We start from the raw sequence: 57671 nt of genomic DNA on the forward strand, positions 1-57671 counted from the left end.
TGCCCCACCACCAGGTACATCAGACCGCACATGGCCAAGGAGCCGAAGATGGCGATGGCACCGAGCGGCGACACCCACTTGGTCTTCACCTCGAACCAGAGTTGGCCCGGCACCGAGATAAGTACCCCGTGCTCCGGCGAGCGGGAGGTGGTGACCCCCTCCTGCCCATCCTTCACCGCCCGCCAGTAATCGGCGCCGGCAAAGCCGACCGCCTCTTTCTCGGCGTCAGCGAAACTTGCGGTACTCACCAGCAGCAGGGCAGCAAACAGGGCCATTAGCCAGGTTTTCATGCCGCCCCTCCCTGCTTGTTCAGCTTGCTGGCGTCGTGGAACAGCTCTTCATCGCTGCCCCAGGCCGCATCCTTGGCACCACGATAGGCAACCCGCTCGCGGAAGATATCGGAGATAACCTGCGCATCCCCGGCCAGCAGTGCCTTGGTGGAGCAGAGCTCGGCACACATGGGCAGCTTGCCCTCGGCGATGCGGTTGGCACCGTACTTCTGGCGCTCCGCCTCGCTGTGATCCTCTTCCGGGCCGCCAGCACAGAAGGTGCACTTGTCCATCTTGCCCCGATCGCCAAAGGCAGCGGTCTTCGGGAACTGGGGCGCCCCGAACGGGCAGGCAAACAGGCAGTAGCCGCAACCGATGCAGAGATCCTTGTTGTGCAGCACTATGCCGTCGTCGGTGTGATAGAAGCAGTCGGCCGGGCAGACCGCCATGCAGGGGGCGTCGGTGCAGTGCATGCAAGCGACCGAGATGGAGGTCTCCCCCGGCAGGCCATCGTTGAGGGTCACCACCCGGCGGCGCTGGATGCCCCACTCCAGGGCATCGTCGTTCTCGTTCTTGCACGCCGTCACACAGCCGTTGCATTCGATGCAGCGCTTGGTGTCACACATGAATTTCATTCTGGCCATGAGATCAGGCTCCTACTTTGCGAAAACGGCACAGGGTGACCTTGGTCTCCTGCATCTGGGTGACCGGGTCATAACCATAGGTGGTGACTATGTTGACCGACTCCCCCAGCACATAAGGGTCTGACCCTTCCGGATATTTGGATCGCAGATCCTGGCCCTCGAAGTGGCCGCCGAAGTGGAACGGCATAAAGGCGAGCCCCGGTTTGACCCGCGGGGTCACCAGCGCCTTCACCTTGACCCGGCCCCCTTCCGGCCCCTCGACCCACACATCCTGACCGTCGCGCACCCCGACGTCGTTGGCATCCGCCGGGTTCATCTCGACGAACATCTCCTGCTGCAATTCAGCCAGCCAGGGGTTGGAGCGGGTCTCATCGCCGCCCCCCTCGTATTCGACCAGACGGCCCGAGGTGAGGATGATGGGGAACTCCTTGCTGACATCCTTCTCCTGCACCGAGGCGTACTGGGTCGGCAGGCGCCACAGGCTCTTCGAATCAGGCCAGGTGGCGTAGTCAGCCAGCAAGTCGCGGCGCGGGGTATAGAGCGGCTCGCGGTGCTTGGGCACCTGATCCGGGAAGGTCCACACCACGCAGCGCGCCTTGGCGTTACCGTAGGGCACGAAGCCGTGCTTGATGGCCACCCGCTGGATACCGCCGGAGAGATCTGTCTTCCAGTTCTTGCCCTCGGCCTCCTTCTTCTCGGCCTCGGTCAGCTCATCCCACCAGCCGAGCTGCTTCATCAGGTCGGCGGTGATCTCGGGATAGCCATCCTCCACCTCGCTCCCTTTCGGCCAGGAGTCTTCGGCGAGCAGCGAGACGCCCTGATACTCGATGCCGAAACGGGCGCGGAAACCGCCGCCCCCTTCGGAGACCGGAATGCTGGTGTCGTAGAGGATATGGCTGCCGGGGTGTTTCATCTCCGGGGTGCCCCAGCAGGGCCAGGGCAGACCGTACACTTCGCCATTGACCGGGCCGCCCTCGGCCTTGAGGTTGGTCTTGTGGAAGGTGTGCCAGTTCTGCTGGTGCGCCTTGAGCCGCTCAGGGCTCTGGCCGGTGTAGCCTACACTCCACATGCCGCGGTTGTATTCGCGGGTGATGTCTTCCAGCAGTGGCTGGTTGTTCTCCACCTTGATGTGCTTGAACAGCTCATCGGCAAAGCCGAGCTTCTTGCTCAGCAGATACATGATCTCGTGGTCCACCTTGGATTCGAACAGGGGTTCTATCACCTTGTCGCGCCACTGCATGGAGCGGTTGGTGGCAGTGACGGAACCATAGGTCTCGAACTGGGTGGTGGCCGGCAGCAGGTAGACGCCGTCGGTGCGATCGTTCATCACCGAGGCGACGGTGGGATACGGGTCGACAATCACCATCATGTCGAGCTTTTGCATCGCCTTCTTCATCTCCGGGCCGCGAGTCTGGGAGTTGACCGCATGGCCCCAGTAGAACATGGCGCGGATGTTGGAGCCCTGCTCGATGAGATCGGCGTTCTCCAGCACCCCGTCCACCCAGCGTGAGACCGGAATGCCGTTGTTGTTCATCGGCAACTTGCCGTTGTAGGCCTTGTTGTCGAAGCGGGCCTTGATCCACTCGTAATCCACGTCCCATACCCGGGCCCAGTGCTTCCAGGAGCCCTCTTCCAACCCGTAGTAGCCGGGCAGGGAATCGGAGGTGACGCCAAAGTCAGTGGCGCCCTGCACGTTGTCGTGACCGCGGAAGATGTTGGTGCCCGCCCCGCTCTTGCCCACGTTGCCGAGGGCCAGTTCGAGGATGCAGTAAGCGCGGGTGTTGTTGTTGCCGGTGGTGTGCTGGGTACCGCCCATGCACCAGACCACGCAGCCGGGGCGGTTGTCGGCCAGCAGCTTGGCAGCGCCATAGACCTGCTGCTCGTTGAGGCCGGTCACCCGCTCTACTTCGGCCGGGGTCCAGCGCGCCACCTCTTTTTGCACCTCGTCCATGCCATAGACGCGGGTGCGGATGAACTCTTTGTCTTCCCAGCCGTTCTTGAAGATGTGCCAGAGCATGCCCCAGATAAAGGCAACGTCGGTGCCCGGACGCAGGGAGAGGTACATGTCCGCCTTGGCGGCGGTGCGGGTACGGCGCGGGTCGACCACCAGGATCTTGCAGCCGTTACGCTCTTTCGCCAGCAGGATGTGCTGCATGGCGACCGGGTGGGCCTCCGCCGGGTTGGAGCCGATAAACATGATCGACTTGCTGTGATGCATGTCGTTCAGGCTGTTGGTCATGGCGCCGTAGCCCCAGGTGTTGGCTACACCTGCCACCGTGGTGGAGTGGCAGATCCGCGCCTGGTGATCCACGTTGTTGGTGCCCCACAGAGACGCCATCTTGCGAAACAGGTAGGCCTGCTCGTTGGAGTGCTTGGCGGAGCCGAGCCAGTAGACGCTGTCGGGGCCGGACTCCTTGCGAAGGCGCAGCACTTCGTTGCCCACCTCTTCGATGGCCTGATCCCAGCTGATACGCTGCCACTTGCCGCCCACCAGCTTCATCGGGTACTTGAGGCGACGCTCACCGTGGCCGTGCTCGCGCAGGGCCGCCCCCTTGGCGCAGTGACCGCCAAGGTTGAAGGGATGATCAAAGGCAGGCTCCTGACCGGTCCAGACGCCGTTTTGCACCTCGGCATAGACGCCGCAGCCCACTGAGCAGTGGGAGCAGATGGTGCGCTTCACCTCGACCGGCACGTCGGCCGCCACAGTTTTGGCCTCGGCCCGCTGCATCATGGCTGGCGCCAGCCAACCGGCGGCCACGGCGCCACCGGCCACCAGACCCGAGTTGACCATAAAGGCGCGACGGGTCAGCCCCTGACCGCGAATGGCCTCATTGCCCTGCTCGCCCACTTGGGGCTGCTCGGCACGTTTTGTCAGTTTCATGAGTTCTCCTTCACTGATCCGGCTCAGTCAGTGCCGCGCAGGGTGCGATAAAAGTCGTGAACATGGGGGGTCTCCCGATAGCCCTTGTCAGGCTCGGTGTCGTGGGTCAGCACCTCTTTGCCCACCACCCGACCGGTGGCACCGGCCAATACGCCTATGGTGGCGACCACGCCAACTCCCTTGATCAGATTGCGGCGGGACGGGTCTTTCAGCTGTTCATCGCTCATTCTTGTGACCTCTGTTGTTGTTCTTGCTGGCGCCTGCGCGCCAGCTTCGCGTCCAATGGGATATCTCGTCTGCTCGTTTTGTTATGCACAGCGTGTTATGCACAGATAAGGGCGTTCAGCCCGGCACCACGCAGGCGCCAAACGGCAGGCGCAATTCGTTTTCCAACTTGAAGAAATCTTCGGCAAGGGCGCCGACCGCCCGGTAGAAGCTGCCCCCTTTCGCCTGTTGCTGATCGCGGCAGCAGGCGAGTACCCAAGGGGCAAGGTGGCGTTCATAGAAGCGGTTGCGATCCGGGTGTTGCTCGCCAATCAGTACCGCCATTACCTCACAGAGGGCGGCCAGATGATCTTCCGGCTCGCACACTCCGCTCTGACGCTCAAAACCGAGGGACTGCAGATCTGCGCGCAGCACCGCCAGCGGCAGCTCCATCAAAGAGCCGGTGAGATACCAGGAGGCAAACGGCACAATCTCCCCGCGCCCCAGCCCGATAAAGAGATCCTGATACTCCTCGGCAAGCTCGTTTTCGTGGTGGCTACTGGCCGCCAGCTGCACCAGCCCCAGCCCTCTGGCAAAGGGGCCCGGCATAGCCTGCAACCCTTGCAGCCAGGCGAGCTGTTCGCCACGGGGGGCGGCGCGCCAGAGGCTTGCCAGCAGGGCGTAGAGATCGGCGCTGCTCTGTTCCAGTTCGGTCATGGTCAATTCGCCAGCCTTTTCGTTATGTTGTTCACTCATCACTGGCCCTCACACCTTGAGCTGGGAGACGGGATCCGCCGCCAGCGCCGCAAACACATCCTTGACCCGACAGTCCTCGCACATCAGCAGCCGCTGGGCGGCCTCGTTCTGGAAGTGGGAGTGACCGGCCAGTTTTTGCTGGATGCGGCGGATCATCGAGGCGGGCGCGAACGGCTTGGAGCAGCGAATGCAGCAGGCGGCCTCTTCGGCTTTCAGGCTCTGCACGGCGCGGCGCGCCTCGGGCACGGGTTGCAGACGGGGCGTGAGCACGATGGCCTGCTCGGGGCACGCCTTTTCGCACATGCCGCACTGGATGCAATCCTGCTCGATAAAGTTGAGGCCCGGCGCATGACCCACCGCATGCAGGGCGCGGCTCGGGCAGACCGCCACGCAGCCCATGCAGAGGGTGCAGTCAGATTCTTTCAGCTCCACACTGCCGTATGGGGCGCCATGAGGCACCGCCAGCGGCTCGCAGCTCCCTTCGTTGGCCTGCCAGAGGACATCGAAGGCGGCAAACAGGTTTTCCCGTTTGTCTCCTTTCAGCGGCTTATCCAACAGGGCAACGGCTGGCTGCACGTAAAGAGACTCATCCATTTCGGCATCGCCGTTAAACAGGGCGATACGATTGGCAGCAAGCCCAGCGCCCGCCAACAGCACGGCGGCGCTGGCCAGCTCCCGCTCAACCAGCGCACGGACGCTTGCGGGGGCATCGTCGCCCAGCGCAATGCGCACCGCGCTGGCGCCATAGGCGAGGGCGGCGAACCAGCTCTCGATACCCAAACTGGCGCTCTCCTCCACCCAGACTGGCAGCCAGTTGGCGGGCAAACGGGTGAGTTCGGCCTCCACCCATTCGCGCTCGTTTTCACCGGCGATCAGCAGCTGGGGCGCTTCGCCCCCCGCCTCCCGGTAGTGCTTGAGCAAGCGCAGCAGGTAGTCGCCGCTGGTGTTGGCGTCGGGCTGGTGATAGGCAATCGCCCCGGTCGGACAGGCCGTTGCACAGCTGCCAAAGCCCTGACAAAGATGGGGATCGATCTGGATGCGACCATTGATGGGCTTGAGGGCATCGGTCGGGCAGACATCGAGACAGCGGCTGCAACCGGGCACGCCGCGGGCGGTAAAGGCGCAGGCCTCGGGGTCGAGGCGAAAATAGCGCGGCTTGTCGAAAATACCGGTCAGCGCGCAGAGCTCGGCAAGCCGTTCGGCCAGCCCTTGATCATCGGCAAGATGCAGATAACCGACCGGCGGGCGCTCCAGCGCAAAGAGCGGGGCGCGGCCCAGATCAGCCACCAGATCAAAGCGCGGTTCGTTCCCCACCGTCGCTTGTTGTGGAAAACAGAGCGCCGCCAGATTAATCCGCTCGCCCTGTCCGTTAAGGCCGGTAAGCTGGAACTGCCCCAGATACCCTGTCAGGCCCGGTTCGCGCAGGGTCAGGGCCGCGAGGGATGCAGTGTCATCGAAAATAGATTCGAGATCGGCCGCCTCGGCATCGTGGACCGCTTCGCTCACCAGCAGGGTGGGCTTCACCCCGGCGGGCAGCAGGCTGGCAGCGCGGCGAATGCGATCTTCCGGGCCGACCAGCAGCAGGCGCCCCTGACTCTGGTAAGAGACAGTGGCCGGGATCAGGTTGTCGGTCTTGACCGTATGCTGCAGGGCATAGGCGCGAGCGCGCGCGTTATGCTCGGCCGCCCCCGCCCCATGGGCAAGATTGGAGGCCAGATTTGGGCTCAGATTTGGCAATGTTTGTTCAGTGCTCACATACGCTCCTGTGCGCGCCACCTCATGGGATGGGCGCTTGTTGGTAAGCCGAGAGAGCAAGAGGCGAGCCAACTCCCCCGGAAAAAAAGTGACTGACAGGGAGTCAGGATCTTGAGGGTTCCATTCCCTCACCTTTGGTTGGGACATTTTGTCCACCAGAGGAAACCAAAATGTCCCGATCGTCGGTGTGGGTTTGAGAATGGTTATCAGCCAGCCCATGCGGCTCGGCGGCAGATTCGCTGACAAGCGCAACCGATTCAGCGGATCCACTGGCCGGATTGGCCGATTCACTCTCCGGGGCGGTCACCTGATCCACCAGCCAGTTGCGCAGCCCGGCGGTCAGGGCCGCAGGCAACAATTCGGGCTGGCTGAAATCCTGGGTGTAGTCGTCGAGCCCATCCGGCTTGTGGCTGCGAAACATGGCCCGCAGCGCCTCCCTGTCGGGGAGTTTGGCCTTGCCCGGCTGGGCTGTTGTTAGCAGCGGCTCGCTACTCTCGGCCCCTTCAACGGCAAGCGGCTCACAACTCCCCTTGTCAGTGCTGACTACGGGGCTATCCAGCGCAGAATCTGGAGTTTCAGCTTCGCCACTGCCTTCGATGGGGGCGGCAACAGCCTCGGGGCTAACCTCTTCCCGTGGCTGCAATACCTGATGCTTGCGCGCCTCACTCTTGCGAGACGACCAGCGCTTAAGGAACTCACTCATGGGCGCGATTTCCGCTGTCACTGCCACGCTCGCGGCCATCGGGGCCGGTGGCTTTAACGGCACCGCAGCTCGCTTGATCTACCGTATCGACACCGAGCTGATCCTGCGCCCGTCCCTTGCCCTTCTTGCCCTTGCGGCGGGCCTCCAGCAGCTCGCCGTGGCGACCGATAAAGGCCTCCACCCAGGCTTGCAGCGCCTCGGGCAGCGGGCAGGAGAGCACCTGCCGCTCGCCATCCATATAGGCGGCGGCCACGGTCTGGCTCAGGGTCAGTCCATCGGCCACAAAGCCATTGTCCACGCGGCTTCCGGTGACAAAGAGGCGGGGCGAGCCGGAGCTCAGGTTGAAGCGATAATCCCCCCGCTCATCGCGAAACAGGGTAAGGGGCAAGGCGCCAGCAGCCTCGGGCTCGGCGGGATGAAGCGCCGCAATCTCGAAACGGCGGCTCTGCCAGCGGCCAACCTGGCTGTCGATGGCCCTTAACTCCAGTTGCAGCCAGCGCTGCGGGGGCAAGGTATTGGTTGTCTCTTGCACTGTCACGGCTCCCATCAGAAGGTCTCTGCCGGGCCGCCCTCCCCCGTAATCCACCCCGCTCGGGGCGGATCACGGCAGGAGATTTATGGCGGCCACGGCCATCAATGGGATAAGACTTAGCAAGAGTGGGGCCAAGGCAGGTTTGGTAGTTGATGGAGGCATTGCTGCGGGTTGGCGGGTTGGCGCGTTGTGCGGGATATGGATCGGCGCGGGCGTAGGTTGGTGCAGAGCGCAGCGAAGCCCAACATACGGAGTAAGACCAATGTACAAGATAAATTAAATTTTTCAGTTTGTTAGGTGTAACTGGCTGGGTTATGGAAACTGAAATTTTGAAATGGTATAGGGCTGGGAGGGAACTGTGGCTAGTTCGCCACGGAGAAGATATTTTGAACTGTTTGTATCCGGTCACACAGGGCGTGAACTGATAACTACGGGATTCACTAAGGCGGCCTCACTTGCCTGCACGAAACTTTAAGCAGCTTCGCCAAACTGAACAGGTAAGGTGGGCACCCCTTCATGCTTGGGACTAGCTCCAGATCCTCGATAGTTCGATCATTGTTAAATGAACATATAGCCTCAAGTGATGGCACAAAAAAGCCCATCGGAACACTATCGTTCCGAATGAACTCTGCAGCCCTAGCAACGGCCTCTGCAATGAGAGAAGCGTCAAAGGGAGCTCTACAGTCATCACGTTTGATAACTACCAGTTTCACTTAAATGTCACCTTCGTTCCTGTCAGCAAAATCTCTACCCTTAGAAACAACATACTGCTGCTTCAGTATGAAGCTCGTACCGGAGGAATCGGCGGTTCCCCCTAGTAAAACGTGAGTTAGTTGTAAGCGAACTCAAATGCATGTGAACGGTTCATATGAACCTCCTTATTAAGAAAACTATGCAGCTTTCTTGGAGTCAGTAGTAAATCAAATAATCAGCTTGCTCTAGGCGCTAAAACCTCCTCGACCATGAGTTCTGCCAAGGACTCACAGCAACATCTATGACCTTCAGACACCAACAAAATAATTCCATGCTAGACGTATGAGTTCCCGACCAAATTGATAAACCGCGCCTTTTAAAAAGGTTCTGGTGAGTCCATCACTCGTCGGAACTGTTTCATGCTTGCCTTTACGGGTCGTGGGTTGTTTGTTTTTTGTGTTTTCTTTTCTGCGTCGCGACATATCAATTTTCCTTGATATGAGGGACGCCTAACTCTGCGTTTGCCGAGGGTAGGAACGGCATCAAGAGATATTGGGTAGTGTGGGTAGAACTTCAAGACCCATTGGAAACATTTCTTATAAAAATGAGGATTGGCACCAAGCCAGCGGAGGGAGTGTACAGGGCTGTAGGTTCGAATAGCGGAGCGTATTCGGACGATCGAGTATCTGACGATTGGTTGATTCGGTCATTCCGACGGCTAAACGATAAATCCGTTAGCCGGTCACTCCATTTTCTGTCGAGACTGGTCAATCATGCCGCACCAATTCGGCGGGGAGATACCGCTTGCTGCGTAATGATGAACTGTGGAATAAGGCCAAGCGGCCGTCCCCTTTTCTTTTCGTAGCCGAAAAACCAAGCATAGCGTCACGACCCGGCGATATGCGCACGAGTGCAAGGCTGCAAATCTCGCGATCGTCCGAATACGCTCCGCTATTCGAACCTACTCAACCGCATGGAGAGAATCTCGCCCAAAGTAATCTGGAACAAAACTTGCTGTATCCCTCCCCTTAGATCCCGGCAACCGGTCGCGAGGGGCCCATGACACCGACCTTTATCAAAAGCAATGCCGCAGCCCAGCTCACCATGGCCGTCGAGGTGATGGATGAGCAGGGCACAATGAACACCCGCCAAATCGCTTGTGAGCGGCCACTGACTGTCTACCTCAACTGGAAGGAGATCGTAACCCTGATGACGCTGGGGGCCCGCCCCGAGGCGCTGGTGCTGGGTTATCTGAAAAATCAGGGCTTTATCGAGGATATTGCGGCCATCGAGTCGGTGATCGTCGACTGGGAGAGCGAGGCCGCCGCCGTGGTAAGCAGTCAGCAGGCCGCCGATCTCGACAAGTCACTGGAGAAGAAGACGGTCACCTCCGGCTGCGGTCAGGGCACCATGTATGGCAGCGTGATGAAGAAGCTCGAAGGGGTGGTATTGGCGGCGCCCGAGCTTAAACAGAGCACCCTCTACGCCCTGCTCAAGGCGCTGTCGGCCCATAACGAAACCTACAAGATGGCCGGTGCCGTGCATGGCTGCGCCATCTGTCGCGGCAGCGAAATCCTCTCCTTTGTCGAGGATGTGGGACGTCACAATGCGGTGGATACCCTGGCGGGCGAGCTCTGGATGCGCGGTGAGAGTGGCCACGACAAGATCTTCTACACCACCGGGCGACTCACCTCGGAGATGGTGATCAAGGTGGCGCAGATGGGCATTCCTGTGCTGCTGTCGCGCTCCGGCGTAACCCAGATGGGGCTGGATCTGGCCCGCCAGCTCGGCATCACCATGATTGCCCGCGCCAAGGGGCGCCATTTCGAGGTATTCAGCGGTCACGACCATATGGTGCTGGACGAGAAGCCGCCGGTGCTGGCGCCCGGTTCGGCCGGTCGCGGGATGCGGGACTAAGCCATGAACGAGTTTATGAACGTGAAGCAGGTGGCGGAATACCTCGATCTCAACGAGAAGAAGGTCTACCAGCTCGCCAACGAGGCGCGCATCCCCGCCACCAAGGCGACCGGAAAGTGGCTGTTTCCCCGCTCCCTGCTCGATCGCTGGCTGCTCGGCAGCTGCCACGAGGGGGTGATGAACGACCGGCTGCTGCTGGCGGGCTCGGACGACGTGCTGCTCCACTACGCCAGCAGCCGCTTGGCCCGGCAGCTCGGCACCCAGGCACTGGTGGGCTACACCCCGTGCGGCACCCGTCAGGGGCTGGCGATGCTGGCGCGCGGCCATGTGGATCTCTGCGCCATTCACTGGGGGCAGGCCGAGGAGGCGCACCTGCGCCACCCGGCACTGGTGCAGCAGTATCAGGGCCACCGGCAATGGGTGATCGTTCATGGATTCAGGCGGGTGCAGGGGCTGGTGCTGCGGCAAGGGCTGCAACCCAAGGAGGCGAAAGAGGCGCTCGACTGGCGCTGGGCCATGCGTCAGGAGGGGGCTGGCAGCCAGCGCGCCCTGCAGGAGTGGCTGCAAACCCAGGGGGAGTCGCTGACCCGGCTGGAGCGCCCCCTCGAGGTCAATAGCGAGCGGGAGCTGGCTGCCGCCATCAGCCGCGGCGATGCGGATGTCGGGCCCGGCGCCCAGAGCACCGCCACCGAGTTTGGCCTCGGCTTTATGCCGCTGTCGCAGGAGTGCTTCGATCTGGTGATGCCGCAGGGGGTCTTCTTTCGCACCCTGCTACAGCAGCTGATCGGCTGGCTGCAATCCCCCGAGGGGCGCGAGCTGGCGGCACGCCTCGGCGGCTATGACCTGACCCAGAGCGGCAAGCTGGTGTGGAGCCCGCAGTAAATAACCACTCACCCACCGACAAAACAGCCCGTCAACCATGTTGACGGGCTGTTTTTGTCACGGGCCTTTTTATAACAGCATCAATCGCTTGTCTCACGCCCTTCGGCATTGAGGGCGATGCGCCACCCTTCCAGTTTCGCAGGCTCGCTGCCGCTGGGCAGCAGGGCGTGGCTGCGCAGCCGCACAGTAAAGCAGCTCCCCTGCCCCGGGGTGGAGTCCACCAACAGCTCCCCACCCCAGCGACTGATAATGCGGTGGCTCAGGGCCAGCCCCAGACCGGTGCCGGTGGCGCGAGTGGTGAAGAAGGGGTCGAAGATCTTGTCGATAATGGCCGCCTCGATGCCGCTGCCGTTGTCGATGACCCGCACCTCGGCCCCGCGCAGCTGACCCAGTTCATCGACCCAGTCGCGGCTCTCGACCCGGATCTCCCCCTGCTCCCCCAGCGCGTGGCTGGCGTTGACCAAGAGGTTGATCAGCACCTGCAACAACTGCTGACGATCCGCCTCGATGGGCTGCTGGGCCCTGAGATCGGCCACCAGCTCCACCTGCTGCTGACGCAGGGCGGAGCGCACCAGGGTCAGGCTCTCCTCGATGATGGGATTGAGGTGCTGCCACACCGGTGCGGTCTCGTAATCGCCGGGGCGCGAATATTGCAGCAAGCTGCGGGTGATGGCACGAATGCGCTCGATCTGGGCCAGCACCAGTGCCAGCTCCTCGCTGACCGGCTCGGCCGCCTCCCCCAGCTCCAGCTTCATCAGCTCCACATTGCCGAGGATCACCGCTAGCGGGTTGTTGATCTCGTGGGCCACCCCGGCGGAAAGCTCGCCAAGGGCCGCCAGCTTCTCGCTGATGAGCAGCTGCTGGCGCGCCTCGGTCAGCATATGGATATGATCTTCCAGCTCCGCGGTCTTGAGCTCGAGACTTTGGGTGCGTTCGGCCACCTTCTGCTCCAGCTCGTCGGCGCTGCGGGCCATCTGCTGCTGATGCGCTTCTTGCCGGTCCAGCATGGCGTCAAACTGGCGGCCGAGCTGGGCCAGCTCGTGGTCGGGGTCTAGGGCCAGCGGACCGATTCGAGCGGACTCCCCGGCCTGCACCTGCCGCACCACCTTGTGCATCCGCTCGATGGGGGAGAAGAGATCCCGCGCGCCGCGATAGACCAGCAGGCCGGAGAGCAGCAACAGCAGCACTACGCCGGAACCCAGCTCCACCAGATTGGTGAGGTAGGTGCGGATAATGGGCCACTCGAGAAAGCCCACATAGAGCATGCCGATCCGCTCGCCCCTGGCTCCCAGCAGCGGCTCGTAGCCAGAGACATACCAGGCATCGTGGACGAAGGCGCGGTCAACCCACATCTCCCCCCGCCCCAGCACCTGCTCGCGTACTGGCGGCGAGACCCGGGTACCCACCGCCCGACCCACCTGACGGCTACTGCTGACCGGTACGTTGGTGCTCACCCGCAGATCGTCGAGAAACAGGGTGACGGTGCCGACGCTGCCATCCGGCAGGGTATTTTTGGCAAACACCTGACCCTTGAGCTCATCCACCAGCCGAGTGCTGCCGTTGACAAGCTCGCCCCCCTCCAGCACCGCCCAAAGGGAGCCGTCGCGGCCCATCACAGGGGTTAGTGATAGGCTTATCAGTCCCCTATCCTCCACCATCCTGGTGCCATCCCGCTGCCACAGCACGGCCCGTTTGGCCAGTTGCGGGGAGAGGGCGAGCATCTCCTGCTGCGACCAGACCACGAAGTGGCTGACGCTGCGACCGGCCGTGAGGGCGGCGCGCTCCTGCGCCGTCAGCTGATCCAGCTCGGGGCCACGGCGCAAGCGCAGAAAATCGAGACCATAGTTGGCCGCCAGCGGCATCACCCAGTCATGCAGCTGATCCGGCGATTCCCGCAGCCGCAGCTGAAAGGCCCAGGCATCGCGCAAATGCTCCAGATGCTCGGTCTGACGCTGCTGCTGCACCGTGATGGCGTGGTGGGCCACCCCGAGATCGCTGCGCACCGTGGTGAGCAGGTTCTGCCAGCTGTAGGTGAGGGTCCAGTAGAGGGTGAGCGCGATCATGCCCACCAGGGTGAGCATGATGGGTACCGAGGTGAGCAGCAGCAGGCGCCAGCGCACCTTGGTGCGGACGCAACGGGGCAACAGGGCGCGCATGCAGCGGGAGAGCAGGGTCAGTTTCATCGCCACCCCATCCAGTCAGCCTTCCTCATTCGATGGCCCACTCCTTGAATTTGCGATCCAGCGTCTTGCGCGCCACCCCGAGCACCCGGGAGGCGGCCGACTTGTTGCCATCATGGCTCGCCACTACTTGCAGGATGTGGGCTTTTTCCACCTCCGCCAGCGGCCACGCCAGCGGATAGCCCTCCTCGCTCGCCCCCTGTTCGGCAAGCTTGCTGCTCTGCCAGTAATCCGCCGGAGGTTTGCCCAGCAGCAGGCAGCGCTCGATAAGGTTGCGCAGCTCCCGCACGTTGCCGGGCCAGGGGTAAGCCTGCATCGCCACCACATCCTCGTGGGTCCAGCTCAAGGAACCCATTCCCATCTCGGCGGTGAGCTGGCGGGTAAAGTGGTGTACCAGCGCGGGGATGTCGTCGATCCGCTCCCGCAGCGGGGCAACCGGCAGCGCCACCACGTTGAGGCGATAGAAGAGATCTTCGCGAAAGCGGCCCGCCTCCACCTCGGCCTTGAGGTTGCGGTTGGTGGCGGCGACGATGCGCACATCCACCGCCAATTCGCGCTCGGCCCCCACCGGGCGGATGGCCTTCTGCTCCAGTGCCCGCAGCAGGGAGGCCTGCATGGCGAGCGGCATCTCGCCGATCTCGTCCAGAAACAGGGTGCCCTGGTGGGCGACCCGGAACAGGCCGTCGCGCCCCTTGCGGGCGCCGGTAAAGGCCCCCTGCACGTGGCCAAACAGCTCGCTTTCCAGCAGCTCCGGCGCGATGGAGGCACAGTTGAGGGGCACAAAGGCCCCCATACGGCCGGAGAGTTGATGCAGGGCGCGAGCCACCAACTCCTTACCTGTGCCGGACTCCCCCTCCACCAGCACGGCGGCATTGGAGGGGGCCACTCTGGCGATGAGCGTCTTGAGTTCGCGGGTCTTGGCACTGTCGCCGATCAGGGTGGGCGGGAACAGCTTGCTCACCTCCCGGCGCAGCAGCAGATTCTCCCGCTCCATCTGGCGGCGCTCGATGACTCTGTCCACCGCCTGCACCATCTGATCGAGGTTGAAGGGCTTGAGGATAAAGTCGCTGGCGCCGAGGCGCAGCGCCTTGAGGGCGGTCTCCATATCGCCAAAACCGGTCATGAAGATGATGTCGCTGCGGCGAGTGGCCGGGTCTATGGCCTCGTGCCACTCGATGCCGGAGCGCCCCGGCAGCCGGATGTCGGCGATGATAAGGTCAAAGTGAAGGCGGCAGCGCAGGGCTTCCGCCTCCTCCACGCTGGCGGCAGTCTCAATCTGGGCGAAGCGCTTGGCCAGCGCCTTGGCCAGAAAGCTGCGCATGCCGGGCTCATCGTCAACGATAAGCAGGGAGAGGGCAGACCAGCGGCTGGGAGGGAGTGTCATGGAAAAAAGTACCTCGGATGCACGTACGGTCGATGAATGTCCCGATAACCGGAACCTTAGTGGGACATTTTGTCCTTACCGTATCAAAAGCACCAACACCAATTATTAAAAGCGATAACAAGCTCACCTAATTGATTTTAATAAGCTTCTGTTTTTAAAAGGCAAACCGTGAATGCAGCGGCAAAGGAACAGTTTGGCACCCTGCTTGCTTACTCTTGCCCTCTCCTCAGCCACCCTGAAAAAGTTGCATCACGATGACGATAAAAACCAGCCTCAAACGTTTTGCCCTCTCCCTCGCCACCAGCCTGCTGATCGCCGGTGCGGCCCACGCCGAAGCGGATACTAATGCCACAAAAGCGCCGATCCGCCTCGCCACCACCACCAGCACCGAGCAGTCCGGTCTGCTGGGCTGGCTGCTGCCCCAGTTCACCAAGGAGACCGGTTATCCGGTGCAGGTAATGGCGGCCGGTACTGGCCAGAGCCTGAAGATGGGCGAAAACGGCGACGCAGATCTGGTGATGACCCACGCCCCCTCTGCCGAGAAGAAGTTCGTCGATGCGGGCTTTGGCATCGAGCCGGTGCACCTGATGTACAACGACTTCGTCATCGTCGGCCCGGCAAAAGATCCGGCGGGTCTGGCCAAGCTGCACGACGCGGCCAAGGGGCTGCAAGCCATCAAGGAGCAGGGCCAGACCTTTATCTCCCGCGGTGACGAGTCCGGCACCCACATCAAGGAGAAGACCCTGTGGCAAGCCGCAGACGTCAAACCCGAGTTTGCCGGTTACAAATCCATCGGCCAGGGGATGGGCCCGACCCTGACCATGGCCTCCGAGCTTGGTGCCTACACCCTGACCGACCGCGGCACCTGGCTCGCCTACCAGAGCAAGCTGGATCTCGCCGTACTGCTGGAGGGTGACAAGCGCCTGTTCAACCCCTATCAGGTGATCCTGGTCAACCCCAAGCGCTACCCGGATCTCAACATCGAAGGGGCCCGCACCCTGAAGAACTGGCTGATCTCCGAGCATGGCCAGAAGTTGATCGGCGACTTCAAGGTGGCGGGTCAGGCGCTGTTCGTGGCCGACGCCAACACCCAGTAATGCCCGCACCGACCGACATGGCGGCGCAGCTGGCCCTCCCCCGGTTCGCTGAGGGAGGCGCCTGATGACGCTGCTCGACACGACCCTGGCGGCCCTCGCCCTGCTGTTCAGTGGTGACACCGAACTGTGGCAGGTGGTGGGGGTCTCCTTCTCCGTCTCCGGCATCGCCCTGCTGCTGGTGCTACTGCCGGCGCTGCTGCTGGGTTTTGCCCTGGCCTACCTGCCGCTGCCCGGCCGCTGGCTCTGGCTCTCCTGCATCAACACCCTGCAGTCTGTGCCGACCGTGGTGATCGGTCTCTTGCTCTATATGCTGCTGTCGCGAGCCGGCCCTTTTGGCGACTGGAAGCTGCTCTTTACCCAGCAGGCGATGGTGGTGGGGCAGATGCTGATCGCCTTTCCGGTGATCGCCACCATGGCTCACGCCGCCTTTGTCCAGAGTGACCGCCGTGCCTGGGAGACCGCCCTGACCCTGGGGGTCTCCTGGCCCAAGGCGCTGCTCGGGTTGATGCACGAGTGCCGCTTTGGCCTGCTGGCGGCGGTGATCGGCGCCTTCAGCCGCATCGTCACCGAGGTGGGTTGCTCCATGATGGTGGGGGGCAACATCCTGCACTTTACCCGCAATATCCCCACCGCCATCGCGCTGGAGACCCAGAAAGGGGCCTTCACTCAAGGGGTGGCCCTCGGCATTGTGCTGCTCACCCTCGCCTTGCTGCTCAACCTGCTGCTCACCGCCTGTCGCGGCCAGAGCTATCTGAAGAATTGATTATGCCCGCAACCCACAGGAGTACCCCATGGCTCTGACCGCCCACCAGCTGACGATGCGCTTTGGCGATCGTCAGCTGTTCGAGATTGAGCGCCTCTCCATCGCGGCGGGGGACACCATCTGGCTGCACGGGGCCAACGGGGTGGGCAAGACCACCTTGCTCAAGATCCTGGCGGGGCTGCTGACCCCCACCCGCGGCTACACCAACCTGCCGGGACGCTGGCAACGGCGGCTCAACCGCCTGCTCAAACGGGATCTGGGGCCAGGCCGGGTCACCTATCTGCACCAGACCCCCTATCTGTTTGATCGCACGGTGCACGACAATGTCGCCTGGGCGCTGGACAAGCAGCTCGGCAGCGAGGTGCGGGTGTTCGAGGCGCTGCGCCGGGTCGAGCTGGAGGGGCTGGCACGGGAGCACATCAGCATTCTCTCGGGTGGCGAACGGCAACGGCTGGCCATGGCCCGTGCTTGGGCGCTGCAACCTGCCTTTCTGCTGATGGATGAGCCTACCGCCAATCTGGATGCACATTCGGTTGCCCTGATGGCCGCATTGGCGCAAGATCTGCGGGAACATGGCAGCGGCCTGGTGGTGATCAGTCACCAGCACAACGCCCTGACCGACCTGTGCGAACGGCAATGGACCCTCGCCCGTGGCCAGCTGCAAGAGACGACCCCTTTAAAAATCATCGAGCGACATGACTTCAAGAAGCAAATCCCCCTCTAGCCCTTTTCCCGTGTCGGCAGTGATCCTCGCCGGCGGCCGCGCCACCCGGATGGGGGGCGAAGACAAGGGATGGGTGGAGCTGGCAGGACGCCCGCTGATCATTCACGTACTGGAGCGGCTGCGCCCCCAGGTGGACGAGATCCTCATCAATGCCAATCGCAGCCACGACCGCTATCAGGCGCTGGCTCCCGTCATCAGCGATGACAATCGCGACTACCTCGGCCCGCTGGCGGGCATGCAGGCTGGCCTTGCCGCCGCCCGCCACGACTGGGTGCTGTTCGTCCCCTGTGATGGCCCAGCCCTGCCGCTGGATCTGATGAGCCGCTTTCGCGCCGCCCTGACCCCGGATACCGAGCTGGTAGTTGCCCACGATGGCGACTGGCTGCAACCCGTGGTGGCTCTGCTGCACACATCCCTGCTCCCCTCCCTCATCGCCGCACTGGCCGAGGGGGAGCGCAAAATCGATATCTGGTTTGCCCGCCACAACATGGCGGTGGTGAGCTTTGCCGATCAGCCGGATGCCTTCATCAATCTCAACAGCCCGGACGAGCTGGCCGCCTACGAGGCGCGTCTGCTCGCCCCGGCTATCGACCCCCAACAAGGAGTCACCTCATGACCCCGGCCCCCACCCTTCCCCTGCTCGGCTTTGCCGCCTGGAGCGGTACCGGCAAGACCACCCTGCTCGAGCAGCTCATCCCGCTGCTGACAGGGCGCGGCCTGCGCATCGGGGTACTCAAGCACGCCCATCACGACTTTGATATCGACCAGCCGGGCAAGGACAGCTACCGCCTGCGCAAGGCGGGCGCCCAGCAGATGATGGTGGCCTCCCGTCGTCGTCATGCTCGCATTACTGAAACAACGCACGGCGAAACGGAACTGGCCGAAGCCGATTTTCGCCAGCTGCTGGCAAGCTTCGATCAGACAGAGCTCGACCTGCTCTTGGTCGAGGGGTTCAAGCACGAACACTTCCCGAAAATCGAGCTGCACCGCGCCGAGATTGGCAAGCCGCTGCTCTTCCCCGAAGACAGCGACATCATCGCGCTGGCCAGCGATCAGCCCCAACAGAGTGGCGAACAACAGCAGACAAGCCTGCCCCGACTCGATATCAACGATCTGGCGGCTATCGCCGACTTCGTCTGCCGCTGGCTTGACGGCTGCCAAAGCAAGGAGCCGGAGGCGGGCAAGGGCTTTCTCTCGGTCGAGGCGGCCCGCAACGCCATTCTGGCGGCCCTCACCCCGAGCACGGCCTGCAGCGACAAACCGCTGGCCCAGTGCCACGGCGCTGTGCTGGCCGCCGATCTGATAAGCCCCATCAATGTGCCTCCCCACGCCAACTCGGCGATGGACGGCATTGGCCTTCGTAGCGACGATCTCGCCACCGGTCGCTGGCAGCTGGTGGGGGAAGTGCTGGCGGGCCAGCAGCGCCACGAGCCTGTGCTGGCCGGTCAGGCGGTGCAGATAATGACCGGCGCCCCGCTGCCCCCCGGGGTAGATACTGTGGTGATGCGGGAAGAGACACATATTGAAGGTGAGTGGGTCACCGTCACCGCCCCGATCCGGGCTGGGCAGAATGTGCGCCTCGCCGGCGAAGATCTCGCCAAAGGTGCGGTCGCCATCCCGGCCGGAACCTGGCTTGGCGCCCCCCAGCTGGGGCTGGCGGCATCACTCGGTCAAGCTAGTCTCACAGTGCGCACCCCGCTGAAAGTGGCGCTGTTCAGTACCGGCGACGAGGTGCAGGCACCGGGCGAGCAGCTCGCCCCCGGCCACATCTTCGACAGCAACCGCTTCACCCTGATGGCCCTTATCCGTGCCGCCGGTTGCGAGGTGATGGACCTTGGCATCATTCCCGATGACAAAACCATTCTGCGCCAGCAGCTGGAGCAGGCCGCCGCCAGCGCCGATCTGGTGCTGAGCTCGGGTGGGGTCTCGGTAGGCAACGCCGACTTTATCAAGCTGGTGCTGGCAGAGCTCGGCCAGATCGATTTCTGGCGCATCCAGATGCGGCCGGGCCGCCCGCTCGCCTTTGGCAAGCTGGGGCAGACCCCCTTCTTCGGCCTGCCGGGCAATCCGGTTGCGGCGATGATCTGCGTACTGCAGTTTGTCGAGCCCGCTATCGCCCGCTTGCAAGGCAAGCGGTGGCAGCCGCTGCGCCTCTCGGCACTGGCGGACGAGAAGATGAAGAGCCGACCGGGGCGCACCGAGTTTCTGCGCGGCATCTTTCATCAGGACCGTAACGGCCAGCTGCGGGTGCGCACCACAGGGCCACAGGGCTCCGGCATTCTGAGCTCCATGGCCGATGCCAACTGCCTGATTGAAATCGTACCGGATCAACCCGGGATCGCCGTTGGCGAGCGGGTCTGGATCCACCCCCTGCAGGGACGACTGGCCTAAATCCCGACGGGGCGTCGGCCGGATGCACGGCGCCCCGTCCCCCACCTGACAGGAGGCAGACTGTGCGTCTTGATGCCCCCCTCTCCCGACTCGATCTGCTGGTCTATGGCCGCTACCGGATCGTCCATGGCCTGCGCATTGCGCTCGCCTTTATGCTCACTTTTCTGCTGACCCGCGAGCTGAAACTGCCGGAGAGCACCTGGCCGCTGATAACCTTGGTGGTGGTGATGGGTCCCATCTCGTTTTGGGGCAATGTGCTCTCCCGCGCCCTGCAGCGGGTGGTGGGCACCATCTTCGGCGCCAGTTGCGGGGTCGTGGCGCTTTATCTCGAGATCTACTCGCTACCGCTTACCCTGATCTGGTGCGGCTGCATCATGTTCCTCTGCGGCTATCTGGCACTCGGCAAGCGCCCCTATGTGGGGCTGCTGATCGGCATCACGCTGGGGGTCACCATGGGGGCCATGCCGGGGGATATAGAGACGGCGCTATGGCGCAGCGGCGACGTGATACTGGGCTCCCTGCTGGCGCTGCTCTTTTGCAGCATTTATCCCCAGCGGGCCTACAGCCACTGGCGCCTGCAGTTGCACCAGATCCTGCAGCAGTCGGGGCGGCTCTATCACACCCACCTCTCCCCCAATGTGCTGGAGCGCCCGCGCCTCAAGCACAATCTCTCCCAGTTGCTGGCACAGACCGGCAAACTGCGGGCCCTGCTGGCCCCTGCGGCCAAGGAGACACGCCACAGCGTCGCCCTGTTTGATGCGGTGCAGGTCACCATGCGCAACACCCTCTGTACTCTGGAGATGCTGGCCAACACCTACTGGAACGATCGGGAGAGCCACTTCCTGATGCAGAGCACGGCTGCGCTGCAAGCCTGCCATCTGGCCACCGAGGAGGCGATCAACCAGCTTGCCCTGATGATGCAAACCGGTGACGGTCGCGGGGCCGATGCCGCCATCGCCCGCCTGCACGAGGTGGCGACCCAGGTATCGCTGCCGCCCAACGCAGAGGCAGCCATCAATGGCTACCTCTGGCTCAACGTCCAGCTGACCGAACAGCTCACCCACCTGCGCCGCCTGCTGGGACTGATCCTCACCCCGCCCCATCGCAAGCAGCCGGACTAGACCCAATGCAAAACGCCCCGCAGTTGCGGGGCGTTTTGCTGTCTGACTGGCCGTTTGGGCCATGAAGGCAGCAAATCTTAACTGGCATTGGCCAGCGGCTGCTCGGTGGTGAGGTAGAGGGAGAAATCCTGAATACCCGCCTGCAGGGCGGCAAAACAGTCGGGGTCTATAGCGGTGCCCAGATTCTCCGCCATCATCTCCAGCGCCTGCGGCACAGGGATGGCGCCGCGATAGGGGCGCTTGGCGGTGATGGCATCGAAGATGTCGGCTGTGGTAATGATGCGCGTCTCAAGGGTAATCTCGTCCCCCTTCAGTCCCTTGGGGTAGCCCTTGCCATCGAGCCGCTCATGGTGGGCTCCCGCCACTTGCGCCAGCTCCTCGAAGGCACCGATACGGCTCAGGATCTCCTCGGTGTAGGCGGCATGCATCTGCACCGCCGCCCACTCCTGCGCATCGAGCTTGCCCGGCTTGTCGAGAATGGCGTTGCTCACCCCGAGCTTGCCCACGTCATGGAGCAGGGCGCCCCGCTTGAGCCAGCGTCGACGCGACTCGGACAACCCCATCTGGGTGGCAAGAATATCGGTATAGAGCGCCACCCTGCCGCTGTGACCGGCGGTGTAGGGACTTTTGGAGTCCACCACCTGCCCGAAGGCCGCCGCGATTTCATCCAGATAATCCTCATCCAGCGCTACCTCCCCTTGCCCGGCCGGGTGGACCAGCACCCACTCGGTCAGTCGGGGATCGGCCAGTCCTTGCCAGAACGCCTCGTCGGCCAGCGCTTCAAATTCGCGAACCAGCGCCGGATCAAACCAGCTGCCGCTGCGCTCGCGCAGCTCCTTGAACGCCGCATCCGGACCTGCGGCCGCGTGAAACACATCCACCACCTGACAGAGCAGGGCAATACGGGAGAAGAGCGGGATCGCCTCGCCTGCCAGTTGCAGGGGCCGACCTTTGCCATTCCAGTGTTCATCAAGGGAGAGGATGCCATCGGCTACCTCGTCACTGAAACGCAGCTGGCGAGCAATATCCGCCCCCCGATGACAGCGGGTCTGGATCAGTTCGTTGGCAATCTGGTCGCCGTTGCGAAAGATATGAAACAGGCTGCGAAAACGTCCCAGCAGATCCGCCTGCAAGCCGGTGTGGCCCAGCACAAAGTTGACTACCTCGGAGAGGGAGCCATCCACCAGTTTGAAATCGCGTTTGAAGTGAAGATCGTCGGTGAGATAGAGCTCGCAGATGCGGGCGGCATTGCTGCTGCACCCAAGATCTTTAAGCAGGAGCGTGTAGTAGAGATCATGGCGCCGCCGGGCGTCCAGTCCCAGCCGCTCCCCCAGACGGGAACCTATCCAGCAGCAGCGAATGCAATGTCCTCTTGGTTGCCCCTCGGTCATGTCGAGCGCATGACTGAGGGAACCAATCAACTCCGCCAATCGCAATCCATTCACCGTCATAGTCTACTCCCTTAGACATCATGGCGATTTTGCCAGCAGATTAGGTATACCCCATCTGAAGCTGGATCGATCTGGATTCAGTTGAATTTAGGCAGCAGCCTTCCCCTGATTCGCCCGCTCTTCAAGCTCTGCGCGGCTCAGGGTAGATACAAAGCGGCCATCGAAGTAGATATCCATCAACTCGCCACGCTTCTCGCCACGCATCATGCTGCGGCGACCATCCAGATAGTGCACCTCCATCTGGGCGGTATGCTCGTCCGGGTAGCTGATCTCTACCTCGCGCACCCCTTGTGGCAGCATGGCCAGCGGCACTGTCTTGAGGGCCGGATCCAGATGCTGGTTCACCTTGATCACCGGATTGGCTTTCATGTCCACCACAGCCGGAGATTTGCCGGTGATGGGGTTCTTGCCAGACCAGAACTCGATGGTATTGAAGACGAACAGGTCAGCGGTCGCGGCCAAACCGTAGACAGGGGAGAGCAGCATAAAGACCCCGGCACGAGCGTAGCGGTTATCCACCACGCTCAGGTTGCCCTTGGTGACCATGCCGGAAAGCCCCATCTGCCCCATACAGCCGCCCAGACCCATGCTCGCGACCATAACCAGCAGGGCCATTGCCCGCCCCTTCTGTTGTAATGCCATCGTGTTCTGTTCCTGCTCTGAAATAAATGAGGCGGCAAGCCTAATCAAGGGGCCAGAAGAGGACAATTCACAATGGCGGGACGATACAGGAGGGGTTCAGATTGGGGCACTGACTGCTCAAATATGAGTCAATGCCCCGGCATGGCAGGAAGTCAGGGGGTTCAGATGGCCAGATCAGAGACGGTGCTGGAGACGTTGTTCGCCTCCCGGCGGATGTCGCTCATCACCTCATTCACCTCGCCCACCTGCTGCTTGCCCAGCTCGGCGCTGCTGGCGACGTCGGACATCTCGGAGGTGACCTTGGCGGTCAGCTCCCGGTTGTTCTGTACCACCTTGGCGATCTCGTCGGTAGAGAGAGACGTACGGGCCGCCAGCTGGCGAACCTCATCAGCCACCACCGCAAAACCACGCCCCTGATCCCCCGCCCGCGCCGCCTCAATGGCTGCGTTAAGAGCCAGCAGATTGGTCTGGTCGGCGATGCTGCTGATGGTGGAGACGATCGCCTCGATACTGCGCGACTGCTCGTTGAGCTGATTGATAAGGCCGATGCTGTGAGTCAGCTGGCTGGCAATCAGGCTGGAGGTATCGACCACCGAGGAGAGCAGACCCGCGCCACGCTCGGCGCAGTTCAGGGTCTCCCGGGCCGCATCGTGGGCCAACATGGCAGCTTCCCGCACCGCATCGCTCTTGTTGATCCGCTCGGTGATGTCGCTGGCGAACTTGATCACCTTCACCACCTTGCGATGCTCATCAAGGATCGGGTTGTAGGTCGCCTCCAGCCACACCTTGCTACCGTGACTGTTCTGACGACAAAAGAGACCGGACTTGAACTGACCACGGCCCAGCTCATCCCAGAAGTGAGGCTGGTCTCGATAGAACTGATCGTCGCAGAAGATACGGTGATGCTTGCCCTGCACCTGAGCCAGGGTATAGCCCATGGTATGGAGGAAATTGCCGTTGGCAGAAATCACCTCCCCGCCGGGGGTGAACTCGATGACCGCCAGCGACCGATCCAGCGCCGTCACCACCGCCTGCTGGCTGAGCAGTTGCAGGTGGTGCTCGGTAATATCGGCCGCAATCTTGATCACCTTGGTCACCACGCCCCGCAACTTGACCGGAAAATAGGTCGCTTCCAGCCAGATCGCCTCGCCCCGTTTGTTGAAGCGCTGGAACACCCCGGTGCGGGAACGCCCCTGCTTCAGGTCCGCCCAAAACTGCTGATAGTCGCTGTTCTGGGCATAGAGCTTGTCGCAAAAGATACGGTGATGCTGGCCGATAACCTCGGGCGCACTGAAGCCCACCACGTTGAGAAAGAGATCATTGGCGGCCAGCACAGTGCCATCCGGCGTAAAGGTGATGGTCGCCACGCTGCCGTGCACTGCGTCAAAAAATCCCTGCTGTTCCAGAAGTTGATCCTGGCACTGCTGCAACTCGGCTTTCAGTTTGCTATTGAACATCGAAACGTATCCTCCAGACTGGCACCCACCATGGCCAAACCACGCAGTGGATCAATAAGATAATGGTGGCGTGCTCCATCAGCATAGTTGGCAGCTTTGCCGCGATCCCATCTGACGCCATATTTATTGCTGTAAATCAAATTCACCGACCAAACGCCACTCATGCAGAGCTGCAACCCTTATTCCACCGCCGGTTGCCACTCCAGATAGGCCGGATTGGCGACAAAGCCGATCCGCTCATAGAGAGGGCGCCCCTGCTCGCTGGCATGGAGCCACACCTTGCCCAGCTGACGCGATCTGGCGAAGGCCGTTATGGCATCGAGCAGCGCCGTGGCGATCCCCTGCTGGCGCCATTGTGGCCGCGTATACATATTGAGCAGATACCCCTCCATCCCCGCCAGATTGCCGGGATAGGGTGGCCGTTCAAACAATGCCAGCGTCCCTGCTGCCACGATCTGTTTACCGCCCTCCTGCGTATCGGCCTCAGCCAGCCAGGATAAAGCACTCTCTTCACTCATCGCCCGGGTGAAATAGTCAAGGGTGGCCTGCCACAAGGCCGGGTCTGCCTGCGGCGTCACCAGCTCACCGACCTTACAAAACAGCTCCATGCGCAGCGCCACCAGTGCGGGAATATCTGCGGTCCTTGCCTGACGAATAATCATTGGCTGCTCCTTTTCTCTCATGGGAAATTTCGCCGGACGTCATTATGACAAAGAGCGCCTTGTGGCGCTCTTTGTCATTGGGGAAATCACTGATAAATCAATGGTTGCGACGCGTCAGCCAATAATCCAGGCTCAGCACACCGCCGCCCCAGATGATCAGGGTCAGCAGCATCCAGCCCCACAGCTGGTGATCGTAAAAGCCACCCGCCCAGAGGGTCGGGTAGGAGATCACCGCCATGATATTGAAGCCAAACAGCAGCAAGGCGGCCGGGCGAGTAAAAAGCCCCGCCAGCAGGAAGAGCGGCAACAGCAGCTCGGTCGCCGTACCCAGATAAGCAGCCCACAACCAGGGCAGCAGGGGCACCTGATACTCGGATTCAAACAGATAGAGGGTGGAATCCCACGCCGTCAGCTTGAGCCAGCCTGAAGTGATAAAAACCGAGGCGACCCAAAGCCGCACCCACAACAGCACACCAGCGCTGCTCCAGCGCGGCAAATCACCACTCGAGCTGGCCAGCGCCAGCCATTTGTTTGCCATCATGGCATTACCTCCATATCCACCAGCAGACCAAGGGTTATCAGGCGAGTGAGATGTTCACTGGCCGCAGGGTCGGCCGCAAGCAGATCGACCAGCGCCGTACCAGCGAGACAACCCTGTAGCAGCGCCCACTCACCCGCCGTCAGGGGCAAAGGGGCAACCCGGCAATCCGGCTGTTTCTTCAATGCCAACCAGACGGGGGCATCAAGCACCTCCACCGCTTCACCACCGTGCAGCGCCATCTGCCACAGGGCCAGCACCGGATACTCGCTGGCAACCAGCAGCAGATCCGTGGCTGACAAGAGTCGCAGCCGCTCCCATTGTTGCGGCGATAATGCGGCCAGATGCTCGGCTGGCCAGCAGCGTGATTCCAGCGGCAGCAGACTGGCACGCTCAAGCTGCCATTCGAACTGAGCCAGCGCCTCCAGCCAGGGCAGTCCGGTTGTAGTCGGCAAGCGGGCCAACCATTGACCAAACCCGGCGCCATAGTGCATGACGCTCCCTTCCCTGAGCGGCTCGGCCAATACGAAGCCACGTGCCGCCGCTGCAAAAAAGTCCTCCCCGACCATAGCCTTGACGGCGGGATAACTGCTCGCCAGCACCTCGCCAAGGCTCAGGATGAAGTGGTTGCGATAGACCTGCAGCACAGATTCGGCAGAAAAAAGCCGGGAGCTGATGTGAGGGGCAATGGCATCAGGCGCCCCCAGCAGACCATCGGCAAAGTGCTGTTGCAGCTGTGCCAGTTCAGCCATGGGCTACCTCCCGTGGTGCACTCATGGCGCACGCCTCATCCAGAATGGCGCCGGCCTGCGCCGCCTCTGCCAGCAAGACCGGCAGCGGCGGGATCTCGAGGTCCCACTCAATCAGGGTGGGAATGGCCTGCTTGCGGCAGATCTGGCGATAGAGTTCCCAGACCGGCTCCACCACAGGGGCGCTGTGGGTATCGATATAGAGGGAGCCTTCCGGCAGCTGCTTCTCGGTATAACCGGCCAGATGGATCTCCCCGACGGTGGCGAGATCGATCGCCGCCAGATACTCATCGCAAGAGAAACCGTGATTGAAGGCACTGACATAGAGATTGTTGAGGTCGAGCAGGATGCCGCACTCGCTGCGCTGCTGCAGCTCGGCCAGAAATTCCCACTCGCTCATCTCCCCGGGCAGTTGCAGATAGGAGGAGGGATTTTCAATCAACATGCGGCAACCCAGGGTCTGTTGTACCTGCTGGATCTTGTCGCTCATGTTGCGCAGAGAGGCGCGGTTATAGGGCACCGGCAGCAGATCGTTGAAGTAACGCCCGCCAATGCTGCCCCAGCTGAGATGTTCGGAGATCCGTACCGGTTTGATCGCCGCAGCCAGTGTCGACAACTGCTGCAGATGGTGCGGATCGAGCGGATCGGCAGAACCGAGGGACATGCCAACGCCGTGAAGACTGACGGGGTAGTGTTGCGCCAGCTCGGCGAGCACCTGAAAACCCTGGCTGTGCCGTTCGAAGTAATTTTCACTGTGCACCTCCAGCCAACCGACTGCCGGCAGGGTTTGCCGGATCTCATCGTAATGGGGAGTGCGTAATCCGATACCAATCAAAGGGTTCATCGCAAGACTCGCTTTCGCCAATCAGAGAAGATGCAGGGGGCAACTCATTGGCCATCCCCTGCCCGATGTCTCTTACTTGGGTTGCAGCGAACCGCCGACCAGCTTCTCGCACAGCCCTTTGGGCATCACCACAAAGGCATCACCCTGAGCATCTTCCTTGGCAGTACCGGCGCAGGAGCTGCTCTTGGTCGCACAGTCATTCTTGCTGGCCTTGACCACGCCGTAGCACTTCTCCTTTTCATCGGCAGCCATTGCTGGTGCCGCGATAAATTGGGCGCCCAGCGCCAGCAGACCGGTCATGGCGGAGGCGATAGCAGTGGTTTTTTTAACATTCATGTTCATGTTCCTTTTGATGTCGTTGGATGTTGCTGATATCCCCGATTTGTCGCAACCGGGTACCTGCAATAGAACCGGCAAACGGGATATTCCCTTTCAAAAAAACACAAAAAGAGTTAAAAAACCCAAAGACAAACACTCAATAAATTGATTTTAAACAGCTATTTCATCATTAAAAATTTATTGCCGACCACCCATTTATGAACAAGAAAAGTGCCATATGGTGCTTTCACTCCGTTAATCTTCTTCACTGCCACCATCAAAAGAGATGCGTCAGACATAAAAAAGCCCCGCCAACAGGCAGGGCTGGATGCAACTTACAAGAAACAAAAAATCAACAAGTGGGGGGGGTTGGGAGCCAGGAGTTGCAGCAAGCAGATAAAAAAAGAGACAGCTTTGGCTGTCTCTTTTTGCACATGGTGCGAATGGGGTTTAGTAGAAGATCCGCTCGCCACGCTCGCTCATTTTGAGCCACACCGGTTTGGTGCTGGTTTTGTTCCAGATCCGGTGCAAATAGCTGTAGAAGCGGGCACGATCGCTGCGAAACAGCATCACGGGGAAAGCCAGAATGCCCACCAGCAATACATAAATGCGACGAAGAATAATCTGAGTCAGGGAAAAGGGATGAAACATGATGTAACTCCTTACTGGTAAGACCACTTAGCAAAGATTACCCCACTCCATGTAGGATTACTACATCACCAACGCATTTTTTTATAAAAAAATGGTCAAAAACGAGAAATACTGAAAACGGGTTACGTCATTAACCAACAGTTAACAAACTTGCGAAAATCGTGCGCTTTGCCACAGTTATCAGGGGAAAAACATGCAGTAGGGAGACACGCATGAAACTGCCGGAAGTGGCACTGCTGGTGCTGATGGTTGCCCTGACACGGGCACAACTGGAGGAGTGGCAACTGAATCGGGAAGATGCCATCGTGCTGGCCGAACGGGGCGTGCCCACCGTCAGCCTGTGGCAATGCGGCACGCTGAAGCAACGGATTGCGGATCTCAACCAGCACAGCGCCGAGGTGCAGTTTCAATATCGGGGGCAAAACATGGCAGATGTGAGCCACTATCTCGAGCGGGAGTGGAAACAGGCTGGCTGCGAACAGTTACTGGTACAGCAAGGATACTGACCAAAGCTCACGCCTAGAAGAGTGATGATTCACGGAAAACAGAGAGAAGATGGAGGCACGTTCCGGAGTCGAACCGGACTAAACGGATTTGCAATCCGCTGCATAACCGCTTTGCTAACGCGCCATGCTGACAAGACTGGTTGTCTTGAAAGTTAGTTTCATCGTTGGTGCGATGAAATATTGGAGCGGGAAACGAGACTCGAACTCGCGACCCCGACCTTGGCAAGGTCGTGCTCTACCAACTGAGCTATTCCCGCGTTACTGCTTTCGTGCCAGTTGCCTGACAACGAGGCGCATTATACGTACCACGAGCGCTAGCACAACCCTTTTTTCGCAATTTAGGCCCTGACGCAGACTGTTTGCTCAGGGTTTAAACGCCTTGCTGCAATTTTATCCATCCCGCTGTGACCCACCAAACGAATTTGGGATAAAGTCGTTGAAATGATTACGCTTTCGTTCGAGACTTGAGCAGCTTAATAACCGGATTCTCAATTGAAAATCACAAGATGAAAGGGATCTTCACGCTTCGTGGGCTCAGGCCGCAGTTAATGCTGGCTTTTTTCATGTTGGGCATGGTGCCATTTTTGGTCATCACCCTCTTCTTCCTATACAGCCACGGCAAGGATCTCACCACCCAGACCTCCAACCATCTGGTCTCCGTTCGTAATATCAAGAAGAGTCAGCTCGAGGATTACTTCAACAACCTCAAAGAGCAGATCATCAACTTCTCCCAGCAGGATTTTGCCGGCAACAGTATCGGCCGTTTCTATGGCTTTACCGGCGCCTTCGAGAAGTTGGGCACCACACCGCAGGAGGCCCGCAGCCGCGCCCAGGCCCGCTATCTGCCCGGTTCCTGGGATCAACTGCGCAAACCGGACAGCCAAGTAGAGATCGAACCCTCCATCACGGCGCTTATCCTCGCCGACGAGATGTATGGCCGGGTGCACCAGCGCTTTCATCGCGGCTATGCCGACATGGTGCGCAAGTCCAACTACAGCGACATCTTTCTGGTGGACCTCAACGGTGATGTGGTCTATTCGGTCACCAAGCACCCTAACTTCGCCACCAATCTGCTCTCCGGCCCCTACCAGGGCAGTGGCTTGGGCCAGACTTTCGCCAAGATCAAACGCCGCCTCGATGGTGGCCAGAAGCCGCAGCAGATCTTCGAATTCACCGATTTTGGCCGCAACGAGCTGACCGGGCAGGTGGTAGCCTACATGGCGGCGCCCGTGATGCAGTACGACTATGTGCGCGGTGTGGTGATTTTCGAGCTGTTGCCGGACAAGCTCAACCAGATCATGGCGGAGCGGGAGGGGCTGGGCGAAACCGGCGAAACCATCCTCATCGGCCCCGACAAGCGGATGCGCGCCGATGCCTGGCTGGCGCCGGAGTTCAGCGTCGAGAACAGCTTCAGCCCCAATTTCCGGCCGCTGCAAACACCCCTCATCACCAAGACGCTCTCCGGCGAGCAGGGGGTCGGGCTGTTCCACTCCTATCAGGATGACGAGGTGCTGGCCGCCTACACCCAGGTGAAGGTGTTCGATACCGAGTGGGCCTTTATCGCCGAGATCTCCACCCGGGAAGCCTATGCCCCGATCCGCCAGCTGGAGACGCTGGTCATCGTGCTGGGCGCGGGTTCGGTACTGCTGCTGATCCTCTTCTCCCGCTGGCTCTCCCACTCCATCACGGCGCCGCTGCGCTCCCTGACCGAAGCAGCCGAGCAGGTGGCCGACGGCGCGCTGGATCACCCCATCGCCATCGAGCGCACCGGCGATGATATCGACCGGCTGGCCGAGGCATTTCGCCATATGCAGCGGTCGGTGAAGGACAAGATCGAACTGATCGAACAGCAGACCCAGGAGCTGCAACAGCAGGTCAAGCTGACCCACAAGCAGAACCTCAGCCTGCAGCAAGCGGACAAACTCAAGGATGAACTACTGGCCAACACCTCCCACGAGCTGCGCACCCCCATTCACGGTATCAAGGGGATGGCAGAGTCGATGCTCGCCAGCCAGCAGGATTTGACCGAAGGGCAGCAAAAGCAGCTCGGCCTCATCATCAAGAGCGCCGACGGCCTGGCCCGTCTGGTGGACGATCTGCTGGACTATCACCAGATGCGCTACGGCCAGCTGGAGATCCACTCACAACCCGTCTCATCAAAAGGGGTTATCCGGCTGGTGCTGGATCTCTGCCAGCATCTGGTGCAGGCCAAACCCCTCACTCTGGTGGATATCAGCCCGGCCGAACTGCCGCCGGTGCTGGCCGACGAGCAGCGGCTCGAGCAGGTGCTCTACAACCTGGTGGGCAACGCCATCAAGTACACGCCGCAGGGCAAGGTGGTGCTCAGCGCCATCGTCGAGAACAACTTCCTGCGCATCAAGGTCACGGATACCGGCATCGGCATCGCCCCCGACCATCTGGAACATATCTTCGAGCCGCTGGTACAGATGAGCCCGGAGGTGAGCAAGCAGGGGGCAGGCCTTGGCCTCTCCATCACCCGCCAGCTGGTGCACCTGATGGGGGGCGAGCTGTTTGTCGAGAGCGAGCCGAGCGTTGGCTCTACCTTCGCCTTTACCCTGCCCCTTGCCACCGGCAAAGCGGCCAATCTGACTCTCGACAGCCGCCAGATCGAGCATCAGCTGGTGCGCCAGCAACCGCTGATCCTGCCTGACTGGGAGAGCGACGATCTGCCCCCTCCCCCCGAGGATGCGCCGCTCATTCTGGTGGTGGATGACGAGCCCATAAACCTGCACATCCTGCGCCATCTGCTGCAGCCCTGCGGCTACCGCATCCTGCCCAGCAGTGACGGCCACGATGCGCTGGCCAAGCTGGCCGATGAGCCGGTGGACCTCATCCTGCTCGATGTGATGATGCCGACCCTTTCCGGTTTTGACGTCTGCCGCCGCCTGCGCCAGCAGCACCCGAAAGATATGCTGCCGGTGCTGCTGCTCACCGCCCTCAACCAGCCCAAGGATATCGAGGAGGGCTTTGGAGCCGGAGCCAACGACTATCTGGTCAAACCCTTCTGCAAGGAGGAGCTGTTTGCCCGGGTCAAGGCACTGCTGGAAGCCAAGGCAGGACGCGCCTCGCTGGTAGAGAACCGGCTATTGAAGCAGGAGATCGAACATCGCCTCACCCTGCAGGATCGACTGCATCAGGATCAGCAGCGGCTGCTGGCCCTGCTCGGCGAAGGGGCCGACCCCATGATCTTTATCGACGAGCAGGGCACAGTGCTGTTTGCCTCCCGGGTACTGGCACGCCTGCTGGGTCAGGAGCCGGAAGCCATGGAGGGGCAACCCCTCAATGAGTGGCTCGCCACCCCGCTGCAACAGCAGTGGCCCGACCTTGCCAGCGAGCGGGAACACAATCTGGAGTTTCTGGTGGCCGGGCAGAAGGACGTGCTCAACGCCCGTGCCCTGCCCATCGCGCTCGGAGGACAGGCAGCTTTCGCCCTCACTCTGAGTACCGAGCTGCGTCAGGATGAGAACCGGGTAATGGCGCTGGAGAACGCCCTCAAGAACCTCTCGCGGCAAGCCATCATCGAAGATGAACAGCTGCTGGGCGAGCTGAGCCGCCTGGGTGGCGAGTTCCGTTCGCTGGCCGACGACCTTATTCGCCAGCAGGATGACGAGCCGCTGCGCCGTGCGCTGGTAGAGACCATGCAGCTCACCCTGGATGCCTGGCAGCAGGGGACCGGCAAGGGCAAAATCGTGCTGGCAGAGAAGAGCAAGCTGTGGCGGGTCTATATGGACAGATCCAGCCCGCAGACCCGCACCCTCGACAAATACCTGAGTCTGGACACCCTGCCCAAGTCGCCACGCTGGAAGACGGTGGTGGCCACCACCGAGTATGTGCTGGGCCACTGCCCGCTCAATGACCACCAGCGCCAGCAGTTGCAGCACAGCGCCCAGACCCTGCGTCAGCTCGCCAACCGCAAGCCGTGACACGGCGCCCTAAACGGGCGCCGGATCACAATTGGCAATCTGGTTTCTTTTTGCACAAAACAAAGCCCCGCACAACTCCGAAACCGAGAGCAGATCCAATTCACAAATTTGTCATATACGCCATTTTCACAGCCACTTTCTACGCGAGTAGCAAATAACGCAAACCAATGATTCTAAACAGAAAAAAAAGCATTTTGACGAGATTGACGTAACACCGTCAATTTTTACGAAAACAACGAAATCAATAGTTGTTGTTTTCCTGTTAATTCTGGTTTGCTTAGGGCGTTGGAAAACAGAACGACAAAGGTTAGACACCTGACCAACACAGAGGGCCGATTTCATCAGCATGCGAAACCGGTGCTCACACAAAACAAGGCGAACCCTCGGGAATGCCAAAAAATAAGAAAGGAAAACATATGCTTGCCAAAGTATCCAAAATCTCTACCGCTGTAATGCTGGGAACCATGATGCTTGCCGGTGCCGCCGGTAACGCCATGGCCGCAGAAAACAAAACCGTGCTGACCATGGTCGCACAGCAGGAAACCGCCTGGGTCAAGAACTTCAACCCCTTCCTGCAAGCGGGTTTGCTGCACACCACCCGTCACTTCATCTATGAACCACTGGTGATCTTCAACGATATGCAAGGGGGCAAACCCGTCTATCGTCTGGCCACCAACTATGCGTTCAGCGATGACCTGAAATCCGTCACCTTCGATCTGCGTGACGGCGTGAAGTGGTCTGACGGCGAAGCCTTTGATGCCGATGACATCATCTTCTCCTTCAATCTGGTCAAGGCCAACAAGGCGCTGGATGAGCGCTCAATCTGGACCCAGATCAAGAGCGTCGAGAAGCTCGCCCCCAATAAGGTCAAATTCGACCTGACCGAGGTCAACACTAACGTGGTGAACGATCTGGTGCTGGTACCTATCGTGCCGGAGCATCAGTGGAAATCGGTGAAAGATCCGGTTGCCTTCACCAACGACAAGCCGGTTGGTACTGGCCCCTTCACCGAAGTGGACAACTTCTCCGCCCAGCTCTATACCCAGTGCCGCAACCCGCACTACTGGGATAACGCCAACCTCGCCATCGACTGTATCCGCATGCCGCAGATGGCCACCAACGACCAGGTGCTGGCGGCTGTCATGAAGGGTGACATCGACTGGTTCGGCTCCTTCGTGCCGGATATCGAGCGCCTCTACGTCGGCAACGATCCGAAGAACAACAAATACTGGTTCCCGGCCTCCGGTACCGTGGCGTTCAACGTCAACTTCCAGACCAAGAACCCGGGCAATAACGAAGCCTTCAACGACATCAACTTCCGCCGCGCCTTCTCCATGGCGATGGACCGCCAGTCCATGGTGGATATCGCAGGCTACGGCTACCCTACCGTCAACGAGTACCCGTCAGGTCTGGGCAAAGCCTTTGACTCCTGGAACAACCCGGAAGTGGACAAGAAGTACGGCAAGTACAACAAGTTCGACTTGGAAGGGGCCAAGGCCCTGCTGAAAGAGGCAGGCTACAAGGATTGTGACGGCGACAAGTTCCTCGACACCCCGAGCTGCAAAAAGATCGAGTTCAAGGTACTGGTACCGAACGGCTGGACCGACTGGGTCAACACAGTACAGATCGGTGTAGAAGGGCTGCAGGCGCTGGGCCTGAACGCCAAGACCGCCACCCCGGAAGCGACCGTCTGGACCGAGAACCTGATCACCGGTGACTTCGATGTCGCCCTGCAGGGTTACTTTGCCGGTGCCAACCCGCACAAGTACTTCGAGACTGCGTTCCACTCCCGCAACATGGGTGACCGTGGCAACCGCTTCGCCGCGCCCCGTTACAAGGACCCCGAGCTCGACAAGCTGATCGATGACTTCACCCAGACCGCCGATGCGGCCAAGCAGAAGGAGATCATGTTCGCCATCCAGGATCGTGTTGGTGCCAACCAGACCATCATTCCGGTCTTCAACAACCCGACCTGGTATGAGTACAGCACCAAGCGCTTCAACGGCTGGTTCAGTGCTGATAACCCGGTAGCCAAACCTCAGCTCCACCCGGACACCCCTGAGCGTCTGCTGCACGTGTTGTCCCTCAAGCCAAACAGCTAAACAATCCCGGCCCCCTGCGGGGGGCCATCTTCCCCGTTAACCCCTTTCTTGCCCGGCACCGCTGGGGTTGGGGTAGCTATACCCGACGCGGGGCAGACTTGCAGTAAAAGGTACTATCATGGGATTCATACTGAGACGCTTTTCCTTCTATCTGGTTGCCTTTCTGGTAGCCGCCACCATCAACTTCCTGTTACCCCGTGCCATGCCAGGGGATCCTGTCTCCGTGATGTTTGCCCGCGCTGGCGCCATGATGGAACCCGCCGCCCTGGAAGCCCTCAAAGCCACCTTCGGCTTTGTCGACGGCCCCATCGGCACCCAGTTTCTCACCTATGTGAAGAGTGTCTTCACCTGGGATCTCGGCACCTCGGTGCGCTTCTACCCGCAGCAGGTCTCTGACGTGCTGGGCCGTGCCATCGGCTGGACCCTGTTTCTGGTCGGCACCTCCACCATCCTGAGCTTCTCCCTCGGTTCCATCGTCGGCATCTTCGCCGCCTGGTATCGCGGCGGCCGGATGGACAGCATTCTCTCCCCGCTCACCCTGGTGATGCAGGCCATTCCGCCGGTGGTGGTCTCCCTGCTCGCCCTGTTCCTGTTCGGGGTCAGCCTCGAGTGGCTGCCCATCGGCTACGCCTACAGCCCGGAGATCAAGGCTGACTGGGGCTGGGAGCACATCAAGAGCATCATGACCCACGCCATCATGCCGGTGCTGACCCTGGCCGTGGTACAGGTGGGGGGCTTTCTTATCACCATGCGCAACAACATGATTAACCTGCTGGGCGAGGATTACATCACCATGGCCAAGGCCAAGGGGCTCTCCAGCAACCGGGTGATCTTCAACTACGGCGCCCGCAACGCCATTCTGCCCAGCGTCACCGCCCTCTCCATGGCGCTCGGTTTCGTTATCGGTGGCTCTCTCATCACCGAGGTTATCTTCAACTATCCCGGCCTGGGCCTGACCCTCTATCAGGGCATTCTGGCCCGCGACTACCCGCTCATTCAGGGGCAGCTGCTCATCATGACCATCACCATGCTCAGCTTCAACTTCCTGGCCGACGTGCTCTACGTCTTCCTGGATCCCCGTCTGCGTACAGGAGGCAAATAAGATGCGTATGCCGACCATTCTCAAAATCCTGCTGGGCAACAAGAAGGCTGCCTGTGGCCTCGCCATCGTGGTTGCCTTCGTACTGATGGCCATATTTGCCCCCATTCTGGCCAGCAACGAGCCGACCAAACGGGTGGCTCGCCCGCACCAGCCGCCCAGTGCCGAGTTCGTGATGGGTTCAACCCGCATGGGCCACGATATCTGGGCCCAGTTCACCAACGGCGCCCGTATCTCACTGATGGTGGGCTTCAGCGCTGGCCTGCTGGTCTGCACCCTGGCCGTCGCCATCGGCATCACCGCCGGTTACTTCGGCGGTCTGGTGGATGAGTGCCTCACCTTCCTGATGAACGTGGTGCTGGTGATCCCCAACCTCCCCTTGCTACTGGTGCTGGCGAGCTTTATCGGGGAGGCGTCACCGGCGGTGATTGCCGTGATAATAGGGTTGACCTCCTGGGCCTATGGCGCTCGGGTCATCCGGGCCCAGACCCTGGCGCTGCGCGAGAAGGAGTTCGTCATTGCCGCCGAAGTGTTGGGCGAGCCGGCCTGGCGCATCATTCTGGTGGAGATCCTGCCCAACCTCATCTCCATCATCGGAGTGAGCTTCATCGGCTCCATCATCTACGCCATCGTCACCGAAGCGACCCTGGAGTTCCTGGGGCTTGGCGACCCGACAGTGGTGAGCTGGGGCATCATGCTCTACAACGCCCAGACTTCCAGCGCCATTCTGGTCGGCGCCTGGTGGGAGATCCTGGCTCCCTGCTTCGCCATCGCCACCCTGGGTGCCGGTCTGGCCCTGCTCAACTTCGCCATCGACGAGATTGCCAACCCGCAGCTGCGCTCCCACAAAGGGCTCAACCGCTGGAAGAAACTTGCCACCCCGGTCGCCACACCACTCTCTGCCGCACAGGAGAAGACAGCATGAACAAGCATCCCCTGCTGTCAGTACGCAATCTTTGCGTCGACTACATCACCGAAAATGGCGACGTGCGCGCCGTCAACTCGGTGAGTTTCGATATCAGACAAGGCGAGATCTTCGGTCTCGCCGGTGAGTCGGGCTGCGGCAAATCCACCGTCGCCTTCTCGGTGGCCCGGCTGCACAAGCCGCCCGCCTACATCAGCGGTGGCGAGATCCTGTTCAAGGGGGAGAATATCCTCCACTACAACGACGAGCGGCTGCGCTCCTACCGCTGGCAACAGGTGTCGGTGGTGTTCCAGTCCGCCATGAACGCCCTGAACCCGGTACTGCGGATGGAGGAGCAGTTCTGCGATGTGCTGCTGGCCCACAACCCCGGCATGACCCGCTATGAGGCGATCAAGCGCGCCCAGGAGCTGCTCACCATCGTCGACATCCACCCGAGCCGGCTCAAGGATTACCCGCACCAGTTCTCTGGCGGCATGCGCCAGCGGCTGGTGATCGCCATCGCCATGGCGCTCAACCCTGAGCTGCTCATCATGGATGAGCCGACCACGGCGCTCGATGTGGTGGTACAGCGAGAGATCCTGCAGAAGGTCTATGCCCTGAAAGAGAAGTTCAACTTCTCCATTCTGTTTATCACCCACGACCTCTCGTTGATGGTGGAGTTCTGCGATCGTATCGGCATCATGTATGCCGGTGAACTGGTGGAGGTTGCTCCCTCCAAGGCGATCCTGACCGCGCCGCTGCACCCTTATACCAAAGGGCTCGGCAACTCCTTCCCGCCCCTGCACGGGCCGAAGAAGGTGCTGGAGGGGATCCCGGGCACCCCGCTCAACCTGCTGGAGGTGCCGGTCGGCTGCCGCTTTCAGGCCCGCTGCGGCAAGGTGCACGATCGCTGCCGTCAGGAGTACACCAGATTGGCCGAGATCCGCCCCGGGCAACAGACCGCCTGCCACCTCTACGACGTGCAGGATGAACAACAAGATCCCCTGATCTATCTGGACAAGGCCGCTGGCTGTTAAGGATGTCTGTCATGCAAATCGCCAAAACCGATGCACCCATCATCGAAGTCCAGCACCTCTACAAGGACTTCCCCATCAACTCCAATGCCATCAAGAGTGGCAAGATGCGGGCCCTCTCCGACATCACCTTCAACCTGCACCGGGGCCGTGCCCTGGCGGTGGTCGGGGAGTCGGGCTCCGGCAAGAGCACCATCGCCAAGATCATCGCCAAGATGTACAAGCTCAGTGCCGGGCGCATCCTCTATCGCGGCCACGATCTGGAGGAGTTCAACAAGGGCACCGCCCTGCTCGACTATCGCCAGAGCGTGCAGATGGTGTGGCAAGATCCGTTCGGTTCGCTCAACCCGACCCACACCATCTATCACCACATCGCCCGCCCCCTGCTGCTGCACAGCAAGGTGATCGACAAGAAAGAGCTGCCCGACATGGTCTACGCCCTGCTGGAGAAGGTCGGCCTGACCCCCGCCAAGGCAACGGCGGCCAAGTATCCGCACCAGCTCTCCGGCGGCCAGCGCCAGCGGGTCAACATCGCCCGCAATCTGGCGGTGGAAGCAGAGGTAGTGCTGGCGGACGAACCCACCTCCATGCTCGACGTCTCCATTCGCATCGGCATCCTCAACCTGATGGAGCAGATGAAGAATGAGCTCGGCGTCTCCATGCTCTACATCACCCACGACATCGCCACCGCCCGCTATGTGGCGGAAGATCTGGCGGTGATGTATGTAGGGCACATGGTGGAGTGGGGCGAGGTGGACGAGATCCTGCACCACCCGCAGCACCCCTACACCCAGCTGCTCATCTCGGCGGTGCCCGACCCCGAGAAGAGCATCCACGCAGAGCTGGAGGGTGGCCGCAAGGGGGAGATCCCGCTCTGGACGCCGGAGTCCTGCGGTTGCCCCTTTGCCGGGCGCTGCAATCAGGCGATGCCCCGCTGCAAGGAGGCGCTGCCCCCCATCACCAAGCTTGCCGACAACCACTTCGTGCGCTGCTACCTCTACGAGTGAGGGTGAGCCTTAAACCGGCCGGACAACCCTGTCCGGCCATGCCTCGATACGGGGCGGCCACAGCCCCGTGATGTGCCTCACCGCCCGGCGGTGAACCACAGGAGTAATACCTTGATGGAACTCTTGATCAATCAGGTGGGCTACGAGTGCGACGGACACAAGGTCGCCCTGTTGCAAACCTCCCCCGCCCCTGATCTCGGCGGCTATGTCAGGCTGCAACGCCTCGATGATGGCCAGATCCTGTTTGAAACCCCGCTGCAACCGGCTGGCAGCGTCCCAGGCTGGCAAGGGCGCGCTTACTGGCGCGCCGACTTCTCCGCCTTCAAGGAGCCCGGCCACTATCGGCTGGAGGCGATCACTGCCCAAGGCATAGTCCGCTCGACCCGTTTTGCCATCGGCCAGGATCTGCTGGCCAGCAGCTGCCTCTCCGATGTCATTCACTACTTCAAGGGCCAGCGCGCCAGCGGCACCTTCGATCGGGCCGACCGCAATGCCCGCCTGTTTGGCACCGACCAGCACAAAGATGTACACGGCGGTTGGTTCGATGCCAGCGGCGACATGAGCAAGTACCTGAGCCACCTCTCCTACGCCAACTACCTCAACCCCCAGCAGACCCCCATGGTGGTGTGGTCACTGCTCAAGTGCCGGGAACTGCTGGCCCCACGCCGCGATATCGACGGGGTGAACCTCTGCAAGCGGCTCAATGACGAGGCGCTGCACGGCGCCGATTTCCTCTGCCGGATGCAGGATGAGTCGGGCTTCTTCTACATGACCCTGTTCGACAAGTGGAGCAAGGATCCCGCCCAGCGCGAGCTGTGCGCCTATGCCACCCAGCAGGGGCTCAAGTCCGCCAACTGGCAGGCGGGTTTTCGCCAAGGGGGCGGCATGGCCATCGCCGCGCTGGCCCGCGCCGCCCGCGAGAGCGTCAGTGGCGACTTCGATGCCAGCCGCTACGCCGAGGCGGCCAAACGCGGCTACCTGCATCTGCGTGAACACAACCTCTCCTATCTGGATGACGGGGTCGAAAACATCATCGACGACTACTGCGCCCTTCTGGCAGCGGTAGAGCTGACCCGCACCTTCGGCTCCGAGTGGCTCAATGAGGCGAGAGTCCGTGCCAGCAAGCTTTGCGCCCGCCAGCGCCCTCATCCTGAGCTGGGTCACTACTGGTCGGCCAACGAGGATGGCTCGCGCCCTTACTACCACGCCGCCGAGGCAGGCCTGCCGGTGCTGGTGCTGCTGGAATATCTGGGCGTAGAGCCGGATCAGGAATACAAGGCTAGGGTACAAACCGTGGTGGAGCAGGCGCTGGCCGCCGAGCTGGCGCTCTGCGTCCGCGCGGGCAACCCCTTCTCCCTCGCCCGCCAATATGTCAAAGGGGTGGATGAAGCGCCGCGCGTCAGCTTCTTTATGCCCCACAACAACGAATCCGGTTACTGGTGGCAGGGGGAGAATGCCCGCCTCGCCTCTCTGGCGGCCATGGCCTTTGCTGGCGCCCGTCACTTCCCCCGCCAGAGCCAGCCGCTCATCACTTACGGTCAGCGCCAACTCGACTGGATCCTCGGGCAGAACCCCTTCAACGCCTGCATGCTGGCGGGCCACGGCATCAACAACCCCACCTATACCGCCGGGTATCCCAATGCGCAGGGGGGGATCTGCAACGGCATCACCGCCGGATTCGATGACGAAAACGACGTGGCCTTTATTCCGGAGGAGTATCAGGATCGGCTGGATCAGAACTGGCGCTGGGGCGAGCAGTGGATCCCCCACGCAGCCTGGTTTGCCCTTGCCATCACCTGGCTGAATGCGCAGGGAAATGGAGGTCACCATGATTGAGTTCTGGGTCGGGGTCGATGGCGGGGGCACCCACACCCGCGCCCGCATTCGGGATCGGGCGGGCAAGCTGCTCGGAGAGGGGCGCGCGGCAGGATCCAATCTGGAGCTGGGCATCCCCCATGCCCACGCCAATGTGCTGGCTGCCATCGCCAGCGCCCGCCTTGCCGCCGGGATCACTATCGAGAGTGAACAGCAGATGGGGGTCGGGCTGGCGCTCGCCTCCGCCGAGCTGGCCGACTGCTATCACGCCCTGCTCGAGATGCCCTTCCCCTTTGCCAGCGTCAGGCTCACCTCCGATGCCTTCGGTGCCTGCCTCGGCGCCTTTGGCGGACGTGAGGGGGCCATTCTGATCGCCGGTACCGGCTCGGTGGGGCTGGTCTATCAGGAGGGGCAGATCCGCACCTGCTCCGGCCGCGGCTTCCCCATTTCAGACATAGGCAGCGGCGCCTGGCTGGGGCTGCGAGCCATCCAGCAATCCCTGCTCTGCCACGACGGCATTCTGCCCCCCAGCACCCTCGCCATCCGCTTGATGGACCGCTTCAAGCGAGATCAGGCCGAGGTGGTACGCTGGGCCGCCCGCGCCATTCCGGCGGACTATGGCCACTTTGCCCCCTGGGTATTCGATGCCGCCAGCGATGGTGACGAGCTCGCCAATCAGCTGCTGGACGAAACCTGCGAACAACTGCGGATCCTGCTGGAGGGAATGACCCAGCTGGGTGCCAGACAGATCGCCCTGCTGGGGGGGATTGGCACCCGCCTCGCTCCCCGTCTCGGCCAGCTCAACCTGATCCCCCCCCAGGCAGATGCGCTCGATGGCGCCATCCTGTTTGCCCAATCAGAGGATTTTCCATGTCTACACCCCTGATCCACACCCAGGTCGCCCGACGTGACGGCGAGGATGTCTGGTTCACCTTCACCCTATCACGCATGCCTGATACCAAGTGGAAGCTGCACTTCTGTCTGGCTCGCCATATCGACCCCGACTCCTTGCAAGGAGGCGAGCTGGAGCGCCAAAGCGGCAGCTACAAGGTGATTGTCCCGAACGCTGGCAGCTGCGAACTGCGCTTTTGCTGCCGCCAGACGCCCATCAAGAAGCTCTCCGACATGCCGCAGGGCTTTTTCCTCAGCCTGCCGGAGGCCACCACGGGTGCTCAGCTGCTGCCGGTGACGCTGGCCGCTCAGGATCTTGGACTGGAAAACCCGCCGGTAACCCGCCCCGATCTACCGGATGTCGAGCCCCTGCCCGGCATAGTGCCGCAACCGGCCCATCTGGTACTGCTGGAGGGGAACTTCCGGCTAGCCGAGCGGGCTCATGTCAGCGCCCCCCGCGATGTACCGAAGCTGCTGGCCCACTTCAACGAGCTGACGTCGCTGGCGCTGGAGCAGGATCACGACGCTGAAATCCGGCTGACCGAGGCCAAGCTGGCCCCCGAAGCCTACCAACTCACCATCACGCCGCAGGAGGTGGTAATTGCCGCCGCCGACGAAACGGGCTGGCGTCATGGGCTGGTCACGTTGGCCCAGTGGTATCTGCAACATGGGGAGAGCCTGCCCTGCGTCACGCTGGAGGATGCCCCGCGCTTCGGCTTTCGCGGCATTTTTCTCGACTGCGCCCGCCACTTCCACACTCCGGCCACCATCAAGCGCCTGCTCAAGCTGATGAGCCTCTACAAGTTCAACCGCTTCCACTGGCATCTGACCGATGACGAGGGGTGGCGACTCGAGATAAAGGCCTTCCCGGAGCTGACCGACGTGGGTGCCTGGCGCGGCCACGATCTGGCGATCGGCCCCCAGCTAAGTGGCGGTGCCGAACCCTATGGCGGCTACTACACCCAGAGCGAGGTGAAGGAGCTGGTGAGCTATGCCAGTGAGCTCGGCATCACCGTCATTCCCGAGATCGACATTCCGGGCCACTGCCACGCTGCCATCAAGGCACTGCCCGAGCTGCTGATCGAAACGGCGGATCACTCCCGCTACCGCTCGGTCCAGCATTTCGATGACAACGTGCTCAACCCCGCCCTGCCCAGCACCTACCGCTTCCTGGAGGCGGTGCTGGACGAGGTGTGCGAACTCTTCCCCGGCCCCCAGATCCACATGGGGGGTGACGAGGTGCCGACCGGGGTCTGGACCGACAGCCCCGCCTGCCAGCAGCTGATGGTCGAGCAGGGCTACGCCGACTGCCGCGAGCTGCAGGGCCATCTGCTGCGCCACTGCCAGCGCTATCTGGCCGCCAGAGGCAAACAGATGATCGGCTGGGAGGAGATCCTGCATGGCGACAAGGTGAGCCGCAAAGCGGCCATCTGTGCCTGGACCAGCTTTCAGGCGGGGCTGGATGCTGCCGCAGCCGGTTATCCGGTGGTGATGGCGCCCGCCCAGTTCCTCTATCTGGATCTGGCCTGGAGCGCCGATATTCATGAACCCGGCCTCTACTGGGCGGGTACCCTCAATCTGGAGCAGATCTACTCGTGTGACCCTGCCCCAGCCGATTTCCATGCCAACGATAACATCCTCGGGGTGCTGAGCCCCTTGTGGTCAGAATTGATCACCAGCCGTGATCGTCTCGACTACATGTTGTTCCCGCGTATGCTGGCCACGGCCGAGGTGGCCTGGAGCGATCCCGCCCACAAGAGCTGGGAGCACTTCGCCGCCCGCCTGCCGGGTCAGCTGCAGACCCTCGATCAGTTGCAGGTGCGCTACCGGATGCCACAGAGGTAATGTTGTCTCTACTTTGGCGGCCAATCGGCCGCCTTTTTTACGATTAGCCAACAAAACATCAACTTCCCCCTACCATTCATCCGCCATTATTGGCAAAATCCAGCCCCCAATGAAGCTGGTCTGCCTCCTGCTGGCGCGAGCCTGCGGCCACCTCCAGATCTGCCACAATAACAACGACAACATTATCAACAAGAACATCGGAGCGTATTCCTATGGCCCGCAGAGATGTCCATACCCTGGATAGCGAAGTGGAGTTTCCTGCCGACGTACAACTGGTCTCCACCACTGACCTGCGCGGGGTGATCACTTATGCCAATCCGGCTTTTTGCACCATCGCCGGCTATAGCGCCGACGAGCTGGTCGGTCACAACCACAATCTGGTACGCCACCCCGACATGCCCAAGGCCGCCTTCGCCGATCTCTGGGCCCGCCTCAAAGAGGGCAAACCCTGGCGCGGTATGGTAAAAAACCGCTGCAAGGATGGCCGTTATTACTGGGTAGATGCCTACGTCACCCCCATCTACGAAGGCAACAGGATCAGCGGCTACCAGTCGGTACGCTGCAAGCCCGAGCCCCAATTCAAGCGCATCGCCGCTCAGACCTACCAAGCCCTGCTCAAGGCCGAGCGCGGCAACAGCAGCAACCTTCCCTCTCTTGCCAGAGTGCGCACCCCGGCCATTACCCTGTTGCTGCTCGGCATGATGGGCTGGGCCTTCGCCAGCCAAGGGGCCATGACCGTCCTGCTGATGCTGCTGCCCCTGTTGCTTCTTGGCGGAGCCTACTGGCGCGAGCTCTTTGCCCTGCCCCACTATCTGCAGCAACTGGGCCGTGAATATGACAGTCTGACCCGGTTGGTCTACTCCGGTGACAACCCCGGCGCCATTGCCGATTTTCATATCAAGATGCTGCAGGCCCGCATCCGAACCGTGTTGGGGCGGATCAACGATGCCACGGCACCTCTGCAAACCTTGGCCATCAATCTGAAGCAGGCCTCTCATCAGGCCTGTCTCGATATCAACGAGCAAGATGCCCAGACCCAGCAGATGGCTACAGCTATGACTCAAATGGCCAACACAGCTCACGAGATCGCCCGCAACATTCAAGACTCCAACAGTCAGGTCAACGAAGCTCGCAATCGTTGTGAACAAACCAACCAGCAGTTGAACCAGACCGAGCAACAGATCGAACAGCTCGCCAAACAGGCTGAGCTGGCGTTCAACTCGGCAGTGGAGCTCGCCAGCGAATCCGAACGGATTGGCAGTGTCATGGGCGAGATCCAGGGCATCGCCGAGCAGACTAACCTGCTGGCCCTCAACGCCGCCATCGAAGCGGCTCGCGCCGGAGAGCAGGGCCGTGGTTTTGCGGTGGTCGCAGACGAGGTGCGAACTCTATCGACCCGCACCCACAAGGCGACCGAGCAGATCCAGGTCAGCATCAAGCAGATCCAGCACACGCTGGGACGCTGGAAGGGGATGATGCAGGAGAACCTGCAGCAGACCCGCGCATGTGCCGATATGACCCGCCAGGGCGCCAGCAGCCTCCATACCGTGCTGGCAGAGATAGAGCTGGTCACCGAACACTCCACCCAGATCGCCACCGCTGCAGAGCAGCAACAAGCGGTCGTGGAGGAGATCAGCCGCAGCATCCACCAGATCTCCGAGTACTCCCACGCCAACAGTCAGAAGATGCTGGATGTCGATCACTCAAGTCAGGCTCTGCTGGAACGGGCCAAGCAACTGAAGGGGCTTAGCCAGACCTTCGGCTGAATCATTGCCAGCCTCATGACAGAAGCGCCACAATGGCGCTTCTGTTGTTTTTGACGAATCGGGTTTATGAGCATTGAATCAAGTCCTGTCCCATTGAACAAAACGGCCCGTATCGAAGCGATCATCGCCTTGATCCCGGCAGGCCGGGTGGTCAGTTACGGTCAGGTGGCCGATCTGGCGGGGCTGCCCGGACGGGCAAGACTGGTAGGCAAGGTGCTGCGGGAAACCGACAAGGTACTGCCGTGGCATCGGGTGCTGGGCGCAGCGGGCACTATCTCGTTACCGAAAGGATCGCCAAGCTTTGCCGAACAGACGGGACGCCTGCAGCAGGAGGGGGTCGTGGTGATCGGTGGGCGGGTCAGAATGAAGGAGTGGCAATGGCAGCCCGATCTGGCCGAGCTGCTTTTTCTACTGCCGTTTTGAGGGGATCACCGCCGGATCACTCCAGCGGCGCCAGGATCTCGTCGCTGCGCACCTGCACCGGTATGGTCTCGTCCGCGCGCTGCAGCAGCACCAGTAGGCTCTGCCGGTCCACTTCCAGCACATAGGCCGCCCCTTCACGGGTCATGCAGCTCATGCCCGGCCGGATCTCGTTAATCTCCATCTCAACCTCCTTGTCTACTTCGCGATTGACGACAGCTGCACTCCTTGCAGCTGTCTCAGTATACCGCTATCCATAAGCAAAGAGGCCCCTTGTCGAGGCCTCTTTTCATCAGGCTTTTTTAGCCTTTGGCAAACTCTCTTGCCAGGTACCGTTGTCGTAGTGAGCGGTCCAACCGGTCGCCTTGCCGTTGACCTCGCTCATCACGTACTGCTCCTTGGTCTTGCGACTGAAGCGTACGATGGCGGGGTTGCCGTCCGGATCGGTGAGCGGGGCACCGGCCAGATACTTGTGCTTGGCGGAGATGCGATCCTTGAAGCGCTTGAGCTCTTCCACCAGCGGCGCGCGGGTCTCGCGGGATTTGGGGAAGTTGCTGGCCGCCAGGAACAGACCTGCAGCCCCGTCACGCAGCACAAAGTGAGCATCGGACTGGGTGCACTTGAGCTCCGGCAGCGGCACCGGATCCTCCTTCGGCGGCGCGATGTCGCCATTTTTCAGGATCTTGCGGGTGTTCTTGCAGGTCTCGTTGGTGCAACCCATGTACTTGCCGAAACGGCCGTTCTTGAGCTGCATTTCGCTGCCGCAACGGTCGCACTCGATGCTCGGCCCTTCGTAGCCCTTGAGCTTGAACTGGCCCTTCTCGATCTCGTAGCCATCGCAATCCGGGTTGCGACCACAGACGTGCAGCTTGCGGCTGTCATCGATGATGTAGGCATCCATCGCAGTGCCACAGACACCGCAGCGGTGCTTGGCGCGCAGCGCTTCGGTTTCGGCCTCTTCGCCGTCAGTGGCAGAGACAAACTCGTCGGCAGAGACCAGGTTGATGGTCTTCTTGCAGCGCTCTTTCGGCGGCAAGGCATAGCCGGAGCAGCCGAGGAACACGCCGGTGGTGGCGGTACGAATACCCATCTTGCGGCCGCAATCCGGGCAGTCGATGTCGGTCATCACCATCTGGTTGGCACGCATGCCGCCCTCTTCGGGCGCCTTGTCGGCCTTCTCCAGCTCTTGGGTAAACTCGGCGTAGAAGGCATCCAGCACCTTCTTCCACTCCAGGCTCCCTTCGGCGATGCCATCGAGCTTGTCTTCCATCTTGGCGGTGAACTCGTAGTTCATCAGCTCAACGAAGTTCTCCACCAGACGATCGGTGACGATCTCACCCATCTTCTCGGCGAAGAAACGGCGGCTCTCGACCCGCACATAACCGCGATCGACGATGGTGGATATGATGGAGGCGTAGGTAGACGGACGGCCGATGCCGCGTTTTTCCAGCTCGCGCACCAGCGCCGCTTCGGTGAAACGGGCCGGCGGCTTGGTGAAGTGCTGGCGCGGATCCAGCTTGACCAGTTTCAGCACCTCGCCAACGGTCACCGCCGGCAGCTGGCTATCTTCGCCCTTGCGACCCATAGGCGGTAGAGCCTTGGTCCAACCGGCGAAGCGCAGGGTACGGCCACGGGCCTTGAGCTCGAACTCACCCGCCTTGACGGTCAGGGTGGAGGAGTCGTATTGAGCCGGGGTCATCTGGCAGGCAACGAACTGACGCCAGATGAGATCGTACAGACGCATGGCATCCGGCTCCATCCCTTCCAGCATCTCGGCAGTCACCTGTACGTTGGAGGGACGGATCGCTTCGTGCGCTTCCTGGGCATTGGCCTTGGCGCCATACAAATTCGGCTCGGCTGGCAGATAGGCCGCGCCATACTGCTCGCCGATATATTCACGCACCGCCTCAACCGCCTCTTTGCTGAGGTTGGTGGAGTCGGTACGCATATAGGTGATGTAACCCGCTTCATAGAGACGCTGGGCCATCATCATGGTCTTCTTGACCCCGAAGCTCAGACGGGTAGAGGCCGCCTGCTGCAGGGTGGAGGTGATAAACGGCGCGGACGGTTTGGAACCGGTCGGCTTGTCTTCCCGGTTAACGACCTTGTAGTCGACCCCTTCCAGGGCTGCGACAGCGGCAAAGGTCTCGGCCTGGGTCACCGGCTTGAAGTCGGCCCCGTTGCGGCTGACCACTTCCATCCGCAGATCGCTCTTGTCGGCGGTCAGCAGGTCGGCATTGAGATCCCAGAACTCGACCGGAACGAACGCCTTGATTTCGCGCTCTTTATCGACGATGAGACGCACCGCAACGGACTGCACCCGACCGGCGGAGAGACCGCGGGCCAGCTTTTTCCACAGCAGCGGGGAGACCATGTAACCCACCACGCGGTCGAGGAAACGACGGGCCTGTTGGGCATTGACGCGGTCAATATTGAGTTCGGACGGCTGGGCAAACGCCTCCTTGATGGCGCTCTTGGTGATCTCGTTGAACACCACGCGCTTGTAGCGGCTGTCATCGCCACCGATGATCTCGCGCAGGTGCCAGGCGATCGCCTCTCCTTCTCTATCCAAGTCGGTTGCGAGATAGATGGTGTCGGCTTTCTCGGCCAGACTTTGCAACTCGCTGACCACCTTCTCCTTGCCGGGCAAAATCTGGTAGTTGGCCTGCCAGCCAGCGGTCGGATTGATACCCATCCGGGCAAACAGGGCCTTGCGATCCTTGGCAGCCTTCTCGGATTCGCTCAACTTGATGCCGCGAATGACAGGTTTCTTGGGCTCGGTGCTGGCGCTGCCGCTGGTGGGCAGATCGCGAACATGACCCACGCTGGATTTCACCACGTAGTCCTTGCCCAGATATTTGTTGATCGTCTTGGCCTTGGCCGGAGACTCCACTATGACCAGTGATTTGCCCATGCTGTAACTATTATCCTCATTGCACCCGACGGGGTTGGTGTGCGGTTTTGTGGGGCTGTATAAGAGATTTGGCGCGAAAAAGCAATCTTGTGAGCAAATTTGCCTGACCAGCCCGAACCACACGGCTTCTTTTATTGCTTCTTTATTTATTAATGCGAAGGCAACAGGCCGGACGCAACCGCTTTTTCAATTTTCTGCCATACTGCCCCTCTTTTTATATCTGAAACGACATAAAAACGTCTGCTGGTTACCGGCTTGTTACAAAAACATAAAATCTCTTTATAATGGCCCAACCCCGACGCATTGTGCGCGGAAGGAACCGCTACCCATCATAAAAATCGAAAGGATGTACTCAATGAAGCACTTCGAGGTCAATTTCGACGGTCTGGTCGGCCCGACTCATAACTATGCTGGCCTCTCCTACGGCAACGTTGCCTCCCAGAGCAATGCCCAGGAGGCTTCCAATCCGAAAGAGGCCGCCAAACAGGGGCTGCGCAAGATGAAGGCGCTGACCGAGCTTGGCATGACCCAGGGGGTACTGGCGCCACAAGAGCGTCCCGATCTCGCCACCCTGCGCCGCCTCGGCTTCACCGGCAACGATGCCCGGGTGCTGGAGCAGGCCGCCAAACAGGCTCCCGCCGTACTGGCTGCCTGCTATTCGGCCTCCAGCATGTGGACAGCCAACGCCGCCACCGTCTCCCCCAGTGCCGATACCCAGGATGGCCGCATTCACTTCACCCCCGCCAACCTGACCAACAAGTTTCACCGCTCCCTGGAGCCCGACGTCACTGGTCGCATCCTGCGCGCCGTGTTCAACAACGATCGCCACTTCAGCCACCACCTCCATCTGCCGGAAAATGACCACTTCGGCGACGAGGGGGCAGCCAACCACACCCGCCTCTGCCGCGCCTATGGCGAGGCGGGGGTCGAGCTGTTTGTCTATGGCCGCAGCGCCTTTGACTACTCCCGCCCGGCGCCGAAGCGCTACCCGGCACGCCAGACCCTGGAGGCAAGCCAGGCCATCGCCCGCCTGCATGGCCTTGGCGAGGAGAGCGTGGTGTTTATTCAGCAAAACCCGGAGGTGATCGATCAGGGGGTATTCCATAACGACGTGATCGCGGTGGGCAACCAGAACGTGCTCTTCTTCCACCAGCAAGCGTTCCTCAACACCGAAGCGGTGCTGGCCGAGATCAGCGACAAGTTTGGCGAGGGGGATTTGCACTTTATCGAAGTGCCGACCGCCGAGGTATCCGTGCTGGATGCGGTGAAATCCTACCTGTTCAATACCCAGATCCTCACCCTGCCGAGCGGCGAGATGGCCATCATCGCCCCCACCGAGTGCCGCGACAATCCGGCTGTGTCGGCGTACCTGAACAAGCTGCTGACCATGAACACGCCTATCAAGGCCGTTCACTATATGGACGTGAAGCAGAGCATGCGTAATGGCGGTGGCCCCGCCTGCCTGCGACTACGGGTTGCCATGAACGATCAGGAACTCGCTGCGGTCAATCCGGCCTGCCTTATCAACGACAGCCAGTTTGCCCGCCTCGATGGCTGGGTCGATCGCCACTACCGCGACCGCCTGACCCTCGACGATCTGAGGGATCCAGCATTGGTGCAGGAGTCCCGCAGCGCACTGGACGAGCTGACCCAGATCCTGAAACTGGGTTCGGTCTACCCGTTCCAGCGCTAAATGCGATGCCCGGCAAGACCGCCAACGCTGGCGGTCTTCTGCTATCTGCCTTCTCTTCAGCGCGATCGCCAAATTGCTCGGATGCTGTTTTGTGTAGAAAAGCAGCGCACAACTTGCTGATAAGCTTGAATTTTGAGCTGGATGTATCAAAAAATCGACGAACAGTCATTTTTTACTGCCAGATGCCTCATCAAGGGGTTCACAAAGCCTCTGGATCTGATAGTATGCGCCTCGCACTTGGGGAGGGGTTCCCGAGCGGCCAAAGGGATCAGACTGTAAATCTGACGGCTCTGCCTTCGAAGGTTCGAATCCTTCTCCCTCCACCATTCAAGTGCAAAGGAGTGACAATCAGGAAATAACCCGTGGAGGGGTTCCCGAGCGGCCAAAGGGATCAGACTGTAAATCTGACGGCTCTGCCTTCGAAGGTTCGAATCCTTCTCCCTCCACCATTTCCCTGATTGCAATGGCTGAATACAATTTGCTTTGCCCCTGTGGAGGGGTTCCCGAGCGGCCAAAGGGATCAGACTGTAAATCTGACGGCTCTGCCTTCGAAGGTTCGAATCCTTCTCCCTCCACCATCATTCAAGAAACCCCGGCCTCACGCCGGGTTTTCGCTTTCTGCCATTCCCCTCACACTTTTTCGGCCTTGTCAGATCTGACAGTTGCAATTGCATCCCATCTTGCTCATCTTGGCATCATCGACATCAGAGTGTTCATATCATGTTTGAAGTCTGGGACGAGCATGGTCACGCCACCGGTCTGACACTGCAGGCGCTCAAAGTCAGAATCAGCAACGACTATCAGGGTGATCTGATGGTGCGCTACAGCAACAAGCTGGGACTCCCCACGACCCTCTTTCTGACCATTCATCAGGGCGTTGCCTATCAACGCTTCAAAGCGGGCTCGCCAAAACTGGATTGGGAATGGCTGGCCACCGCAGGCAATGGCCACAGCCCCCGCAATTTTATGAGCGAACAGTTTCCCGATTTTCAACTCGCACTGGATAATTGAACATCAGCAACTATCGCTAACCCACCATCAAAGATTCCCCAAAAACTGATTTTCCATTCGCATGATATTCCTGCCAAATTGCATGATGACGTGGGGGCGAGTACAATCTCGCACCCCGAATATCCGGCGCATCTTCTTTAGATAACCCCGGATATGCCGTCATCGGGTCGCGCTGCATTGAGCCTCCTCTCGGAGGGCATCTTGCACCGCAGCTCAACCACTACGATGCCATCAGGTGGCATCGTCCTGATTTGCAATCAGATATAAAGAGTCCGCCATGTTTAAACCAGAATTGCTCTCCCCCGCAGGTTCCCTCAAGAACATGCGTTACGCCTACGCCTATGGCGCCGATGCCGTCTATGCCGGCCAGCCCCGCTACAGCCTGCGGGTGCGCAACAACGAATTCGATCATGAAAACCTGCAGCTGGGCATCAACGAAGCCCATGCGCTGGGCAAGCAGTTCTATGTGGTGGCCAACATCCAGCCCCACAACTCCAAGCTCAAGACCTTTATCCGCGACATGCGCCCTGTGGTGGAGATGAAGCCGGATGCGCTGATCATGTCCGACCCCGGTCTTATCATGATGATGCGTGAAGCCTTCCCGGATATGCCCATTCACCTCTCGGTGCAGGCCAACGCGGTCAACTGGGCCACGGTGAAGTTCTGGCATCAGATGGGCCTGACCCGCGCCATCCTCTCCCGCGAGCTGTCGCTGGACGAGATCGAAGAGATCCGCATGCAGGTACCGGAGATGGAGCTGGAAGTGTTCGTTCACGGCGCGCTGTGCATGGCCTACTCCGGCCGCTGCCTGCTCTCCGGCTACATCAACAAGCGTGACCCCAACCAGGGCACCTGCACCAACTCCTGCCGCTGGGAGTACAAGGTGCACGAAGGTAAAGAAGATGACGTGGGCCAAATCGTCCACCGTCAGGAGCCGATCAAAGTGCGTCCGGACAACACGCTAGGCCTTGGCAAGCCGACCGATGCACTGGTGCTGCTGGAAGAGTCCAACCGCCCGGGCGAGTACATGAGCGCATTCGAGGACGAGCACGGCACCTACATCATGAACTCCAAGGATCTGCGCGCCGTCGAGCACGTCGAGCGACTGACCAAGATGGGCGTTCACTCCCTGAAAATCGAAGGACGCACCAAGTCTTTCTATTACTGCGCCCGTACCGCGCAGGTTTACCGCAAGGCCATCGACGATGCGGTGGCGGGTCGTCCGTTCGACCGCAGCCTGATGGGCACCCTCGAAAATCTGGCCCACCGCGGCTATACCGAGGGCTTCCTGCGCCGTCACAACCACAGCGAATACCAGAACTACGACTACGGCTACTCCGTCTCCGACACCCAGCAGTTTGTCGGCGAGATCACTGGTCGCAAAGGTGACATGGTCGAGGTCGAAGTGAAGAACAAGTTCCTGGTGGGCAACAACCTGGAGCTGATGACCCCCCAGGGCAACGTCCGTTTCAATCTGGAGCAGATGGAGAACCGCAAAGGGGAGCTTATCGACACCGCGCCGGGCAACGGTCACGTGGTCTATGTGCCGGTCCCGAAAGATCTGGATGTGAACTACGGCATTTTGCTGCGCAATCTGGGCGACAGCCAGGATACCCGCAACCCGCACACGGCGGCCTGAAATGGCGCTGCTCATCACCGACAAGTGCATCAACTGTGACATGTGCGATCCCGAGTGCCCCAACCAGGCTATCAGCCTGGGTGAGGAGATCTACGAGATCGACCCCAGTCGCTGCACCGAGTGCGTCGGTCACTATGAGAAGCCGACCTGCATCAGTGTCTGCCCTATCGACTGCATCATCTGGGATCCCGCTCATGTGGAGACCGAAGATCAGCTGATGGAGAAGTTTGTGCGGATGCACAGGCAGTAGCTGATGCACAGACCGTAAAACGAAAAAAAGGCCGAGTAATCGGCCTTTTTTGATCCTGCGTGCAGCGGCTGGCTATCACTTGTCGACCAGCCGGATCAGTTTGTCCAGCTCCCGCTGGGCCTCCAGCATCCGGGTCTGGGACTCCTCCAGCCTGGCCTGCCGCTTGGCAATCTTCTCAGGTTTGCCACTGACTCTCGCCTCCTGCAGCTCGAGCAGGCGCTCGTCCACCTCGCCGCGCAGTTTGTTAACCCGCTCTTTCTGCTCCTTAAGCAGACCTTCATCGGTACAGTTGGCCTTGATATTGCGCGCTGCCTGTTCGAGCCCGGCAATCTGCCCGGCATTGTTGTGTGCTTTGGCAAACACCAGCTGGTCGTTGACGGCCTGCAGACGGGCCTTGCAACCGACCGCCTCACTGCCAAAGGCCTGACCCGCCAACAGCAGCAAGCCGGCTCCCAATACTTTCCACATCTCGATTCATCCGGTCTTGTTTGCGAGCTGACCATAAAAACCTCGATCGGCAGCAGGGTCAAGCAAGCGGGAAAAAGGTGCGACAGAAGTTGTGCAACATCACGCAATTGCCACCCTGTTGGTTCTACAATGGCGCTCTTTCCAATCGGGAGTCTGTTATGAATCAACAAATTGTGGTCATTGCCAACGGTGCCCCCTACGGCAGCGAATCCCTGTTCAACGCCCTACGCCTCGCTATCGCCCTCAACGAACAGGGTGGTGCCAGCCTCAAGCTGTTCCTGATGTCCGATGCGGTAAGTGCAGCACTGGCCGGTCAGACACCGGCCGAAGGGTACAACCTGCGCCAGATGCTGGAGATCCTGCTGGCGCAAGGCGTCACCATTCGCCTGTGCAAGACCTGCACCGATGCCCGTGGCATTACCGCCCTGCCGCTGATCGAGGGGATTGAGGTCGGCACCCTGCCGATGCTGGCCCAATGGACCCTGGCTGCCGACAAGGTGCTGACGTTCTGATCTCCCCCTCCGGATCTCTTGCCCCTTTAGCCTTCACCTGACCCTCCATAGCCCCCGCCACGCGGGGGCATTGCGCGCGCCCCAGCCTCACTGACTACACTATCAGTTGCTACACCTGCTTGTTTGTCCCACCTCACGGACAGCGTAACGCCCAGTAATAAACCGAGGACGACGATGAATCCGACCGAACAGACCCTGCTTGAGCAGATGAGGATCACCGACTTTGAAATTGCCCATCGCAAGGAGTTATTGCTGCTCAATGAACAGGATGTGGCGCGGTTGGCAAGTTATTGCAGCAAGATAGAACCACGGATCGACGCCCTGGTGGATCGCTTCTACCAGCAGCAAACGGCCATCACCGAAATCGCCCTGTTGATCGGGGATGCCGATACCCTCATACGGTTGCGCACCGCGCAACGGCGCTATGTGCTCGATCTCTTCAGCGGCCATTACGATTTGGAGTACGTCAACAACCGGCTTCGGATCGGGCTGGTTCACAAGCGGATCGGGGTCGAACCCAAGCTCTATCTGGCCGCCATCAACACCCTCAAAGCTCTGCTGATCGAAGATATGTTCGAGCAGATCCGCGATGAACCGGAGCGCCTCGTCATGCTGGCCGCCCTGGACAAACTCTTTCTGTTCGACATCACTCTGGTCTTCGAAACCTACATTCGCAGTCTGGTGTCGGAAATAGAGTCATCCAGAGAGAAGTCGGAGAACTATGCCAAGAGTCTGGAGCAGAAAGTACGCGAGCGTACCAAACAACTGGAGGAGCTGAACCGCACCGATGCCCTGACCGGATTGCTCAACGTTCGCCACCTCAACGAGCTGTTGCTGCTAAGCCTGCGCACCTGTCAGCGACGTGCCGAACCCATGGCCATCGCCTATCTCGATATCGACAACTTCAAGCAAATCAACGATACCGAAGGTCACCAGCGCGGAGACGAGATCCTGCGCATCGTCGGCAACTGCATCCGTCAGGTCTTTCGCGCCGAAGACAGCTGCTTTCGTTATGGCGGAGATGAATTCTGCCTGATCCTGCCCAACTGCAACGAGAGTCAGGCGCGGGATATCTATCTCAAACGATTGATCAACACCGTCAAGGAACAGCTGGGCGATCTCACCCTCAGTATCGGCATAGTGCAGACCGGGCCGGAGCACTACGACGACGGGCTAAACCTGATCCGGCTCGCCGACGAGAGGATGTACGCAGCCAAGAAGGCGCTCAAAGAGAAGACTCCGGGTAGCACGCACTGAACATTCAGCATCACAGATCCCCGCATTAACCGGGTCAGCTCCGCTCAACCACAGACGTGGCCACAGCGGGACGCTGTACTCTGGCACCCCACTCATAGAGCGCAAAAATCGCCACACAAAGCAGCGCCATCAGCACATAGAGCCACTGACCGCTCCACTGCTCGAGGATCCAGCCTCCCAGCAGGGCGCCGGCGGCCCCTCCCAACCCGGCCAGTGCGCTGGCACCAAAGTAGCTCCCCTTGAGGTGGGTGGGGGCCATCTGGTCGATCAGCACGTTGAGCAGGGGGAAGAGGATGGTCTCGCCGATGCTGAGCAGCAGCACGGCGCCAAACCAGTGGCTGCGCACCATCGGGTCCCCCAGCGCGAAGAGCAGCTGGGCCGCCAGAAAGAGCGCCATGCCGATATGAAGCCGTACCCGCACCGGCCAGCGTGACAACAACCGCAGCAGCGGAAACTGCAGCAGCACCACGGTCAGGGCATTGGTCGCCACCAGCAGAGCAACCAGCTCGGCCACCTGCGGCATACCGGCCCGGGTCAGGTATTGCACCAGCGGCGAGTGAAACTGGGAGTAAACCAGCACCATCAGAAGATTGGCCATCACCAGCAGCAGGAAGGCGCGATCCGCCAGCAACACCTTGATGGCATCCCGCAGTCCGGGGCCAGCAGCACCCGGCTTGCCTGTGCTGCCAGCCCGGCGAAATCCCCAACCAAAGGCCAGCGCCAGCAGCAAATAGCTCACCACCAGAAACAGGAAGGTCTCCTGCTGGGCGTTGATCCCGAGGGTCACCCCGAGCAGAGGCCCCAATGCCGCCCCCAGGTTGAGCAGAAAATAGCGCAGGTGCAGTGCCAGCTCCCGCGCCTTGGCCGAGGCCAGACTGTCGGCCATCAGCGCCTTGCCGGGGGCATCGATGAGCCCTGACGAGAGGCCGCTGCCCATCACCCCGACTCCGAGCCAGAACACCGCATGGGAGAAACCGAGCAGGCCGAAACAGATCATCGCCACCAGACAACCGGCCAGCAGTATACTGCGCCGCCCGAAGCGATCGGAGAGCCAGCCGCCGTAAAAACTGACCAGGGTGGAGAGGGCCATTGAGCCACCCAGCAACAGGCCGATGAAGGTGGCCGAAAGGTCATACTCCCGATAGAGCAGAATGGAGAGGAAGGGCCACACCATGTAGTAGCTGGTACGCACCATGAAGGTACCCAGAATGACGATCCAGACCAGCGGGGTAAATTGCCTGAAGGTGCTCCATGACATCGCTATGCTCCATGCCCCGCAGCTCTTACCACAAGATCCTGTCATAAACGGGGAAAGCATTCAGTTGTAACAGAGGGCCTCAATAGAAACAATCTTTGCTCACCAGCAAGGTGCAACCGGATGCAAAAAGGCCAGCCGATGGGCATCGACTGGCCTTTTTATCACGGGATTTCCCTCGAGCTAGCGCCAGGGGGCCGGGCTTAGCGCCAGGGGCTCTGCTGCCACAGACGCCCCAGTCCGGCTTCCAGTGCCTGCGCGCCCTGCTGCCCCAGCTTCTGGGTCAGGCTTTTTGGCTTGCGATAGCTGATGCCGATCACCTTGTGGTGGCTGGCCTGCGCCAGCAGGTAATCATCACTGGTGCAGAGGGTATCCACCAACCCCAGCCCCTTGGCCTGACTTGCCAGCCAGTGCTCGCCGGTCGTGACCTGATCGATATCGAGTTGCGGGCGGTGTTCGGCCACAAAGGCCTTGAAGCGCTCGTGGATCGCCGCCAGCTCCTCGCGAAACTTCTCGCGCCCCAGATCGTCGTTCTCGCCAAACATGGTGATAGTGCGCTTGTACTGGCCGGCGGTGTGCATCTCGAATTCGATATCGTGCTTTTTCAACAACTTGTTGAAGTTCGGCAGCTGGGCGATCACCCCGATGGATCCGACGATGGCAAAGGGGGCAGCCAGGATCTTGTCCGCCACGCAGGCCATCATGTAGCCGCCACTCGCCGCCACCTTGTCAATCGCAACGGTGAGCTTGATGTCACGATCGCGCAACCGCTGCAGCTGGGAGGCTGCCAAGCCATAGCCATGCACCACGCCACCACCGGATTCGAGTCGCAGCAGCACCTCGTCGCCGGGCTGGGCGACGCCGATCACCGCGCTCACCTCCTCGCGCAGGGAGGCCACCTCTTTGGCATCCATGCTGCCGTTGAAATCGAGCACAAACAGACGACTGCGCTCATCCCCCGCCTTGGCGCGTTTTTTCTGCTCCTCTTTCTGCTGCTTTTCCATCACCTTGCGCTCGGCCTTGCTGGCGAGCGCGCTCTTGAGTGCAAATTGCCCCTGCTCCAGCTCGCTCGAGAGATCGGTCACCACCAGCTCACCCTTGCGCGCTTTCGGCTGGCGAGTGCTCACAATC

The 57671-nt window shown here is 60.8% G+C and carries 50 protein-coding genes and 5 tRNA genes (2 of these 55 only partly in view); 29 read left to right on the plus strand and 26 right to left on the minus strand.

Features of this window, described 5'->3' with window-relative positions; all coding sequences use genetic code 11:
• The 8 genes from AB5Y73_RS20855 to AB5Y73_RS20890 form a co-directional block, all read right to left on the minus strand.
• Positions 1-290, minus strand: partial view of a formate dehydrogenase subunit gamma gene (locus AB5Y73_RS20855; protein ID WP_005334792.1) — the 5' end (the start) only. The gene continues 682 nt to the left of window position 1, outside the view; the window shows 290 of its 972 coding nt (coding positions 1-290); its start codon is at positions 288-290; its stop codon lies beyond the left edge, outside the window.
• Positions 287-913 carry a formate dehydrogenase FDH3 subunit beta gene (fdh3B, locus tag AB5Y73_RS20860; RefSeq protein WP_368148448.1) on the minus strand — a complete coding sequence of 209 codons (627 nt, stop codon included), beginning with the start codon at positions 911-913 and terminating at the stop codon, positions 287-289. Before fdh3B ends, AB5Y73_RS20855 begins: the two co-directional genes overlap by 4 nt.
• A gap of 4 nt (positions 914-917) precedes the next feature.
• Entirely contained in the window at positions 918-3794 is a 2877-nt protein-coding gene (locus tag AB5Y73_RS20865; RefSeq protein WP_181497133.1) for a formate dehydrogenase subunit alpha, read from the minus strand.
• 23 nt (positions 3795-3817) lie between these two features.
• Positions 3818-4021: a transcriptional initiation protein Tat gene (locus AB5Y73_RS20870; RefSeq protein ID WP_005303194.1), complete on the minus strand. Its 204-nt coding sequence runs from the start codon at positions 4019-4021 to the stop codon at positions 3818-3820.
• Between the two features lie 115 nt (positions 4022-4136).
• Positions 4137-4754 (minus strand): molecular chaperone, encoded by a 618-nt coding sequence (locus AB5Y73_RS20875; RefSeq protein ID WP_069554024.1) that lies wholly within the window; start codon positions 4752-4754, stop codon positions 4137-4139.
• Positions 4755-4763: 9 nt separating this feature from the next.
• A complete protein-coding gene (locus tag AB5Y73_RS20880; protein WP_181497132.1) occupies positions 4764-6509 on the minus strand; it encodes a 4Fe-4S binding protein in 1746 nt (581 codons plus the stop codon).
• Positions 6510-6612: 103 nt separating this feature from the next.
• Complete coding sequence (locus AB5Y73_RS20885; RefSeq protein WP_181497131.1) at positions 6613-7212, minus strand: DUF3306 domain-containing protein; 600 nt, start codon at positions 7210-7212, stop codon at positions 6613-6615.
• Complete coding sequence (locus AB5Y73_RS20890) at positions 7205-7759, minus strand: DUF3305 domain-containing protein (RefSeq protein ID WP_107683652.1); 555 nt, start codon at positions 7757-7759, stop codon at positions 7205-7207. The genes AB5Y73_RS20885 and AB5Y73_RS20890 overlap by 8 nt, the downstream gene beginning before the upstream one ends.
• Positions 7760-9496: 1737 nt before the next feature.
• Between AB5Y73_RS20890 and AB5Y73_RS20895 the strand changes: the two genes are divergently transcribed.
• Both AB5Y73_RS20895 and AB5Y73_RS20900 read left to right on the plus strand, forming a co-directional pair.
• The gene (locus AB5Y73_RS20895) at positions 9497-10354 is read left to right on the plus strand and encodes a formate dehydrogenase accessory sulfurtransferase FdhD (RefSeq protein WP_107683650.1); all 858 of its coding nucleotides are present in this window, start codon (positions 9497-9499) and stop codon (positions 10352-10354) included.
• 15 nt (positions 10355-10369) lie between these two features.
• The gene (locus AB5Y73_RS20900; RefSeq protein ID WP_245147662.1) at positions 10370-11236 is read left to right on the plus strand and encodes a helix-turn-helix transcriptional regulator; all 867 of its coding nucleotides are present in this window, start codon (positions 10370-10372) and stop codon (positions 11234-11236) included.
• 80 nt (positions 11237-11316) lie between these two features.
• Here AB5Y73_RS20900 and AB5Y73_RS20905 read toward each other — a convergent pair whose 3' ends face one another.
• Positions 11317-13419 (minus strand): HAMP domain-containing sensor histidine kinase, encoded by a 2103-nt coding sequence (locus AB5Y73_RS20905; RefSeq protein ID WP_181497130.1) that lies wholly within the window; start codon positions 13417-13419, stop codon positions 11317-11319.
• Positions 13420-13444: 25 nt separating this feature from the next.
• A complete protein-coding gene (locus tag AB5Y73_RS20910) occupies positions 13445-14800 on the minus strand; it encodes a sigma-54 dependent transcriptional regulator (protein WP_005353777.1) in 1356 nt (451 codons plus the stop codon).
• A 254-nt stretch (positions 14801-15054) separates the two neighbouring features.
• Here AB5Y73_RS20910 and AB5Y73_RS20915 point away from each other — a divergent pair, with 254 nt between their 5' ends.
• The 6 genes from AB5Y73_RS20915 (at position 15055) to AB5Y73_RS20940 (ending at position 20896) form a co-directional block, all read left to right on the plus strand.
• Positions 15055-15897: a substrate-binding domain-containing protein gene (locus tag AB5Y73_RS20915; protein ID WP_107683649.1), complete on the plus strand. Its 843-nt coding sequence runs from the start codon at positions 15055-15057 to the stop codon at positions 15895-15897.
• Between the two features lie 61 nt (positions 15898-15958).
• Positions 15959-16660 (plus strand): ABC transporter permease, encoded by a 702-nt coding sequence (locus tag AB5Y73_RS20920; protein ID WP_107683648.1) that lies wholly within the window; start codon positions 15959-15961, stop codon positions 16658-16660.
• A gap of 28 nt (positions 16661-16688) precedes the next feature.
• On the plus strand, positions 16689-17384 hold the full coding sequence (locus AB5Y73_RS20925) for an energy-coupling factor ABC transporter ATP-binding protein (protein WP_107683647.1): 696 nt from the start codon (positions 16689-16691) through the stop codon (positions 17382-17384).
• Positions 17356-18000: a molybdenum cofactor guanylyltransferase MobA gene (gene mobA / locus AB5Y73_RS20930; RefSeq protein ID WP_181497128.1), complete on the plus strand. Its 645-nt coding sequence runs from the start codon at positions 17356-17358 to the stop codon at positions 17998-18000. The genes AB5Y73_RS20925 and mobA overlap by 29 nt, the downstream gene beginning before the upstream one ends.
• The gene (locus AB5Y73_RS20935; protein ID WP_107683645.1) at positions 17997-19775 is read left to right on the plus strand and encodes a bifunctional molybdopterin-guanine dinucleotide biosynthesis adaptor protein MobB/molybdopterin molybdotransferase MoeA; all 1779 of its coding nucleotides are present in this window, start codon (positions 17997-17999) and stop codon (positions 19773-19775) included. The genes mobA and AB5Y73_RS20935 overlap by 4 nt, the downstream gene beginning before the upstream one ends.
• 62 nt (positions 19776-19837) lie before the next feature.
• Positions 19838-20896, plus strand: a complete 1059-nt coding sequence (locus AB5Y73_RS20940) for an FUSC family protein (protein WP_107683644.1) — start codon at positions 19838-19840, stop codon at positions 20894-20896.
• A gap of 77 nt (positions 20897-20973) precedes the next feature.
• Here AB5Y73_RS20940 and AB5Y73_RS20945 read toward each other — a convergent pair whose 3' ends face one another.
• The 9 genes from AB5Y73_RS20945 to AB5Y73_RS20985 all read right to left on the minus strand — a co-directional run bounded on the left by AB5Y73_RS20945 (position 20974) and on the right by AB5Y73_RS20985 (position 28208).
• Positions 20974-22347 (minus strand): HD-GYP domain-containing protein, encoded by a 1374-nt coding sequence (locus AB5Y73_RS20945; protein ID WP_107683643.1) that lies wholly within the window; start codon positions 22345-22347, stop codon positions 20974-20976.
• 87 nt (positions 22348-22434) lie between these two features.
• Positions 22435-22989, minus strand: a complete 555-nt coding sequence (locus tag AB5Y73_RS20950) for a DUF3332 domain-containing protein (RefSeq protein ID WP_047439970.1) — start codon at positions 22987-22989, stop codon at positions 22435-22437.
• Between the two features lie 161 nt (positions 22990-23150).
• Positions 23151-24446, minus strand: coding sequence for a PAS domain-containing methyl-accepting chemotaxis protein (locus tag AB5Y73_RS20955; protein WP_279499437.1), 1296 nt, complete (start codon positions 24444-24446; stop codon positions 23151-23153).
• Positions 24447-24625: 179 nt separating this feature from the next.
• Complete coding sequence (locus tag AB5Y73_RS20960; protein WP_107683640.1) at positions 24626-25108, minus strand: GNAT family N-acetyltransferase; 483 nt, start codon at positions 25106-25108, stop codon at positions 24626-24628.
• Positions 25109-25205: 97 nt separating this feature from the next.
• A complete protein-coding gene (locus tag AB5Y73_RS20965) occupies positions 25206-25649 on the minus strand; it encodes a DoxX family protein (protein ID WP_279499436.1) in 444 nt (147 codons plus the stop codon).
• A complete protein-coding gene (locus tag AB5Y73_RS20970) occupies positions 25646-26398 on the minus strand; it encodes a DNA-binding domain-containing protein (protein WP_107683638.1) in 753 nt (250 codons plus the stop codon). Before AB5Y73_RS20970 ends, AB5Y73_RS20965 begins: the two co-directional genes overlap by 4 nt.
• On the minus strand, positions 26391-27239 hold the full coding sequence (locus AB5Y73_RS20975; protein WP_107683637.1) for a DUF692 domain-containing protein: 849 nt from the start codon (positions 27237-27239) through the stop codon (positions 26391-26393). The genes AB5Y73_RS20970 and AB5Y73_RS20975 overlap by 8 nt, the downstream gene beginning before the upstream one ends.
• Positions 27240-27311: 72 nt before the next feature.
• Positions 27312-27575 (minus strand): DUF2282 domain-containing protein, encoded by a 264-nt coding sequence (locus tag AB5Y73_RS20980; protein WP_107683636.1) that lies wholly within the window; start codon positions 27573-27575, stop codon positions 27312-27314.
• 432 nt (positions 27576-28007) lie between these two features.
• Positions 28008-28208, minus strand: a complete 201-nt coding sequence (locus AB5Y73_RS20985) for a YbfA family protein (RefSeq protein WP_005334863.1) — start codon at positions 28206-28208, stop codon at positions 28008-28010.
• Between the two features lie 212 nt (positions 28209-28420).
• On the opposite strand from AB5Y73_RS20985, the gene AB5Y73_RS20990 reads away from it, so the two are divergent.
• Entirely contained in the window at positions 28421-28714 is a 294-nt protein-coding gene (locus AB5Y73_RS20990) for a hypothetical protein (protein WP_005347702.1), read from the plus strand.
• 50 nt (positions 28715-28764) lie between these two features.
• On the opposite strand, the gene AB5Y73_RS20995 is transcribed toward AB5Y73_RS20990, so the two are convergent.
• Together AB5Y73_RS20995 and AB5Y73_RS21000 are read right to left on the minus strand one after the other, a co-directional pair.
• Positions 28765-28838 (minus strand) — tRNA-Cys (locus AB5Y73_RS20995).
• Between the two features lie 57 nt (positions 28839-28895).
• Positions 28896-28971 (minus strand) — tRNA-Gly (locus tag AB5Y73_RS21000).
• 249 nt (positions 28972-29220) lie between these two features.
• Here AB5Y73_RS21000 and AB5Y73_RS21005 point away from each other — a divergent pair.
• The 11 genes from AB5Y73_RS21005 to AB5Y73_RS21055 all read left to right on the plus strand — a co-directional run bounded on the left by AB5Y73_RS21005 (position 29221) and on the right by AB5Y73_RS21055 (position 45544).
• Positions 29221-32658 (plus strand): ATP-binding protein, encoded by a 3438-nt coding sequence (locus AB5Y73_RS21005; protein ID WP_181294889.1) that lies wholly within the window; start codon positions 29221-29223, stop codon positions 32656-32658.
• Between the two features lie 416 nt (positions 32659-33074).
• Positions 33075-34760 (plus strand): ABC transporter substrate-binding protein, encoded by a 1686-nt coding sequence (locus tag AB5Y73_RS21010; protein ID WP_005353816.1) that lies wholly within the window; start codon positions 33075-33077, stop codon positions 34758-34760.
• A gap of 118 nt (positions 34761-34878) precedes the next feature.
• Positions 34879-35862 (plus strand): ABC transporter permease, encoded by a 984-nt coding sequence (locus AB5Y73_RS21015; RefSeq protein ID WP_005334871.1) that lies wholly within the window; start codon positions 34879-34881, stop codon positions 35860-35862.
• Between the two features lies 1 nt (position 35863).
• On the plus strand, positions 35864-36784 hold the full coding sequence (locus AB5Y73_RS21020; RefSeq protein WP_150995609.1) for an ABC transporter permease: 921 nt from the start codon (positions 35864-35866) through the stop codon (positions 36782-36784).
• On the plus strand, positions 36781-37800 hold the full coding sequence (locus AB5Y73_RS21025; protein ID WP_107683633.1) for an ABC transporter ATP-binding protein: 1020 nt from the start codon (positions 36781-36783) through the stop codon (positions 37798-37800). Before AB5Y73_RS21020 ends, AB5Y73_RS21025 begins: the two co-directional genes overlap by 4 nt.
• A gap of 11 nt (positions 37801-37811) precedes the next feature.
• Positions 37812-38804, plus strand: a complete 993-nt coding sequence (locus AB5Y73_RS21030; protein WP_005353824.1) for an ABC transporter ATP-binding protein — start codon at positions 37812-37814, stop codon at positions 38802-38804.
• Positions 38805-38918: 114 nt separating this feature from the next.
• A complete protein-coding gene (locus AB5Y73_RS21035) occupies positions 38919-40640 on the plus strand; it encodes a glycoside hydrolase family 9 protein (protein ID WP_181497126.1) in 1722 nt (573 codons plus the stop codon).
• Positions 40633-41505, plus strand: a complete 873-nt coding sequence (locus AB5Y73_RS21040) for a BadF/BadG/BcrA/BcrD ATPase family protein (protein WP_181497125.1) — start codon at positions 40633-40635, stop codon at positions 41503-41505. Before AB5Y73_RS21035 ends, AB5Y73_RS21040 begins: the two co-directional genes overlap by 8 nt.
• The gene (locus tag AB5Y73_RS21045; RefSeq protein ID WP_107683631.1) at positions 41490-43355 is read left to right on the plus strand and encodes a beta-N-acetylhexosaminidase; all 1866 of its coding nucleotides are present in this window, start codon (positions 41490-41492) and stop codon (positions 43353-43355) included. Before AB5Y73_RS21040 ends, AB5Y73_RS21045 begins: the two co-directional genes overlap by 16 nt.
• A gap of 212 nt (positions 43356-43567) precedes the next feature.
• Positions 43568-45121 (plus strand): PAS domain-containing methyl-accepting chemotaxis protein, encoded by a 1554-nt coding sequence (locus AB5Y73_RS21050; RefSeq protein ID WP_107683630.1) that lies wholly within the window; start codon positions 43568-43570, stop codon positions 45119-45121.
• 66 nt (positions 45122-45187) lie between these two features.
• Positions 45188-45544 carry an MGMT family protein gene (locus AB5Y73_RS21055; RefSeq protein WP_107683629.1) on the plus strand — a complete coding sequence of 119 codons (357 nt, stop codon included), beginning with the start codon at positions 45188-45190 and terminating at the stop codon, positions 45542-45544.
• Positions 45545-45560: 16 nt separating this feature from the next.
• Here AB5Y73_RS21055 and AB5Y73_RS21060 read toward each other — a convergent pair whose 3' ends face one another.
• Together AB5Y73_RS21060 and topA are read right to left on the minus strand one after the other, a co-directional pair.
• Positions 45561-45725, minus strand: a complete 165-nt coding sequence (locus AB5Y73_RS21060) for a hypothetical protein (protein WP_005334891.1) — start codon at positions 45723-45725, stop codon at positions 45561-45563.
• Positions 45726-45833: 108 nt separating this feature from the next.
• Entirely contained in the window at positions 45834-48455 is a 2622-nt protein-coding gene (gene topA / locus AB5Y73_RS21065) for a type I DNA topoisomerase (RefSeq protein WP_107683628.1), read from the minus strand.
• Positions 48456-48810: 355 nt separating this feature from the next.
• On the opposite strand from topA, the gene astB reads away from it, so the two are divergent.
• From astB to AB5Y73_RS21100, 7 genes are all read left to right on the plus strand, one after another.
• Positions 48811-50148, plus strand: coding sequence for an N-succinylarginine dihydrolase (gene astB, locus AB5Y73_RS21070; protein WP_107683627.1), 1338 nt, complete (start codon positions 48811-48813; stop codon positions 50146-50148).
• A 241-nt stretch (positions 50149-50389) separates the two neighbouring features.
• A tRNA-Tyr gene (locus AB5Y73_RS21075) sits at positions 50390-50474 on the plus strand.
• 38 nt (positions 50475-50512) lie between these two features.
• Positions 50513-50597, plus strand: a tRNA-Tyr gene (locus AB5Y73_RS21080).
• A 44-nt stretch (positions 50598-50641) separates the two neighbouring features.
• Positions 50642-50726 (plus strand) — tRNA-Tyr (locus AB5Y73_RS21085).
• A 142-nt stretch (positions 50727-50868) separates the two neighbouring features.
• Complete coding sequence (locus AB5Y73_RS21090) at positions 50869-51159, plus strand: hypothetical protein (protein WP_040069073.1); 291 nt, start codon at positions 50869-50871, stop codon at positions 51157-51159.
• Positions 51160-51436: 277 nt separating this feature from the next.
• Positions 51437-52798 (plus strand): tRNA 5-hydroxyuridine modification protein YegQ, encoded by a 1362-nt coding sequence (gene yegQ, locus AB5Y73_RS21095; protein WP_005353849.1) that lies wholly within the window; start codon positions 51437-51439, stop codon positions 52796-52798.
• A 1-nt stretch (position 52799) separates the two neighbouring features.
• Entirely contained in the window at positions 52800-53048 is a 249-nt protein-coding gene (locus AB5Y73_RS21100; protein WP_005334896.1) for a YfhL family 4Fe-4S dicluster ferredoxin, read from the plus strand.
• A gap of 75 nt (positions 53049-53123) precedes the next feature.
• On the opposite strand, the gene AB5Y73_RS21105 is transcribed toward AB5Y73_RS21100, so the two are convergent.
• Positions 53124-53516: a DUF1090 domain-containing protein gene (locus AB5Y73_RS21105; protein WP_181497124.1), complete on the minus strand. Its 393-nt coding sequence runs from the start codon at positions 53514-53516 to the stop codon at positions 53124-53126.
• A gap of 158 nt (positions 53517-53674) precedes the next feature.
• Here AB5Y73_RS21105 and AB5Y73_RS21110 point away from each other — a divergent pair, with 158 nt between their 5' ends.
• Complete coding sequence (locus AB5Y73_RS21110) at positions 53675-54028, plus strand: DsrE/DsrF/TusD sulfur relay family protein (RefSeq protein ID WP_064335734.1); 354 nt, start codon at positions 53675-53677, stop codon at positions 54026-54028.
• A 174-nt stretch (positions 54029-54202) separates the two neighbouring features.
• Complete coding sequence (locus tag AB5Y73_RS21115) at positions 54203-55285, plus strand: diguanylate cyclase (protein WP_064339649.1); 1083 nt, start codon at positions 54203-54205, stop codon at positions 55283-55285.
• Positions 55286-55319: 34 nt separating this feature from the next.
• Here AB5Y73_RS21115 and AB5Y73_RS21120 read toward each other — a convergent pair whose 3' ends face one another.
• Complete coding sequence (locus AB5Y73_RS21120) at positions 55320-56543, minus strand: MFS transporter (RefSeq protein ID WP_181497123.1); 1224 nt, start codon at positions 56541-56543, stop codon at positions 55320-55322.
• A gap of 200 nt (positions 56544-56743) precedes the next feature.
• Positions 56744-57671: the 3' portion of a protease SohB gene (sohB, locus tag AB5Y73_RS21125; RefSeq protein ID WP_005353858.1), read on the minus strand. Its footprint extends 80 nt past the window's final position; 928 of the gene's 1008 nt are visible here — the last part of the coding sequence; its start codon lies beyond the right edge, outside the window — the gene reads right to left on this strand; its stop codon occupies positions 56744-56746.

The organism is Aeromonas sp. s7(2024) (genome assembly GCF_040907825.1).
Classification (GTDB): domain Bacteria; phylum Pseudomonadota; class Gammaproteobacteria; order Enterobacterales; family Aeromonadaceae; genus Aeromonas; species Aeromonas veronii.

Bases quoted from the DNA above. Each gene is read 5' to 3' on its own strand.
- fdh3B (WP_368148448.1), bottom strand. From the start codon at position 913: ATGGCCAGAATGAAATTCATGTGTGACACCAAGCGCTGCATCGAATGC.
- AB5Y73_RS20865 (WP_181497133.1), bottom strand. From the start codon at position 3,794: ATGAAACTGACAAAACGTGCCGAGCAGCCCCAAGTGGGCGAGCAGGGC.
- AB5Y73_RS20870 (WP_005303194.1), bottom strand. From the start codon at position 4,021: ATGAGCGATGAACAGCTGAAAGACCCGTCCCGCCGCAATCTGATCAAG.
- AB5Y73_RS20875 (WP_069554024.1), bottom strand. From the start codon at position 4,754: ATGAGTGAACAACATAACGAAAAGGCTGGCGAATTGACCATGACCGAA.
- AB5Y73_RS20885 (WP_181497131.1), bottom strand. From the start codon at position 7,212: ATGAGTGAGTTCCTTAAGCGCTGGTCGTCTCGCAAGAGTGAGGCGCGC.
- AB5Y73_RS20890 (WP_107683652.1), bottom strand. From the start codon at position 7,759: ATGGGAGCCGTGACAGTGCAAGAGACAACCAATACCTTGCCCCCGCAG.
- AB5Y73_RS20895 (WP_107683650.1), top strand. From the start codon at position 9,497: ATGACACCGACCTTTATCAAAAGCAATGCCGCAGCCCAGCTCACCATG.
- AB5Y73_RS20900 (WP_245147662.1), top strand. From the start codon at position 10,370: ATGAACGTGAAGCAGGTGGCGGAATACCTCGATCTCAACGAGAAGAAG.
- AB5Y73_RS20905 (WP_181497130.1), bottom strand. From the start codon at position 13,419: ATGAAACTGACCCTGCTCTCCCGCTGCATGCGCGCCCTGTTGCCCCGT.
- AB5Y73_RS20910 (WP_005353777.1), bottom strand. From the start codon at position 14,800: ATGACACTCCCTCCCAGCCGCTGGTCTGCCCTCTCCCTGCTTATCGTT.
- AB5Y73_RS20915 (WP_107683649.1), top strand. From the start codon at position 15,055: ATGACGATAAAAACCAGCCTCAAACGTTTTGCCCTCTCCCTCGCCACC.
- AB5Y73_RS20925 (WP_107683647.1), top strand. From the start codon at position 16,689: ATGGCTCTGACCGCCCACCAGCTGACGATGCGCTTTGGCGATCGTCAG.
- mobA (WP_181497128.1), top strand. From the start codon at position 17,356: ATGACTTCAAGAAGCAAATCCCCCTCTAGCCCTTTTCCCGTGTCGGCA.
- AB5Y73_RS20935 (WP_107683645.1), top strand. From the start codon at position 17,997: ATGACCCCGGCCCCCACCCTTCCCCTGCTCGGCTTTGCCGCCTGGAGC.
- AB5Y73_RS20945 (WP_107683643.1), bottom strand. From the start codon at position 22,347: ATGACGGTGAATGGATTGCGATTGGCGGAGTTGATTGGTTCCCTCAGT.
- AB5Y73_RS20950 (WP_047439970.1), bottom strand. From the start codon at position 22,989: ATGGCATTACAACAGAAGGGGCGGGCAATGGCCCTGCTGGTTATGGTC.
- AB5Y73_RS20955 (WP_279499437.1), bottom strand. From the start codon at position 24,446: ATGTTCAATAGCAAACTGAAAGCCGAGTTGCAGCAGTGCCAGGATCAA.
- AB5Y73_RS20960 (WP_107683640.1), bottom strand. From the start codon at position 25,108: ATGATTATTCGTCAGGCAAGGACCGCAGATATTCCCGCACTGGTGGCG.
- AB5Y73_RS20965 (WP_279499436.1), bottom strand. From the start codon at position 25,649: ATGATGGCAAACAAATGGCTGGCGCTGGCCAGCTCGAGTGGTGATTTG.
- AB5Y73_RS20970 (WP_107683638.1), bottom strand. From the start codon at position 26,398: ATGGCTGAACTGGCACAGCTGCAACAGCACTTTGCCGATGGTCTGCTG.
- AB5Y73_RS20975 (WP_107683637.1), bottom strand. From the start codon at position 27,239: ATGAACCCTTTGATTGGTATCGGATTACGCACTCCCCATTACGATGAG.
- AB5Y73_RS20980 (WP_107683636.1), bottom strand. From the start codon at position 27,575: ATGAATGTTAAAAAAACCACTGCTATCGCCTCCGCCATGACCGGTCTG.
- AB5Y73_RS20985 (WP_005334863.1), bottom strand. From the start codon at position 28,208: ATGTTTCATCCCTTTTCCCTGACTCAGATTATTCTTCGTCGCATTTAT.
- AB5Y73_RS20990 (WP_005347702.1), top strand. From the start codon at position 28,421: ATGAAACTGCCGGAAGTGGCACTGCTGGTGCTGATGGTTGCCCTGACA.
- AB5Y73_RS21005 (WP_181294889.1), top strand. From the start codon at position 29,221: ATGAAAGGGATCTTCACGCTTCGTGGGCTCAGGCCGCAGTTAATGCTG.
- AB5Y73_RS21010 (WP_005353816.1), top strand. From the start codon at position 33,075: ATGCTTGCCAAAGTATCCAAAATCTCTACCGCTGTAATGCTGGGAACC.
- AB5Y73_RS21015 (WP_005334871.1), top strand. From the start codon at position 34,879: ATGGGATTCATACTGAGACGCTTTTCCTTCTATCTGGTTGCCTTTCTG.
- AB5Y73_RS21020 (WP_150995609.1), top strand. From the start codon at position 35,864: ATGCGTATGCCGACCATTCTCAAAATCCTGCTGGGCAACAAGAAGGCT.
- AB5Y73_RS21025 (WP_107683633.1), top strand. From the start codon at position 36,781: ATGAACAAGCATCCCCTGCTGTCAGTACGCAATCTTTGCGTCGACTAC.
- AB5Y73_RS21030 (WP_005353824.1), top strand. From the start codon at position 37,812: ATGCAAATCGCCAAAACCGATGCACCCATCATCGAAGTCCAGCACCTC.
- AB5Y73_RS21035 (WP_181497126.1), top strand. From the start codon at position 38,919: ATGGAACTCTTGATCAATCAGGTGGGCTACGAGTGCGACGGACACAAG.
- AB5Y73_RS21040 (WP_181497125.1), top strand. From the start codon at position 40,633: ATGATTGAGTTCTGGGTCGGGGTCGATGGCGGGGGCACCCACACCCGC.
- AB5Y73_RS21045 (WP_107683631.1), top strand. From the start codon at position 41,490: ATGTCTACACCCCTGATCCACACCCAGGTCGCCCGACGTGACGGCGAG.
- AB5Y73_RS21050 (WP_107683630.1), top strand. From the start codon at position 43,568: ATGGCCCGCAGAGATGTCCATACCCTGGATAGCGAAGTGGAGTTTCCT.
- AB5Y73_RS21055 (WP_107683629.1), top strand. From the start codon at position 45,188: ATGAGCATTGAATCAAGTCCTGTCCCATTGAACAAAACGGCCCGTATC.
- AB5Y73_RS21060 (WP_005334891.1), bottom strand. From the start codon at position 45,725: ATGGAGATTAACGAGATCCGGCCGGGCATGAGCTGCATGACCCGTGAA.
- topA (WP_107683628.1), bottom strand. From the start codon at position 48,455: ATGGGCAAATCACTGGTCATAGTGGAGTCTCCGGCCAAGGCCAAGACG.
- astB (WP_107683627.1), top strand. From the start codon at position 48,811: ATGAAGCACTTCGAGGTCAATTTCGACGGTCTGGTCGGCCCGACTCAT.
- AB5Y73_RS21090 (WP_040069073.1), top strand. From the start codon at position 50,869: ATGTTTGAAGTCTGGGACGAGCATGGTCACGCCACCGGTCTGACACTG.
- yegQ (WP_005353849.1), top strand. From the start codon at position 51,437: ATGTTTAAACCAGAATTGCTCTCCCCCGCAGGTTCCCTCAAGAACATG.
- AB5Y73_RS21100 (WP_005334896.1), top strand. From the start codon at position 52,800: ATGGCGCTGCTCATCACCGACAAGTGCATCAACTGTGACATGTGCGAT.
- AB5Y73_RS21105 (WP_181497124.1), bottom strand. From the start codon at position 53,516: ATGTGGAAAGTATTGGGAGCCGGCTTGCTGCTGTTGGCGGGTCAGGCC.
- AB5Y73_RS21110 (WP_064335734.1), top strand. From the start codon at position 53,675: ATGAATCAACAAATTGTGGTCATTGCCAACGGTGCCCCCTACGGCAGC.
- AB5Y73_RS21115 (WP_064339649.1), top strand. From the start codon at position 54,203: ATGAATCCGACCGAACAGACCCTGCTTGAGCAGATGAGGATCACCGAC.
- AB5Y73_RS21120 (WP_181497123.1), bottom strand. From the start codon at position 56,543: ATGTCATGGAGCACCTTCAGGCAATTTACCCCGCTGGTCTGGATCGTC.